78 protein-coding genes and 2 pseudogenes are annotated in these 52,765 nt (G+C 35.8%); 69 read left to right on the top strand and 11 right to left on the bottom strand.

All coding sequences use genetic code 11. The features are described from left to right. The 28 genes and pseudogenes from AC3EMB_RS27265 to AC3EMB_RS27400 all read left to right on the top strand — a co-directional run. Positions 1-78 (top strand): annotated as a pseudogene (locus AC3EMB_RS27265) (DNA replication protein); the annotation flags it as partial. Further along, positions 47-850, top strand: coding sequence for an ATP-binding protein (locus AC3EMB_RS27270; protein WP_098367008.1), 804 nt, complete (start codon positions 47-49; stop codon positions 848-850). The pseudogene AC3EMB_RS27265 and the gene AC3EMB_RS27270, both read left to right, overlap by 32 nt. Before the next feature lie 13 nt (positions 851-863). Further along, positions 864-1,337, top strand: coding sequence for a hypothetical protein (locus AC3EMB_RS27275; protein ID WP_488517786.1), 474 nt, complete (start codon positions 864-866; stop codon positions 1,335-1,337). Beyond that, positions 1,324-1,515 carry a hypothetical protein gene (locus AC3EMB_RS27280; protein WP_488517787.1) on the top strand — a complete coding sequence of 64 codons (192 nt, stop codon included), beginning with the start codon at positions 1,324-1,326 and terminating at the stop codon, positions 1,513-1,515. Before AC3EMB_RS27275 ends, AC3EMB_RS27280 begins: the two co-directional genes overlap by 14 nt. Further along, complete coding sequence (locus tag AC3EMB_RS27285) at positions 1,512-1,793, top strand: hypothetical protein (protein ID WP_488517788.1); 282 nt, start codon at positions 1,512-1,514, stop codon at positions 1,791-1,793. Before AC3EMB_RS27280 ends, AC3EMB_RS27285 begins: the two co-directional genes overlap by 4 nt. Before the next feature lie 10 nt (positions 1,794-1,803). Next, the gene (locus AC3EMB_RS27290) at positions 1,804-2,229 is read left to right on the top strand and encodes a nucleoside permease (protein ID WP_427272853.1); all 426 of its coding nucleotides are present in this window, start codon (positions 1,804-1,806) and stop codon (positions 2,227-2,229) included. Between the two features lie 25 nt (positions 2,230-2,254). Next, positions 2,255-2,716, top strand: a complete 462-nt coding sequence (locus AC3EMB_RS27295; RefSeq protein WP_427272852.1) for a hypothetical protein — start codon at positions 2,255-2,257, stop codon at positions 2,714-2,716. 2 nt (positions 2,717-2,718) lie between these two features. Then, on the top strand, positions 2,719-3,018 hold the full coding sequence (locus AC3EMB_RS27300; protein ID WP_488517789.1) for a hypothetical protein: 300 nt from the start codon (positions 2,719-2,721) through the stop codon (positions 3,016-3,018). After that, positions 3,015-3,431 carry a hypothetical protein gene (locus tag AC3EMB_RS27305; RefSeq protein ID WP_488517790.1) on the top strand — a complete coding sequence of 139 codons (417 nt, stop codon included), beginning with the start codon at positions 3,015-3,017 and terminating at the stop codon, positions 3,429-3,431. Before AC3EMB_RS27300 ends, AC3EMB_RS27305 begins: the two co-directional genes overlap by 4 nt. An 8-nt stretch (positions 3,432-3,439) precedes the next feature. Continuing rightward, positions 3,440-3,583 (top strand): Fur-regulated basic protein FbpA, encoded by a 144-nt coding sequence (locus AC3EMB_RS27310; protein ID WP_098367002.1) that lies wholly within the window; start codon positions 3,440-3,442, stop codon positions 3,581-3,583. Next, positions 3,558-3,794, top strand: coding sequence for a hypothetical protein (locus AC3EMB_RS27315; protein ID WP_488517791.1), 237 nt, complete (start codon positions 3,558-3,560; stop codon positions 3,792-3,794). The genes AC3EMB_RS27310 and AC3EMB_RS27315 overlap by 26 nt, the downstream gene beginning before the upstream one ends. A 67-nt stretch (positions 3,795-3,861) precedes the next feature. After that, the gene (locus AC3EMB_RS27320; protein WP_000712305.1) at positions 3,862-4,029 is read left to right on the top strand and encodes a hypothetical protein; all 168 of its coding nucleotides are present in this window, start codon (positions 3,862-3,864) and stop codon (positions 4,027-4,029) included. A 13-nt stretch (positions 4,030-4,042) separates the two neighbouring features. Further along, positions 4,043-4,549, top strand: coding sequence for a dUTP diphosphatase (locus AC3EMB_RS27325; protein ID WP_488517792.1), 507 nt, complete (start codon positions 4,043-4,045; stop codon positions 4,547-4,549). Positions 4,550-4,589: 40 nt separating this feature from the next. Continuing rightward, positions 4,590-4,844, top strand: coding sequence for a hypothetical protein (locus AC3EMB_RS27330; RefSeq protein WP_488517793.1), 255 nt, complete (start codon positions 4,590-4,592; stop codon positions 4,842-4,844). Positions 4,845-4,877: 33 nt separating this feature from the next. Continuing rightward, positions 4,878-5,270, top strand: a complete 393-nt coding sequence (locus AC3EMB_RS27335; RefSeq protein WP_488517794.1) for a BC1872 family protein — start codon at positions 4,878-4,880, stop codon at positions 5,268-5,270. Between the two features lie 27 nt (positions 5,271-5,297). After that, positions 5,298-5,567: a hypothetical protein gene (locus AC3EMB_RS27340; RefSeq protein ID WP_488517795.1), complete on the top strand. Its 270-nt coding sequence runs from the start codon at positions 5,298-5,300 to the stop codon at positions 5,565-5,567. A 29-nt stretch (positions 5,568-5,596) separates the two neighbouring features. Beyond that, complete coding sequence (locus AC3EMB_RS27345; RefSeq protein WP_488517796.1) at positions 5,597-5,740, top strand: hypothetical protein; 144 nt, start codon at positions 5,597-5,599, stop codon at positions 5,738-5,740. Positions 5,741-5,774: 34 nt separating this feature from the next. Beyond that, positions 5,775-6,149 carry a YopX family protein gene (locus AC3EMB_RS27350; protein WP_488517797.1) on the top strand — a complete coding sequence of 125 codons (375 nt, stop codon included), beginning with the start codon at positions 5,775-5,777 and terminating at the stop codon, positions 6,147-6,149. 292 nt (positions 6,150-6,441) lie between these two features. Then, positions 6,442-7,324 (top strand): annotated as a pseudogene (locus AC3EMB_RS27355) (DNA cytosine methyltransferase). 117 nt (positions 7,325-7,441) lie between these two features. After that, entirely contained in the window at positions 7,442-7,795 is a 354-nt protein-coding gene (locus AC3EMB_RS27360) for a CopG family transcriptional regulator (RefSeq protein ID WP_488517798.1), read from the top strand. Positions 7,796-7,797: 2 nt separating this feature from the next. Then, positions 7,798-8,169 carry a hypothetical protein gene (locus AC3EMB_RS27365; RefSeq protein WP_488517799.1) on the top strand — a complete coding sequence of 124 codons (372 nt, stop codon included), beginning with the start codon at positions 7,798-7,800 and terminating at the stop codon, positions 8,167-8,169. A gap of 513 nt (positions 8,170-8,682) precedes the next feature. Continuing rightward, positions 8,683-8,919, top strand: coding sequence for a hypothetical protein (locus AC3EMB_RS27370; RefSeq protein ID WP_488517800.1), 237 nt, complete (start codon positions 8,683-8,685; stop codon positions 8,917-8,919). Positions 8,920-8,930: 11 nt separating this feature from the next. Then, positions 8,931-9,560: a Holliday junction resolvase RecU gene (locus tag AC3EMB_RS27375; RefSeq protein ID WP_488517801.1), complete on the top strand. Its 630-nt coding sequence runs from the start codon at positions 8,931-8,933 to the stop codon at positions 9,558-9,560. 138 nt (positions 9,561-9,698) lie between these two features. Further along, on the top strand, positions 9,699-10,070 hold the full coding sequence (locus tag AC3EMB_RS27380; RefSeq protein ID WP_000441086.1) for an ArpU family phage packaging/lysis transcriptional regulator: 372 nt from the start codon (positions 9,699-9,701) through the stop codon (positions 10,068-10,070). A gap of 1,090 nt (positions 10,071-11,160) precedes the next feature. Next, on the top strand, positions 11,161-11,571 hold the full coding sequence (locus tag AC3EMB_RS27385) for a hypothetical protein (protein ID WP_488517802.1): 411 nt from the start codon (positions 11,161-11,163) through the stop codon (positions 11,569-11,571). Positions 11,572-11,688: 117 nt separating this feature from the next. Next, on the top strand, positions 11,689-11,856 hold the full coding sequence (locus AC3EMB_RS27390) for a hypothetical protein (protein WP_270697250.1): 168 nt from the start codon (positions 11,689-11,691) through the stop codon (positions 11,854-11,856). Positions 11,857-12,423: 567 nt separating this feature from the next. Next, positions 12,424-12,627 (top strand): hypothetical protein, encoded by a 204-nt coding sequence (locus AC3EMB_RS27395; RefSeq protein ID WP_488517803.1) that lies wholly within the window; start codon positions 12,424-12,426, stop codon positions 12,625-12,627. Between the two features lie 43 nt (positions 12,628-12,670). Further along, entirely contained in the window at positions 12,671-12,919 is a 249-nt protein-coding gene (locus AC3EMB_RS27400) for a hypothetical protein (protein WP_488517804.1), read from the top strand. 47 nt (positions 12,920-12,966) lie between these two features. Here AC3EMB_RS27400 and AC3EMB_RS27405 read toward each other — a convergent pair whose 3' ends face one another. Beyond that, positions 12,967-13,146, bottom strand: coding sequence for a DUF8096 family protein (locus tag AC3EMB_RS27405; RefSeq protein ID WP_479848602.1), 180 nt, complete (start codon positions 13,144-13,146; stop codon positions 12,967-12,969). A gap of 229 nt (positions 13,147-13,375) precedes the next feature. On the opposite strand from AC3EMB_RS27405, the gene AC3EMB_RS27410 reads away from it, so the two are divergent. The 24 genes from AC3EMB_RS27410 (at position 13,376) to AC3EMB_RS27525 (ending at position 33,645) form a co-directional block, all read left to right on the top strand. Continuing rightward, entirely contained in the window at positions 13,376-13,678 is a 303-nt protein-coding gene (locus AC3EMB_RS27410; protein ID WP_488517805.1) for an HNH endonuclease, read from the top strand. A 107-nt stretch (positions 13,679-13,785) separates the two neighbouring features. Then, on the top strand, positions 13,786-13,926 hold the full coding sequence (locus AC3EMB_RS27415; protein WP_488517806.1) for a hypothetical protein: 141 nt from the start codon (positions 13,786-13,788) through the stop codon (positions 13,924-13,926). Next, the gene (locus AC3EMB_RS27420; protein WP_488517807.1) at positions 13,913-14,167 is read left to right on the top strand and encodes a hypothetical protein; all 255 of its coding nucleotides are present in this window, start codon (positions 13,913-13,915) and stop codon (positions 14,165-14,167) included. Before AC3EMB_RS27415 ends, AC3EMB_RS27420 begins: the two co-directional genes overlap by 14 nt. Before the next feature lie 101 nt (positions 14,168-14,268). Next, positions 14,269-14,643, top strand: a complete 375-nt coding sequence (locus AC3EMB_RS27425) for a hypothetical protein (protein WP_000985225.1) — start codon at positions 14,269-14,271, stop codon at positions 14,641-14,643. Beyond that, positions 14,630-16,321 (top strand): terminase large subunit, encoded by a 1,692-nt coding sequence (locus AC3EMB_RS27430; protein ID WP_488517808.1) that lies wholly within the window; start codon positions 14,630-14,632, stop codon positions 16,319-16,321. Before AC3EMB_RS27425 ends, AC3EMB_RS27430 begins: the two co-directional genes overlap by 14 nt. Positions 16,322-16,336: 15 nt before the next feature. Continuing rightward, positions 16,337-17,566, top strand: a complete 1,230-nt coding sequence (locus AC3EMB_RS27435; protein ID WP_488517809.1) for a phage portal protein — start codon at positions 16,337-16,339, stop codon at positions 17,564-17,566. Beyond that, positions 17,517-18,101, top strand: a complete 585-nt coding sequence (locus tag AC3EMB_RS27440) for an HK97 family phage prohead protease (RefSeq protein WP_322368285.1) — start codon at positions 17,517-17,519, stop codon at positions 18,099-18,101. Before AC3EMB_RS27435 ends, AC3EMB_RS27440 begins: the two co-directional genes overlap by 50 nt. A gap of 13 nt (positions 18,102-18,114) precedes the next feature. Next, the gene (locus AC3EMB_RS27445) at positions 18,115-19,281 is read left to right on the top strand and encodes a phage major capsid protein (RefSeq protein ID WP_322368284.1); all 1,167 of its coding nucleotides are present in this window, start codon (positions 18,115-18,117) and stop codon (positions 19,279-19,281) included. Positions 19,282-19,317: 36 nt separating this feature from the next. Further along, on the top strand, positions 19,318-19,608 hold the full coding sequence (locus AC3EMB_RS27450; protein ID WP_488517810.1) for a hypothetical protein: 291 nt from the start codon (positions 19,318-19,320) through the stop codon (positions 19,606-19,608). Positions 19,609-19,610: 2 nt separating this feature from the next. Continuing rightward, positions 19,611-19,883 (top strand): head-tail connector protein, encoded by a 273-nt coding sequence (locus AC3EMB_RS27455; protein WP_488517811.1) that lies wholly within the window; start codon positions 19,611-19,613, stop codon positions 19,881-19,883. Next, positions 19,880-20,179 (top strand): phage head closure protein, encoded by a 300-nt coding sequence (locus AC3EMB_RS27460; protein ID WP_488517812.1) that lies wholly within the window; start codon positions 19,880-19,882, stop codon positions 20,177-20,179. The genes AC3EMB_RS27455 and AC3EMB_RS27460 overlap by 4 nt, the downstream gene beginning before the upstream one ends. Further along, a complete protein-coding gene (locus tag AC3EMB_RS27465; protein ID WP_377895384.1) occupies positions 20,172-20,540 on the top strand; it encodes an HK97 gp10 family phage protein in 369 nt (122 codons plus the stop codon). The genes AC3EMB_RS27460 and AC3EMB_RS27465 overlap by 8 nt, the downstream gene beginning before the upstream one ends. After that, positions 20,537-20,869 (top strand): hypothetical protein, encoded by a 333-nt coding sequence (locus AC3EMB_RS27470; RefSeq protein WP_488517813.1) that lies wholly within the window; start codon positions 20,537-20,539, stop codon positions 20,867-20,869. The genes AC3EMB_RS27465 and AC3EMB_RS27470 overlap by 4 nt, the downstream gene beginning before the upstream one ends. Beyond that, positions 20,870-21,442, top strand: coding sequence for a major tail protein (locus AC3EMB_RS27475; protein ID WP_488517814.1), 573 nt, complete (start codon positions 20,870-20,872; stop codon positions 21,440-21,442). Between the two features lie 4 nt (positions 21,443-21,446). Beyond that, entirely contained in the window at positions 21,447-21,809 is a 363-nt protein-coding gene (locus AC3EMB_RS27480; RefSeq protein ID WP_098021095.1) for a hypothetical protein, read from the top strand. 241 nt (positions 21,810-22,050) lie between these two features. Beyond that, positions 22,051-25,986 carry a tape measure protein gene (locus AC3EMB_RS27485; protein WP_488517815.1) on the top strand — a complete coding sequence of 1,312 codons (3,936 nt, stop codon included), beginning with the start codon at positions 22,051-22,053 and terminating at the stop codon, positions 25,984-25,986. Next, on the top strand, positions 25,983-26,813 hold the full coding sequence (locus AC3EMB_RS27490) for a distal tail protein Dit (protein ID WP_488517816.1): 831 nt from the start codon (positions 25,983-25,985) through the stop codon (positions 26,811-26,813). The genes AC3EMB_RS27485 and AC3EMB_RS27490 overlap by 4 nt, the downstream gene beginning before the upstream one ends. A gap of 11 nt (positions 26,814-26,824) precedes the next feature. Then, positions 26,825-28,642: an SGNH/GDSL hydrolase family protein gene (locus AC3EMB_RS27495; RefSeq protein WP_488517817.1), complete on the top strand. Its 1,818-nt coding sequence runs from the start codon at positions 26,825-26,827 to the stop codon at positions 28,640-28,642. 46 nt (positions 28,643-28,688) lie between these two features. Beyond that, entirely contained in the window at positions 28,689-30,632 is a 1,944-nt protein-coding gene (locus tag AC3EMB_RS27500) for a phage tail spike protein (RefSeq protein WP_488517841.1), read from the top strand. Positions 30,633-30,670: 38 nt separating this feature from the next. Then, entirely contained in the window at positions 30,671-31,162 is a 492-nt protein-coding gene (locus AC3EMB_RS27505; RefSeq protein ID WP_488517818.1) for a hypothetical protein, read from the top strand. Positions 31,163-31,199: 37 nt separating this feature from the next. Next, on the top strand, positions 31,200-32,156 hold the full coding sequence (locus AC3EMB_RS27510) for a tyrosine-type recombinase/integrase (protein WP_488517819.1): 957 nt from the start codon (positions 31,200-31,202) through the stop codon (positions 32,154-32,156). A gap of 45 nt (positions 32,157-32,201) precedes the next feature. Beyond that, the gene (locus AC3EMB_RS27515; RefSeq protein WP_488517820.1) at positions 32,202-32,483 is read left to right on the top strand and encodes a hypothetical protein; all 282 of its coding nucleotides are present in this window, start codon (positions 32,202-32,204) and stop codon (positions 32,481-32,483) included. A gap of 2 nt (positions 32,484-32,485) precedes the next feature. Next, complete coding sequence (locus AC3EMB_RS27520) at positions 32,486-32,710, top strand: hypothetical protein (protein ID WP_098097078.1); 225 nt, start codon at positions 32,486-32,488, stop codon at positions 32,708-32,710. After that, positions 32,710-33,645: an N-acetylmuramoyl-L-alanine amidase gene (locus AC3EMB_RS27525; protein WP_488517821.1), complete on the top strand. Its 936-nt coding sequence runs from the start codon at positions 32,710-32,712 to the stop codon at positions 33,643-33,645. Before AC3EMB_RS27520 ends, AC3EMB_RS27525 begins: the two co-directional genes overlap by 1 nt. Before the next feature lie 27 nt (positions 33,646-33,672). On the opposite strand, the gene AC3EMB_RS27530 is transcribed toward AC3EMB_RS27525, so the two are convergent. From AC3EMB_RS27530 to AC3EMB_RS27540, 3 genes are all read right to left on the bottom strand, one after another. After that, positions 33,673-33,906 (bottom strand): hypothetical protein, encoded by a 234-nt coding sequence (locus AC3EMB_RS27530; RefSeq protein ID WP_488517822.1) that lies wholly within the window; start codon positions 33,904-33,906, stop codon positions 33,673-33,675. Between the two features lie 87 nt (positions 33,907-33,993). Then, complete coding sequence (locus tag AC3EMB_RS27535; protein WP_488517823.1) at positions 33,994-34,347, bottom strand: YolD-like family protein; 354 nt, start codon at positions 34,345-34,347, stop codon at positions 33,994-33,996. 92 nt (positions 34,348-34,439) lie between these two features. Next, positions 34,440-34,673: a helix-turn-helix domain-containing protein gene (locus tag AC3EMB_RS27540; RefSeq protein ID WP_340954855.1), complete on the bottom strand. Its 234-nt coding sequence runs from the start codon at positions 34,671-34,673 to the stop codon at positions 34,440-34,442. Positions 34,674-34,974: 301 nt separating this feature from the next. On the opposite strand from AC3EMB_RS27540, the gene AC3EMB_RS27545 reads away from it, so the two are divergent. The 6 genes from AC3EMB_RS27545 (at position 34,975) to AC3EMB_RS27570 (ending at position 39,439) form a co-directional block, all read left to right on the top strand. Further along, entirely contained in the window at positions 34,975-36,270 is a 1,296-nt protein-coding gene (locus AC3EMB_RS27545; RefSeq protein ID WP_488517824.1) for an FtsK/SpoIIIE domain-containing protein, read from the top strand. Continuing rightward, positions 36,242-36,787, top strand: a complete 546-nt coding sequence (locus AC3EMB_RS27550) for a replication-relaxation family protein (RefSeq protein WP_321200213.1) — start codon at positions 36,242-36,244, stop codon at positions 36,785-36,787. Before AC3EMB_RS27545 ends, AC3EMB_RS27550 begins: the two co-directional genes overlap by 29 nt. Before the next feature lie 19 nt (positions 36,788-36,806). After that, entirely contained in the window at positions 36,807-37,295 is a 489-nt protein-coding gene (locus AC3EMB_RS27555; RefSeq protein ID WP_488517825.1) for a hypothetical protein, read from the top strand. A 17-nt stretch (positions 37,296-37,312) separates the two neighbouring features. After that, positions 37,313-37,522: a hypothetical protein gene (locus AC3EMB_RS27560; RefSeq protein ID WP_488517826.1), complete on the top strand. Its 210-nt coding sequence runs from the start codon at positions 37,313-37,315 to the stop codon at positions 37,520-37,522. Between the two features lie 83 nt (positions 37,523-37,605). Further along, the gene (locus AC3EMB_RS27565) at positions 37,606-38,196 is read left to right on the top strand and encodes a DUF3967 domain-containing protein (RefSeq protein ID WP_488517827.1); all 591 of its coding nucleotides are present in this window, start codon (positions 37,606-37,608) and stop codon (positions 38,194-38,196) included. A gap of 256 nt (positions 38,197-38,452) precedes the next feature. Then, positions 38,453-39,439, top strand: coding sequence for a hypothetical protein (locus tag AC3EMB_RS27570; RefSeq protein WP_488517828.1), 987 nt, complete (start codon positions 38,453-38,455; stop codon positions 39,437-39,439). A gap of 234 nt (positions 39,440-39,673) precedes the next feature. Here AC3EMB_RS27570 and AC3EMB_RS27575 read toward each other — a convergent pair whose 3' ends face one another. Together AC3EMB_RS27575 and prgP are read right to left on the bottom strand one after the other, a co-directional pair. Next, positions 39,674-40,024, bottom strand: coding sequence for a hypothetical protein (locus AC3EMB_RS27575; protein ID WP_488517829.1), 351 nt, complete (start codon positions 40,022-40,024; stop codon positions 39,674-39,676). 275 nt (positions 40,025-40,299) lie between these two features. Next, positions 40,300-41,247: a ParA superfamily DNA segregation protein PrgP gene (prgP, locus tag AC3EMB_RS27580; RefSeq protein WP_058839868.1), complete on the bottom strand. Its 948-nt coding sequence runs from the start codon at positions 41,245-41,247 to the stop codon at positions 40,300-40,302. Positions 41,248-42,866: 1,619 nt separating this feature from the next. On the opposite strand from prgP, the gene AC3EMB_RS27585 reads away from it, so the two are divergent. Together AC3EMB_RS27585 and AC3EMB_RS27590 are read left to right on the top strand one after the other, a co-directional pair. Next, complete coding sequence (locus AC3EMB_RS27585; protein WP_488517830.1) at positions 42,867-43,409, top strand: hypothetical protein; 543 nt, start codon at positions 42,867-42,869, stop codon at positions 43,407-43,409. Beyond that, the gene (locus tag AC3EMB_RS27590) at positions 43,409-43,759 is read left to right on the top strand and encodes a hypothetical protein (protein ID WP_488517831.1); all 351 of its coding nucleotides are present in this window, start codon (positions 43,409-43,411) and stop codon (positions 43,757-43,759) included. The genes AC3EMB_RS27585 and AC3EMB_RS27590 overlap by 1 nt, the downstream gene beginning before the upstream one ends. A gap of 230 nt (positions 43,760-43,989) precedes the next feature. On the opposite strand, the gene AC3EMB_RS27595 is transcribed toward AC3EMB_RS27590, so the two are convergent. From AC3EMB_RS27595 to AC3EMB_RS27610, 4 genes are all read right to left on the bottom strand, one after another. Then, complete coding sequence (locus tag AC3EMB_RS27595) at positions 43,990-45,120, bottom strand: excalibur calcium-binding domain-containing protein (protein WP_488517832.1); 1,131 nt, start codon at positions 45,118-45,120, stop codon at positions 43,990-43,992. Positions 45,121-45,256: 136 nt separating this feature from the next. Next, positions 45,257-46,369 carry an FRG domain-containing protein gene (locus AC3EMB_RS27600; protein WP_488517833.1) on the bottom strand — a complete coding sequence of 371 codons (1,113 nt, stop codon included), beginning with the start codon at positions 46,367-46,369 and terminating at the stop codon, positions 45,257-45,259. 44 nt (positions 46,370-46,413) lie between these two features. After that, a complete protein-coding gene (locus tag AC3EMB_RS27605) occupies positions 46,414-47,151 on the bottom strand; it encodes a ribonuclease (protein ID WP_488517834.1) in 738 nt (245 codons plus the stop codon). A 195-nt stretch (positions 47,152-47,346) separates the two neighbouring features. Continuing rightward, a complete protein-coding gene (locus AC3EMB_RS27610) occupies positions 47,347-47,691 on the bottom strand; it encodes a helix-turn-helix domain-containing protein (protein WP_488517835.1) in 345 nt (114 codons plus the stop codon). Between the two features lie 500 nt (positions 47,692-48,191). Here AC3EMB_RS27610 and AC3EMB_RS27615 point away from each other — a divergent pair, with 500 nt between their 5' ends. The 3 genes from AC3EMB_RS27615 to AC3EMB_RS27625 all read left to right on the top strand — a co-directional run bounded on the left by AC3EMB_RS27615 (position 48,192) and on the right by AC3EMB_RS27625 (position 49,792). After that, positions 48,192-49,328: an AimR family lysis-lysogeny pheromone receptor gene (locus AC3EMB_RS27615; RefSeq protein ID WP_488517836.1), complete on the top strand. Its 1,137-nt coding sequence runs from the start codon at positions 48,192-48,194 to the stop codon at positions 49,326-49,328. 39 nt (positions 49,329-49,367) lie between these two features. After that, positions 49,368-49,517, top strand: a complete 150-nt coding sequence (locus AC3EMB_RS27620) for a complement C1q protein (RefSeq protein ID WP_488517837.1) — start codon at positions 49,368-49,370, stop codon at positions 49,515-49,517. Between the two features lie 152 nt (positions 49,518-49,669). Further along, positions 49,670-49,792 carry a hypothetical protein gene (locus AC3EMB_RS27625; protein ID WP_002170420.1) on the top strand — a complete coding sequence of 41 codons (123 nt, stop codon included), beginning with the start codon at positions 49,670-49,672 and terminating at the stop codon, positions 49,790-49,792. 35 nt (positions 49,793-49,827) lie between these two features. Here AC3EMB_RS27625 and AC3EMB_RS27630 read toward each other — a convergent pair whose 3' ends face one another. Continuing rightward, positions 49,828-50,178 carry a helix-turn-helix domain-containing protein gene (locus AC3EMB_RS27630; RefSeq protein WP_033695397.1) on the bottom strand — a complete coding sequence of 117 codons (351 nt, stop codon included), beginning with the start codon at positions 50,176-50,178 and terminating at the stop codon, positions 49,828-49,830. Positions 50,179-50,310: 132 nt separating this feature from the next. Here AC3EMB_RS27630 and AC3EMB_RS27635 point away from each other — a divergent pair, with 132 nt between their 5' ends. From AC3EMB_RS27635 to AC3EMB_RS27660, 6 genes are all read left to right on the top strand, one after another. Beyond that, a complete protein-coding gene (locus AC3EMB_RS27635; RefSeq protein WP_002004084.1) occupies positions 50,311-50,532 on the top strand; it encodes a helix-turn-helix transcriptional regulator in 222 nt (73 codons plus the stop codon). Between the two features lie 40 nt (positions 50,533-50,572). Then, positions 50,573-51,229, top strand: coding sequence for a Rha family transcriptional regulator (locus AC3EMB_RS27640; RefSeq protein ID WP_488517838.1), 657 nt, complete (start codon positions 50,573-50,575; stop codon positions 51,227-51,229). 129 nt (positions 51,230-51,358) lie between these two features. After that, positions 51,359-51,496, top strand: coding sequence for a hypothetical protein (locus AC3EMB_RS27645; RefSeq protein ID WP_322471508.1), 138 nt, complete (start codon positions 51,359-51,361; stop codon positions 51,494-51,496). 208 nt (positions 51,497-51,704) lie between these two features. Next, positions 51,705-51,881 (top strand): hypothetical protein, encoded by a 177-nt coding sequence (locus tag AC3EMB_RS27650; protein WP_488517839.1) that lies wholly within the window; start codon positions 51,705-51,707, stop codon positions 51,879-51,881. Continuing rightward, positions 51,881-52,105, top strand: a complete 225-nt coding sequence (locus AC3EMB_RS27655) for a hypothetical protein (protein ID WP_088008891.1) — start codon at positions 51,881-51,883, stop codon at positions 52,103-52,105. The genes AC3EMB_RS27650 and AC3EMB_RS27655 overlap by 1 nt, the downstream gene beginning before the upstream one ends. After that, a partial coding sequence (locus AC3EMB_RS27660) for a DnaD domain protein (RefSeq protein WP_488517840.1) occupies positions 52,106-52,765 on the top strand: 660 nt, incomplete at its 3' end.

Genomic DNA, 52,765 nt, shown 5'->3' on the forward strand with positions numbered 1-52,765 from the left:
AGAAATAAAGGGGTGAATAAACGTGTCGGAATCAATAGGAAATGTGATGACTCGGATAGTGAATACATCGGCTTGTAGTGAAGAAACAGAAGGTTATACATGCGAGCATTGTAATAAGTACATTGCAGCAATAACTGTTGAAGTTCCGCAATTACGTATTAAAAACAAAATATTGCCTACTTGTGAATGTGTTGTAGAACGAGAAGAAGCAAAAATACGTGAAGCTCAAAACTTTGCTAAGAAACGCGAAATAGAAAAGTTGTTCAGTATCAGTAATTTAGGTGAAAGGTTTTCTAAGAGTACATTTGAAGCGTTTTTAGATAGAAATGGATCTGAGACAGCTCACAAAATAGCAATGAAATATGTGAAGACATTTAAAGAATGGAACGGTGAATCGCTAATGATCTGGGGAGAACCTGGAAACGGCAAAACTCACCTAGCTGCCGCAATTGTTAATGAGCTTTCTAAGAAAGGATATATTGTAGTGTTTCAAAGTGTTCCGGAATTATTGCAGCGCATTCGCAGCACATTTAATAGCGAAAATAAAGAAAACGAAACGCAAATCATGAGAGCACTTTTAGAATGTGACTTACTTATATTAGATGATATTGGAGCAGAAAAGACCACGGAATGGGTAGAAGAGAAATTGTTCAATATCATAGATGGCCGGTATAGAAAAGAACTTCCAACCCTGTATACGAGTAATTTAGAACCTAAAGAGCTGAAACATCAAGTTGGGAAACGTTCGTATGACCGAATGGTTGAAACGAGTCTAACTGTAAAAAACGAAGCTGCAAGTTATAGAAGAGAAATAGCGAAGCAACGCTTACAAAGATTTATAGAAGCGTAAGGAGGGTAAGAAAATGCTATTCGATGATGTACAAGCTCCGTCTAAACCATATTGCGATATATGCGGTGCAGCAATTGATAACATCGACATTCATGAAGTGTACATTGAAGAAAAAAAGATTACAGCATGTTCAATTTGTTACGGCGATCCAACTGTTAGAAGAATTGAAACGAAAACACTGTTCGACTTAATCAAAGCGGTAGGAAAACGTTATGGGTACCGTAAGAGCATAAGGGAAGTACACCAGTTAATTGAGGAAGAAAAAATCAGTATTGAAATTGATGTGTTAGAAAAAATGGAAGGGCAGTTATTGCGACAGCCAACAGATAAAAAGATTGAATTTTCAGACGAAGAATTACTATACATCTTCAACAAAATTCGTTTAAACATTGCTGGTCATAACAATATGGCTTTTGCGGTAGCTCAGATATCAGATCAAAGAATCGAAGTGGTAATCAGAAAGGATGACGATTATGTGCGCGTGTAACGGAACTGGAGTGATTCAAAACGGTATTGGAATGGGAATGTATCAATTTGGACCATGCGTTTGCAAGGCAGCTAATCAAACGCATGAGGAAGTGGATAGAAATCGTCATGCCGTTATAGCGAGACTAATGGAAATCCATCGTATACAGCAGGAAGAGAAAAAAGGCGTTGTGGCATGAGGAGCGGTCAACTTTCGTTTGAAGATGTCATAGGAACTTTTGACTATGCAGCGACTAGTACTTCAGAGAAATTCCTACATAGCAATAGTCATAACGCTATAACGCCTACGTTTGAAGTTCACTTCTATGATCAGGATGAGAAGCAAAAAATAGATTGGTTTGAAGTAAAAAGCGAAGAAGATGCAAAGAGCGATGCCGTAGTAAAGCATGGAAGGATTCAAATTATAAAAACGGCAGTAAGCAAAAGGACCTTAGCGGAGATTATGGATTTGGATTAGGGGGATTGAAATGAAAACAGGAATTTTAAGTCAATCTGATTACAAACGAGCCGAAGCAAATGGAATAAACAAAAATACATTAAGAAATCGCGTTTATAACTGCGCATGGGATGTTGAAGAGGCCGTTACAACGCCGCCAGGAAAAAAACGCGAATCGAAAAAAAGCCAATCTGAAATATGGTTAGAAATCGCAGTGAAAAATGGAATGAATCCTAATACATTTTATAGTCGTCGTAATTTAGGGTTTACTCCGGAAGAAGCGGCTACAAAACCAGTTAAAAAGACATCTGAATTTATTAAGAAAATGGCTAAATTAGCTGAAATGAATGGAATTAACTATCAAACATTTCACTCACGGATACGTAATTATAAGTGGGATATAGAATTGGCAGCCACAGTCCCTCCAATGGAAACAGGGAGACGTTGTTGTAACTAATTTAAAGTGAGGAAGGTGAAACTTTATGGAATACAATCTTGTTCCTACTTGGGAAGAATACGAAATCGCAAAACAAAACGGAATCGAGAAGAGTACGGTAAACCAGCGAATTAACGTTAATGGTTGGAGTGTAGAAGACGCGATTAGCAAACCTCTATTCGTTAGTTTAAAAGAGAAGTATGCAAAACAATGGGAATTGGCACAACAGAATGGTATCTCATATGACACGTTTTTCTCTAGAATTAAGCGTTATAACTGGACTCCTGACGATGCAGCGAAGACACCAGTTTTATCACCAATAGAATGCACGAAAAGGGCTCATTCAAAAATAGATATTATAACGCCGTCGCAGTACCACACAGCACTGAATAACGGCATAGGGAAACGAACGTTAAGAACTAGAGTCTTTGTACTTAAATGGGATATAGAACGCGCAATAACGACACCGCCTAACATTAAACATCGAGCTAAGAAGGAGGCAATCTAAAAATGGCTTTAGATCGTTGGCTAACCGATGAGGAACGAGCAAAGGCAAAAGCTAATGGAATAGGTACAAAAACATTATATTACCGCCTATATATATCTGATAAATGGGAACTAGAGGAAGCCTTAACAGCGCCACCTGGAACGATTAGGCATGAATACGAAGGAGAAAATCATAAATGGCTTAAACTAGCGAAGGCTAACGGAATAAAAGTGAAGCTTTTTCATCAAAGGAGAAAACTCGGTTGGGGACATCATAAAGCGGCGACAAAACCAGTAAGAAAAAAGAAGGTGTCAGGTAAATGAAATACAAAGCAGTTCCAACAGAAGAAGATTACGAGATTGCAGCGCGTAACGGTATTAGCAAAATGAATGTGTATTTACGAGTAAATAAGCGTGGATGGGAGATAGACCGCGCTATAACGGTACCAGTTAGAAAGAAGAAATACGGGATAGGATTAAATGCCGGATTAAAAAAGTTAGCGGAACAAAATGGGATTAGCCATACAACATTATATAAAAGGCTTAAAAGTGGTATGGACCCTTTTGAAGCAGTAACAACACCAAAAAAACACAAACAGTGGGAGTCTTTAAGAGAAATAGCTAAAGAAAATGGGATTAGCACATCTTCATTTTACGCAAGGATGGATAAAGGTATGGATCCATACGAAGCAGCTACCAAACCGCCACGTAAGTATAAAAAGAAACAAATCAGCTAGGAGGCAACATGGACAGGCAAGACGTTTTAATCAACAAATTAATCGATAATCACATATACAAGCTACCAGATGGGCGCGACTTATTTGAAGGAAGTTGCGAGGAACTAGCGGGGCTGTTGGAAAGGGATGGGGAACATGAACAAAACGTTTGAATACGGATTCGGAGCGATTGCTGTAACAAAATCTAATATGATATCACGTGGAGAAAACATGGAGTCTCTGTGCTTGGTTGATATCACTGAATGTGTAAGTGACGATGAAATATCTACAATGGATCAGAAAGAACTTGGACAGTATATAGATTTTCTGCAAGAGGTACGTAATGAAATGATTGAGATCGATAAGAGAGAAGGTGAAAAGTAATGAAAGCAAAGGAGAATGGGGTTTATGAAATCACTAAGTTAATTAGTGAAGCAAAGGGAGGTAAGTGATGAAAAAAGAAACCGCAGTGCAGGTGCAAAGCGAACTTGAGGTAGTAGAGAGTGAGATTCGTAAGATGGAATATCACTTGGTTGGATTGGATAACGAGAAGCGGAAGACGAAGCTTTCATTGGAAGTGTTGAAGAAGCAGAAAGAGAAATTGAAAAGTTACTTATAAGGAGCGAAACGGAATGTTAAGCATACAAAAGATTTTCGAAGCGCAGGACAAGCTAGATCGTAAAGTTGTTGAGGTTCATGGGTTAGAAGGCAAAAACCTAACTGGTGATGTGACACACGCATTATTTACGGAGTTAGGTGAGTTAAGTAATGAGATTGGATTCTTCAAGTATTGGAAGAAGAACAAAAAGAATGATAAGGCGCGTCAGTATGATGAATGGGCGGATTGCATGCACTTTATGGCTAGTTTGGGTAATAAGTACGGGCATTTAGAAATTCTGCTGAACGAAGATTTACAGGCAGCTATTGCTGATGATATAAACAACACTCAATCACTCTCATATCATAGGTTGTTTGAAATAGTCTATACGGCAGATTTTAGTGTTCCGAGAGAGTACACAATTTCATTAGCTTCAATAGTAGTAATTGGATTGAAATTAGGCATGACATTTGAAGACATGGAAAAGTCGTACTTTGATAAGAACCAAGTTAACTATGATCGACTAGCGAGCGGATATTAAGACAAAATTTGAATTTTGTTTGAAAGTGAGGTTAAAGCAAATGAAGTTAATGATAAAAAAGAACGGTAAGTATAAATCGGTAAATTTAGAAAGAAGATTTTTTAAACATAAACCCAAAACAAAACGTTTGCGTAAAAAGAAATTTTGGTTCTTGTGTGCGGATTGCGGGAAATGGTTTAACAAGTGGGAAGGCACTTGTGCAGTTAGGGTTGATGGTGGAAGAGTTTGCCCTACGTGTTTTCGAGTGAGAATGGAAAGAATTCTTGCTGAAAGAGAAAAATCTAAAACTCAATAAAAGCGTTATTTTAATCGAAAAGGGGAATGAAAGATGGAAAATAGAGATCTGAATATTTTAATTGCAGAACAAGTTATGGGTTGGAAAGTTGCAGTTGCTATGGATGGTGTAACTGAGTATTACGATAACGGAACGCTTTGTGATGGTAAGTGGGTTGATGATGTTGGGATTCTTGAAAAAGATAACTTAAACGTATTTAAACCATCAGATAGGATACAAGATGCATGGCTTGTAGTAGAAAAGATGAGAAAGGATTATGATTTTTGGTTTGAATTAACTACACATGAATCATTTTCTTTAAAAACTAAATGTTATTTCCAATTAGATGATATTGATGTAAGTGCTGTCTGCGAAACTGCGCCAATGGCTATCTGTAAGGCTGCATTGCTAGCGATTGAAGCCAAAAATAAAAACTTAACAAAATAGTTATTTGAGAGAAAGGGCGAAAAATAAATGGAAATTAATGTTAATGTCGAGGTCAAAGACAGAAAATATTCAGTAGGAGATATTATTGTTCCTATACGTACAGGAACGCCACACTTCATATACAGAGACCCATCAACAAACAAGTACTCACTTGTGAGCGATTGTATGAGTACATGGGCTTCAGGGTGTTTTGAGGATGTAGATAATCTTATAGAGGATCTAAAAAGATGGACAGAATTTAAACATTATCCAAAAAGCGAGTATCAACTTGATTTAGTACCTAAAGATAAAAAATAAACAAAATTCTTATTTGGCAGGTGAATGGAATGAAAATAGTACAATGGCTAGCTTTTATATATTGGTCCATAACTGGAATTGCGATGCTTTTTGGTTATGATCCATTACGTGGGTTACTTATAGCAGCATGTTTCACCTCGGCATTATTCTTTTTGGAAAACGCCACAAAATAGGCAAATAAAATCGTTATTTGGGAGGAGGACGGAAATGAAAGAAAATAAGTTTCGTGCATGGGATGAGGAACTTAAAAAGATGTATTCAGGTGATGATATCGAAAGTGAAGATAATTTAGATGCATGGTTGTCCTATGGTGAATTAGCGATTTATCGAATTCATAACGGTGAATACAATCAGTTAAAACCACTACAATACACTGGGCTAAATGACAAAAAGGGGAATCCGATTTATGAAGGAGACATCGTACGAGTTAGCTGTCATCCGTTTGATATAGATAGTAATTATGAGGTTGGATATAACGAGTACATGGAACTCAGTTGTGGTTCATATTATCTGTCCAAAATGAGAAATTGGGCGGAAGTGATTGGGAATATTTATGAAAGCCCAGAGCTAATTAAAAATTAAACAAAAACGCTATTTTGTGCAAAAAATGTTTTTGGCCACAATGTGAAAGTTTGGAACAAATTAAAAAAAGGACGGATATAACATGAATGAAGATTGTTTAAACTGCGGCAATTCATTATCAGACGATGATAATAATCTGTATTGTTCGGTACATCAAAAGATAGTAGATGAAGATGAAAAGTGTGATGAATACAATTAAAACTCTTAATTATAAATAGCTCAAAAGAGTAGTGGAAAGCGAGGTGGTGATATGAGTCTTACTTTTATAGATCTCTTCAGTGGTGTTGGCATGATGAGAATAGGATTAGAACAAGCTGGTCATACCTGCATTGGTTTTTGCGAATGGAACGAACCTGCAAGGAAAACATACGAAGCGATGCACGATACAGAAGGGGAGTGGACGGAACATGATATCAGAAACGCAAAAGGAATTACTATTCCGTCAGTGGATATTTGGACAGCCGGATTCCCCTGTACGGACATTTCTAAAAATGGAAAACAAAAAGGACTTGCAGGAGAACGATCCGGACTATTTACAGAAGTTATCCGGCTCATCAAAGAAGTACCTGAATATAAGAAACCTGCCTACTTGCTCTTTGAAAACGTTGATAACACATTATCAGTCAATAAAGGATGGGACTTCGCCCGTATTCTCGCTGAAATGGATGGAGTCGGGTATGATGCGGAATGGGATGTTATCACCTCAACAGAGGTTGGAATCCCTCAAAGAAGGAAAAGAATATTCATTGCAGGATATCTTAGAGGATCAGGTGTCCGACGAATATTTAGTTGATACAGAAAAGAACAGTTGCATTTTAGAAGTAACGAAAGAATATGTGAAAGTAAGACAAGCCACTAGACAAGGATATGATATCGGTGTTGTCGGTGACGCTATTAATATAGCAGTACCAACATCCAAGACGCGAAGAGGTCGCATAGGGCACGGTGTGGCACAAACATTACTTAGATCCAGGGAACAAACTACTTTACGTAACGGGAAGTTATATTGGCTCACAGAAAGAGAATCATGGAGATTACAGGGCATACCGGATGAGTACTTTGATCGAGCAAAAGAAGTAACATCACCGAATCAATTATATGCACAGGCTGGTAATGGATTGACTGTTAATATAGCGAAGTTTATCGGCGAACGAATGGGTTATATAGAAGATTAGTATAAAAATTTCATTTTGTCGAACTCTTTTTGAATAAAGTTACCTAAATCAATTGATAATATCTAACGCAAGGAATACAATTGAATAAAGTTACTTTATTCAAAGGAGAGATATATAATGACTGAACAAAACAATCGTGGTGGAAAAAGAGAAGGTGCTGGTCGTAAAGCAATTGGTGAGACGAGAAAGGTATCGCTAACATTACCAAACGAGTTATGGAGCGAGATAGAATTTCTGTGTGAATACGATGGAGAGAGCCAATCTAAGGTGATTCGAAAAATGTTAGAGAAGCAGATGCCGAATACAAAAATGATACAGGATATAAAAGAGTTCCAGAATGCTAAAATTGGTGCTGATATTACAAGTAATGAGGATGTCGTAGATTTTTGCGTGAAATTGGTTCACGAGATATTTATACAGAAGAAGCATAAATATGAACCGGAAACTATTTTGAAGAAAAAGGGGATATAAAGATGTTTGAAGATATACAAGTGAAGTTCCCACCAATTGGTGAAGAACACATTGAATTTCAGTTCTTTTTAGAGGTAGAGGGAAACGAGTTTTACAAGTTTTATAAAAAGGAATACAAAAAATACTTATCTGAGTATTTTCCTGAATACCAGGATACATACGAAGATTATCTAAAAAAGTTTTTATTACCACATTTAAAAGAATTTAAAGAGATACGTTTAGGACATGACTTATTTAATGGTGAAGGTGTATGGATCGGTGTGGATTATAAGAACAATCATCGTGGAGTGGTGTTGCCAAAAGTTGATTTTGACTTTTATAAAGGAGCTTTATCTTATCGATACTGGAATGAGAAACAGAATAAGAGCAGCTAGCAAAAGCTAACTGCTCATCTCCAAGGGGGAACAAGGAGAAAGGCTAGGGACTTCATTAAATAGGTTTTGGCTATCGCCTATCTATATTATTGACGGAATATTGAGTTTTATTCAAGTGAGGATGATGGGATTGAATTTCTTTTTCGGATTATTTGGAGGTCTTCTAATAGCGTTTATTGTTAGGAAGATTGATGTGAACTACCTGATTAAAAATATAGATTCGGATACGCCTATAAGAATTGGAAATCGGTTCTGTTTTATAAAAAGCGAAGAGAAAAACTCAATAAAATAATCCTTTTAATAGAAAGTGAGGTGAATATATGGATAAGATATATGCATTTCAAATTGCAACAACAATAGGGTTATTAACCATGATTACGCTCAACATTATAACTGGTCAGGAAGTAAGATCATCTTCAATAGTTGTAGCTGCATTTTGTTGCGTAGGAATGCTCAAATTTAATCCATTGTATAGAGAAATAGTTGAAAGGTATAGAAAGCGAGGTTAGGAGAATGCAAGAGTTAAAAATGAGAATGGAAGCAGCAATAAATGAACCTGACAAGAAGAAGCAAAGGGAAATGGTTCAAGAGATTATGGGAAGCGAAGTAATGGCCCAATTTAAGGAGTTATTCCTAAGAGTATGGAATCAGATTAAAGAGTTTGTAATTAAATGTGAAAGGACGATAAGGAAGTATAAGCGTACCGTTTCATTTAAAAGACAACATATTAAATATAAAAGATGGTGTTAGGAGGAATAACAATGGGACTAGGAAATCGTGGGATGGTATTTGAGAAGCTTATCAATCTAGCGAACGAAATGTATCAAAGAGGTGGAGTGGCGCTTATAAACAAGCGTCCGACTCCAGTGAAGGTGATTAAGAGTAAGGGTAGCCAAGTGTTAAATGGATTCTATGAAGCTAAAAGTACAGTAGACTATGATAGCGTGTATAAGGGACGAGCAATAGCGTTTGAAGCGAAATCTACAGAGAATCCTGGACGCTTTGATTTAAAGAACATTGCACAGCACCAATTGGATTACCTGGAGAAAGCAGAGAAGATGGGAGCGATATGTTTCTTCCTAATTGAGTTTAGCAAGGACAAGTCAATATTCGTTGTACCACTATCGGTCATTCAATCTTATGTAAGGATGTCTCATCAACCGAAGGGCAAGAAGTCTATACCAAGAGCAGACTTTGATGTTTATGGTTACTTAGTAGAACAGACGGAACGAGCGTCAGTTGATTACTTGCAATACGTAGATGAAGCAGTAGCGCCGGTTATATTTGATGGAATGATTCAATTTGATCAGGACCATAAGAAAGTAGCGAATAACATTGAAGCAGCAAAAGAGAAGATGGCCAACAAGAAACGTAAATTATTAAAGGCTTAATGGATAACGGAACCATGCAGAGTGGATGGTGGGGGCTGCTCGCTATGCATGTTTCCCTTATTCAACAAAGAGTTAGTAAAATTTCACGTACCTTACGTGATGTTAAAAAGACAAATTCAGAAATAGGGGGATTCCTTCATGGAGAGACAATTAACATTATTACCGGCTGTAGATGATAAGAAAGTACAAAAGGAAGTAGTAAGCGTATTAAAGGAGTACAGAGCACTCAAGATGCGATTTAGTAATGATGTGGAGCAGGAAGGAATTAGTTTATTCCCTGAGTTACGTGATTCAAGGAATACGAGTAAATGGAAGGTGCAGCAGGTTGAGAAGGCACTTCACAATTTATTAGATGAAGACGAGCGGAATATTGTTGAACGCAAGTTCCTGACTAATGAGAGAGTAAAAGATTCCGATGTTTATCATGATCTACTACTCAAGAAGACATATTTCTATGAGAAGAAGCAGAGTGCAGTTAAATTGATTGCTACAGCACTAGGAATCATCTAAAAACAGCGAACAAAACGCGAACTTTTTGGGGGACTAAATAAAATGCTAAAAATTATAAATTATATGTACAAGCCCTTTGACAACCGCATATCGAAGAGGATTAGTACACCTATAAGTGAAACGTTCTTATGCGAGAATGTCACGGTAACGTATACCGCATAGTAGGGCGGGCAAGGCGGTAAGAACCCGCGTTAAGACGAAAAGACCAATGAATGTATGACAATGACATATTCCAGTGTGGCGGGTGTGAGATAACTCGCATTCGTCATACTGTTTCTATTGTATTTTATCAATCAGCTCGGAATGCGTCCTCTGGGTTGATAATAAATATAAGTCTATTTCCCTCTAATATGTCGGTTCTTGAAAATGGAATGGGGGTGGTTGCTCATGATTGAGTGACGCTTGCATTCTAAAAAGCTAAAAAGTATACGTATCTCGTACATTAGTAATTACTCACGATTCTTATTAATGACCAAAACGAGGGCAAAGAGTTCCACTCTTTGTTTGAGCCAATACAGCGGAAACATTCCCCTTCCGTCCCTCTAGTGTATTGGTTCAAACAAGGCGTCGGAAGAAACATATACGTCTTGGATATAATAATTCCAGCTATATAAAAGATTTGGTCAGCTAAGGCCTTGCGACAGCCGAAGTATTGACCGACTCTACGGAGTATAAACAAGAGAGTTCCTATCTCTCTTTGAACCGATGACAGCTCTTACGCATGGAGCAAACTACTGAACGTCGTCGGTTGGAAGAGGTTATGAGGAACGATTTCGACTGTTTCCCTAGCTAAATCAACGATGGTGTAAGGTGCATATTCGCGAAGGTGAGGGTTCAATTCCCTCTGAGTTGATTTAGTGAGGAAACTGTTGATTCTTAGTCTTCTCCCAGTCACCGAACGTAAAGCGCGTAGCTAATAAGAGCTAAAAAATTACATGATGCGGTGGCTTGGAGAAGGTTGAGAGTGCTCAACCTTAATCTAAGAGAAACTTTTGCCATTTGTTTTCTCTTTTTTCTCCCATCCCCTTGAAAGCTGTCACTTCGGTGATGGCTTTTTGTTATAATTAATGTAAAAGGGATGGTGATTATAGTGAAGTTAATTGAAGAGAAATTTACACATTCGTATAACGCCGGAGCGAATGCGATAGCTATTGATGCGGATGATAAGAAGATTAAACAATATATATTAGAACATGCTAATTTGCATTATCTTGGAACTGGATTAGGTGATCCAGGTTGTGATTGTGAAGATGGTGATTTTGAACAATACGAAATGTTGAGTATTCGAAATGAAGTCACGCCGGATGATATATTAAATGACGAATGGATTACAGTAACTGTAGATGAAGAATTATATGCAGTACATAAACCATTTTTAGATATTATATACGATAGTAATATTGAATTACTTAAAGAAGAAATAGAAGAAAACTATGATGATTTTGTGGGGTTCACTGTTGTTCGTTGTCCTAAGTGTAAAACATGGGCAGTATGCGATTGAATGTATATATTTAAGTCTAAGCATCCATAATGGGTGCTTTTTTCTTTGTTATATAGAAATTACACATTAAACGTAGATTTGAACAAAATGGACATTTGGTTAGGAGGATTGTTATAAATGATGGGGCTTAATCCACTTGATGAATGGTGGAAGATGAGTAGCTACACAAAATGGTATCACTACCTTTGGGCAATGCCACTAATAGCAATAACAATCGGAATAGCATGGGTAGTCATTACTGTTGGTTATGCGGTTTATGGATTGGTGGATTTATTTAAGAAATAGGAATGATGTAAATGATTAAACCAATAGCAATTATCGTAGGCGCTGCCGTGATCTGGGTGGCGTCTTGTTTGTTGTTAAGAAAAGATAAGGGTTAACAAAACAAACGAACACAACGAATGAGAAAAGCAAGAATCAAATGATTCCTGCTAGGTGCAGAGCTGTGATTAATTGAGCGATAGCAATAATAAACTCTGGTGAAATATTTAAATTGAGTTTGATGTTCATGCAACTACTCCTTTCTTCATTAGTCCTTACATGGGTATATACAGACTAAAAGGAAGTTCGTAACAGAAAACAGAAAAAATATAGATAGTTAACAAAGTGAAGTTTATGCAGGGAATAACGGTGTTTAGGTGCTGAAAATGGCGTTTTTAAGCCGATGTATAAAATTATGAATACCTCTTATTCATAGGAAATCACAAAAACACTGATATCAAGGTATTTCCCGTTTACCTTATTAACATAATGCAAGTTATCGGCAGTCATTATGTGTATATTATTCATTTCCCTGCATAAATTAGTTTTCGTTATGTATTTTTCAAAATAAGATTCTTTTGAGGTGATTTCGTGGCTATTCCAACGAAAATAATAACTTGTCCACATTGCGAAGGTACAGGAAGGGAATTGAATTACTTCGATCCACCTGTTACTGAGTATAGAAGACCAATGACTATTTTAAAAATGGAGCGTTCACCTAATGGCCGAGAGATATTGAATGATCCATGTCCTGCTTGTAACGGGACAAAAAGAATTATGGTACCGACTAGATGAGTGTTTTAACTACTACCTTTTTATTTTTGTGTGAGGTGATTTCGTGCTAATCTATACAGTTATGATGTGGGACAACGCTGATACGGATATTATGTTAGCGACTGCAGATAGAGAAGAAGCATTAATAGAATTCGAATCATGTGTAGCATTCTCTTTGCAGGTTTGGGAGAAGGGTGAAGTACTAATTGAAATGATAAACAGTGAAGGTGAGTACTTTGCTGATGGTGGATTAGAAAGATACCCAGAAAAAGGACATCAGTTATTTAAAGAGATAGTTGAACAATTACAGTAGCGAATCTGCTGCTTTTTTAGTTTATAAAGAAAAAAGCCCTACCTGGGCTAGATACTTTTCTTCATGCCGCATTTACGGCACTCTCTTAAATAGATGAAATTTTTAACGGAACTTTTGAATGCGGTATTTCCGCAATTGTCACAGCGCCCGCTGACCTTGTCAGGATGTTCTGTGTATGTGTATATCTTACTTAGATCGTACTTTTGTTCAGGTTGTTTATTCTCCATTAGTTTCACCTACATATCAATCTGAATTAATACAGCTTTATCATAATAACATGAAGCATTCATATAATGGATGTTTTTTTATTTTGCAAAAAGAACCCGCTGGAGTTCGGGTCCTTTTCAGAAGTGATGATGTATTCTCGGTTTAGGAACTGAGAAAAACACAAAAATATAATACATCGAGTTTTTGAGAATTTCAAGACTAAATTAGGGATTACCGCGAGGTGGGTGAATGGCAAAGGAATACGCAAAGAAGTTTTATAAATCAACAGCATGGGAGAAGTGCAGAGAGTCATACATTGCTACAACATTAGATGGAATGTGTGAGCATTGCAAAGAAGTACCAGGATATATCGTTGACCATATTGTTGAGATAACACCAGATACTATAGAGAATCCAGATATCACATTGAATCATGAGAACCTACAGTACTTATGCTTACCTTGTCATAACACTAAGACGTTTGGTAAATCTGTATTGATTAGAGAAGACGTAATGTTTGATGAGAATGGCGATTTGATTAGGAGGGATTAAGTTTAATGATTAGACATTACTTAATCAATACATTAGTTAATTGGCGTGAGAGTTTACGAAAGAGTGAATTGTAGAGAGCTTATAACTATTTGAGAAGCATGTACGGCATGTCAAAAGCAGAGGCGCGTAAGATGGTTGAAGTGTTGAAGTTAGAAGATAGTGGGTACTTCCAATATGAATGGAGGCATCCGGAGTTACGTAAGTTGTTAGGAGAATGGAAAGGAGTGGTATTAGATGGAACTAAGTAAACTTGAGATAGCAATTGTTCTTGGTGTTTTCATTCAAGGTCTAGGTAATGAAATACCTAATAACAATAATGCTAATGATTTGTTTAGACAATTAGCAGAAGAAATGGATAAGGTATTTAGTAATTCAACACTAAATCAAATAAAAGAAGCTAATGAAAGTGTAATAGATAAATTCATTCATGGTTTATTAGAAGAGAACAATCAAGAACAAAAAGAACCAATCCCCCCCTATAAAAAATAAACCAAAGGTCTATAGGGGGACCGAGAGGGGAGCTTCGTGTAATACACAGGTTATTTCGCGTGACCCCCCTACCCCAATACAAATGAAGTGAGGTGTTATTGATGGCGATAAAGAAAGAATTAACAAAAGAAGAACGAGTTAAGAAGGAAGTAAACAGACTTAAACGGATTTATAAAGAGATGCCAAAAGATACCCTCATGGTTGTAGAGGGGTTAATTGTTGAAGCTGCAGACTTACGAGTTCGGTTAGAAGATATTAGGAAAGATCTAGATGAGAATGGTTATGATGAAATGTTCTCGCAATCAGAGAATCAAGAACCATATGAAAGAGAGCGCCCGCAAGCCCGTCGTTATATATCGATGAATAAAAACTACCAATCTATCATGAAACAACTTGGCGATTATGTTCCTAAAATACCACCAAAACCCAAGGAGAATAGTGATGGGTTCGATGATTTTGTAAATGGCCGTGATTAAGTACCCTCTTTCTTACAACCCAATTCTAGAATACTGGTACAAAATAAAAACTAAACAAGTAATTGTATCAGACAAGGTAAGGCGGGTGTATAAAAAGCTCGTTACAGATCTTAGTAGTACAAAAGGTGAATGGGAATATAACGCCAAACGTGCAAATCATGCAATTGAATTCGTTGAGAATTTTTGCAAACACAGTAAAGGTAAGATGGGTGGTAAACCATTCTTATTAGAATTGTGGCAGAAAGCTATGACTGCTGCTTTATTTGGGTTTATTCATAAAATAGATGGTACAAGAAAATATCGCGAGTTTATGTTAATTGTTGCCCGTAAAAACGGAAAATCGGCTTGGGGTTCAGCAATCGCTCTTTATTTAATGGTTGCTGATAATGAACCAGGACCAGAAATTGTATCGGCAGCGACTAAAAAAGACCAAGCTAAAATTATTTGGTCTGAAGCAAAGCGAATGGTGAAGAAGTCACCAATCCTTTCTAAAAGAATTCGTACGTTAGTAGCTGAAATGATTTCAGATTTTAACGACGGTTCTTTCAAACCCCTTTCAAGTGATTCAAATACACTTGATGGACTTAACGTGCATTGTTCATTAATAGATGAATTACATGCTATTGAAGATAAGAATCTTTATGACGTTATTGTTGATGGTATGACGGCTCGTGAACAACCAATATCAATTATTACAACAACTGCTGGTACGGTTCGAGAAGGAATTTTTGATATTAAATATGAAGAAGCTGAGCGTATTATCAACGGTTATGATGATCCAGATGGTTATAAGGATGAACGAGTTCTTCCTATTATTTATGAATTGGATAAACGTGAAGAGTGGACAGAAGAGTCTTGCTGGAAAAAAGCAAATCCTGGTCTTGGTACAATCAAAAACTTAGACCAATTAAGAAGTAAAGTCGAAAAAGCAAAAGCGAATCCTATGCTTGTTAAGAATCTACTTACAAAAGATTTCAATATAAGAGAAACATCAACCGAAGCGTGGTTAACCTTTGAACAATTGAATAATGTCGCTAAATTTGATATTAGCGAACTAAAACCTTCGTATGGAATTGGTGGTTGTGATTTATCTTCTACTACCGATTTAACAGCAGCGAAGGTTATTTTTATGCTTCCGGATAATCCGAACATATATGTTAAGCAAATGTACTGGTTACCTGAAGATTTATTAGAACAACGTAGTAAAGAAGACCAAATACCTTACGATTTGTGGTATGAACAAGAACTTTTAAGAACAACTCCAGGTAATTCGGTTCATTATAAGTATGTTACTGAATGGTTTTTAGAAATTAGAGATGAATACGGCATTTATCTTCCTTGGATTGGTTACGATAGATGGTCAGCGAAGTATTGGGTTGAAGAAATGGAAGGTTATTTTGGTAAAGAAGCTATGGTTCCTGTTGCGCAAGGTAAACAAACCCTTTCAAGTCCAATGAAATTATTGGGGGCTGATTTGGAATCGAAATTGGTGAATTACAACAACAATCCAATTGATAAATGGTGTCTTTCAAATACAGCAATTGATATTGATAAGAACTTAAATATACAACCGAATAAAACGAAGAATCAACGCCGTCGTATTGATGGCACAGCAGCACTTTTAAACGCTTATGTAATCCTTCAAGAGAAGAGAAATGATTATCTCAACATGATTTAAGAAGGAGGTGAGATATTGGGATTATTCGATAAGATATTCGGGAAGAAACAAGCCCCTACTACAACGCGTTTTGAAATGATAAACGACAATGGAGGAGGCTTTTTTTCATGGCATGGAGATATTTATCAAAGTGATATCATACGAGCCTGTATTCGTCCTAAAGCAAAAGCTGTTGGTAAATTAATTGCCAAACATATTCGTGATAATGGCTCTGAATTTAAGGTTAATCCAGAGCCATACATGAGATTCCTATTGGAAGAGCCTAACCCTTTAATGACAGGACAGATGTTTCAAGAAAAAATGGCTGTTCAATTAGAATTGAATCACAATGCATTCGCTTATATTAAGCGTGATGATTCTGGTTATGCTACCGAGATATATCCTATCCCTTGTACAACAGTTGAAGTTGTTGAAGGAACATATGGAGATATCTTTTTGAAGTTCTACTTTAAGAATGGTAAACAAATGACTATACCGTATTCAGATGTAATTCATTTGCGTAAGGATTTTAATGATAATGATTTTTTCGGAGAACATCCAGGCAATGCATTGTCGCAATTAATGGAGATTGTGACAACTACAGATCAAGGTATTGTAAAGGCTGTCCAAAATAGTGCCGTTATCAAATGGATTCTTAAATTTAAATCAGTTTTAAAGCAAGACGATATAGATATGCAAGTTGGTAATTTTGTGAAAAATTATTTGAATATCGACAATCGTAGTGGAGGGGCGGCAGCTACTGACCCGCGTTATGATTTAGAACAAGTGAAAAATGACGCGTTTGTTCCGGATTCAAAACAAATGCAAGAAACCGTACAGCGTATTTATAATTTCTTCAATACTAACGATAAGATTATACAAAGTAAATACAACGAGGACGAGTGGAACGCTTATTATGAATCAGAAATAGAGCCATTTGCAATGCAGCTTGCTGGAGAATACACTAGGAAGCTTTTTTCACGTAAAGAAAGAGGATTTGGGAACAAAATTATCTTTGAATCTTCTTCCCTTCAATATGCATCAATGAAAACAAAGATGGATCTTGTTCAAATGGTGGACAGAGGAGCGCTAGTACCGAATGAATGGAGAGCGATTCTTTCACTTGGTCCAATTGAAGGTGGAGATAAGCCAATTAGAAGATTGGATACAGCTTTAGTTACAGAAGGAAAAGTAACTGATGAAGGAGGTGATAATAATGAACAAGACGGAACAAAGGGAACTAATAACACAAACGATGGAAATTAGAGAAGATGAACAAGGTAACAAGATACTATCTGGATACGCTGTGAAGTGGGGAATGAATTCGGTAGTTATGGGTTATTATCGAAAATTCCGCGAACAATTCCGACAAGGTGCGTTCTTGGAGTCTTTGCAAAAAGACGACCAACGGTTTTTGTGGGCACATGACACTTCTAAAGTGCTAGGAAGAACAAAAAACAATACTTTGCAATTAGCCGAAGATTCTATTGGATTGAGGTTCGAATTGACATTACCAAAAACGACGCTTGGAAATGACACATATGAAACGATTAAGCGTGGCGATGTCGATGGTGTTAGCTTTGGTTTTAGTATGATCACTGAAGAGATAGATGAACCTGATGATGACTTAATGTTACGAACGGTAACTAAAGCGAAGTTATTTGAGGTAAGTGCAGTCGCTTTTCCTGCTTATCCTGATTCAGAAGTTAGCGCGAGGGGTTATGATCCATATAAACATCATGAAGAAAGAAAACAGAAAGAAGAATTACGTAAAAAATTAATCTTAAAAACTTACTTATAAAGGAGAATGATATATGAATCGTTTACAAGAAATTTTACAACGTAAAGCGGAAATCCGCACAGCATTAGAAGGTACTGGAGAAGTGGATTTAGTAGCATTAGAGACTGAATTACGCGAACTAAGCGAAGAACAAACGAGAATCGAAACTCGTCAACGTTTACTAAAAGAAGCTGAGGTTATTAATAACAACAATGAGCCAGAAGTGCGTACAGTGGTTGAAACGTTTAACAATGAGCCGCCACAACAAGATGTAGAGTTAGAAGCATCAGAAAAACGCGGACAAGCATTGATGGAAAATCGTGCTGTTACTGTAGGAAGCGGAAATGTAGTATTACCAAAACATAGCGCTTCAGATATTCGACCTACTTTCAATGAAGTTTCTACACTAATTGATCGCGTATTAACAAAAACACTAAAAGGCGGAGAGAGCTACCAACAACCATACATTAAGAGCTATGGTGAAGGGGATTATTCAACTGAAAGTGGCGATTACACTACGGCTGACACTCAGTTTGGATATGCTGACATTACAAAAGCTAAAATCACTGCGTATTCTGAAGACACTGAAGAACTTCAAAAGTTACCGGCAGCTGATTATGATTCGGAAGTAATGAAAGGTATTACTGTTGCAACTCGTAAGAAAATCACTCGTGAAATTTTAATTGGTACAGGTGCTACTAATCGTCTGGTGGGTATCTTCTCGGCAGCAGCAACAGCAATCGATGCAGCGACAGACTTAGAAATTTCAAAAATTGATGCTTCTACATTAGACGATATCATCTATAGCTACGGTGGCGATGAAGATGTTGAAGATGCAGCTGTATTAATCTTAAATAAAAAGGATCTAAAAGCATTCGCAAAACTTCGTACTTCTGATGGTAAAAAGGTATATAACGTTGTATCAAATGGTAATTCAGGAACAATTGATGGTGTACCTTTCATCATTAATAGTGCTTGTAAGGCAGTTTCTGATGCAGCAACAACAGCTGGTCAATTCAATATGGCTTACGGTCCATTATCAAACTATCAACTTACAATCTTCTCTGATATGGATGTACAACGTTCAACTGACTTCAAATTCAAGCAAGGTATGATTGCTCATAGAGGTTCAGTGTTTGCTGGTGGTAACGTAATCTCTAAAAATGGATTCTTACGTGTTAAGAAAGCGGCTACTGTTTAATAGCCGCTTTTTCATTTGAAATAAGGAGGTATTTTTATGTCTGAAAAGAAAATGCAAGAATTTAAAGTAATTACAGCATTCCGTGATAAGTTCTCCTATGTGCATTATAGTGTTGGAGAGTCATATAAAACAGATGACCAAGAAAGAGTAGAATTCTTACAAAAAGAAGGATTCTTAGAAACCGAACCAATTGTTGATTATAAACCGGTTGTTCCTGAAATTGTCCATGTTGGCGGAGGGTATTATGAACTTCCTAATGGAGAAAAAGTTAAAGGAAAAGAAGCAGCACTTAAAGCGTTAGAAGAACTCGAACCAGTTGGTGAATAAATATGATGCTTGAAGTGGTAAAAAAGGCATTGCGTATTTCTCATAATGCTTTAGATGATGAAATTGATGATTTGATTGAAGCGGCCCGAACTGATTTAAAGTTATCGGGCGTTTCTGGTTTCAAATCAAATGATGATACAGATCCATTAATCAAAAGAGCGATAATCATGTATGCAAAAGCTAATTTTATTGCTGATGCTAAGGAATCAGAACGATTTCAATTATCGTATAACATGCTTAAGAATCATCTTACTTTAGCGGGTGATTATAAATGAACGATATTCTACACTTCCCAATAGTTACAGTCATTGAAGATGATTTGGGACAAAAAGAGGGAGTAAGAACGTTTAATAGACAAGTATTTTGTAAAAAGAAATCTGTCCCTCAATCAGAATTCTTTCAAGCTGGTCAAAATGACATTAAAGCAAGTTGCGTTTTAATCGTCCATGTTCTGGATTATCAAGATGAACGTGAAGTGAAGTACCGCGAAAAAGAATATAACATATACCGCACATATGAACGCGAAGATGAAAAAATCGAATTGTATTGTGAGGTGGTAGCTGGTGGCTAGTATTGATAGTCTAGCAAATGATATTGCTAGAGAACTGCAAAGGTATGGAAAAGAAGTAGAAGAAAAATTAGAAGTTGAAAAAGAAGAAGTTGCTAACAATCTTGTAGATGAATTGAAACAAACGAGTCCTAAAAGTGACAGTAAAGGCGGACGTAAATATGCAAAAGGATGGCGTAAGAAAAAGGAAGGTAATGCATTTATTGTTCATAACGCATTAAAACCTCAGCTTACACACTTATTAGAGAAGGGACACGCAAAAGTGAATGGTGGACGTGTTCCAGCTATAGTTCATATCGCTCCCGCTGAAGAAAAAGCAGTAAATGATTTTTCAGAGCGAGTTGAAAGGGCGATCCAACAATGAATTTAATTGAATTAAAGAAAATCCTTGATGCTACAGGTTATCCTGTGGCTTATTCGCATTTCACAGCACTCCAGGATAATCCAGTACCGAAGCTTCCCTATATTTGTTTCATTGGGGACGGTTCAGACAATTTAATGGCTGACAATATGGTGTATCACAAGATAAACGATTTAAATATAGAGCTTTACACAACTAAAAAGGATTTAGTTGCTGAAGCCAAGCTTGAAAAAGTCCTAGATGATTGTGAAATACCTTACGATTCACAAGTTGAAGGATTTATTGAATCCGAAAAAGTGTATCAAAAAATATATGAAACGAGGTTGATATAAATGGCAGAAAATAAAGTTACTTTTGGTCTAAAGAAAGTTCATTATAGTGTAATTACTGAGGATGAGACAGGAAAGATCACGTATGGAACTCCAGGTAAATTACCAGGGGCAGTTGAAATGAAATTAGAGCCAAAGGGTGAACAATCTGATTTTTATGCAGATGACAGCAACTACTATACTGAATCAAGTAACCAGGGGTATGAAGGTACATTAAATATCGCTAAAGTTACTGAAGCGTTCCGTACTGAAGTATTAGGGGAAATTTTAGATGAAACGGATAAAGTTATCACTGAAGTTTCGAATGCAAAGATTAAGAAAATTGCTCTAATGTTTGAATTTGATGGTGATGTGAAAGCGACTAGACACGTACTTTACAACGTATCTGTATCACGACCTGGTGCGGGTTCTTCCACAAAGAGTGATAAAACAGAGCCAAATACAACTGAATTAAAATTTGTTGCAGCGCAACATCCAGTAAATCAAAAAGTGAAAGTATCAACAACAGTTGGTACACCAGCAGGAATTTACGATGCTTGGTATACAAAAGTGTACGAGAAAGTTGTGGGGGCGTAACTAGATGGAAAAAACAATTGTAATTGATGATAAGGCAGTGCTTTTGAAAAGTACTGCCGGTACGGCTATTCGTTATAAATCTCAATTTAGACGTGATATGTTTGCAGACATCCTTAGTTTAGGAGTACTTTCTTCATACATTTCAACAGATGGCGACCAAAATAATATCGACCTTTCGCAGGTTGATTTAAGTAAATTAGATTTCGAAGTTATTTATAACTTGGTATGGGCATTTGCTAAAACAGCAAATAAAGATGTTCCGGATCCATTAACTTGGTTAGATACATTTGGAGAATTTCCGATTGCTGAAATTATCACAGAAATTCAGGACCTAATTAAAAGCACGGTTCAGTCAAAAAAAAAATAACAGAAGATGAACAAGGGCAAGGACGTAACGATGGAAAAGGTGGATTTTCCGTTGATACATTCCTTGCTCTTTGTTATTCATGCAAATTATCCAAAGAAGATTTAGAAGATATGACAATAGGTGATTGCTTGGATTATATCGATGAATATGTTGAATTACGAAATCCGAAGAAAGAGCAAGAAAATACAAGAAAAGCTACACAAGATGACTTTAATAATTTCTAAGCAAGTGAGGTGATAACATGGCAGGAAGAATTAAGGGAATAACGATAGAAATTGGTGGAGAAACAACTGGTCTTCAAAATGCCTTGAAAGATGTCAATAAAAGAAGTGGTGAACTATCTAAAGAGCTAAAAGATATTGAACGGCTCTTAAAATTCAACCCAGGCAATGTCGAAGCTTTAGCCCAAAAACAGCAATTACTCACTCAACAAATTGAGAATACAACGAAAAAATTAGATAGCTTAAAGTCAGCTCAACAGCAAGTTCAAGCACAATTTGAAAGTGGCGCAATTAATGAAGAACAATATCGGGCGTTTAGGCGTGAAATTGAATTTACAGAAGGGCAACTTAATGGATTCAAAAACAGTCTTGCAGGATTAAAGGCTGAGCAAGAAAAAGCGGCAAGTTCAACAAGACAATTAGAGACTTTATTTAGCGCCACAGGACAGAGTGTTGATGATTTTGCGGATGCATTAGGGAATCGTCTTGTAAATGCAATTAAAAACGGCACGGCATCAAGTAGGCAGTTAGAACAAGCTATTGAAATTATCGGAAGAGAAGCGCTAGGAGCCGAAGCAGATATTGGGAAGTTACAACAGGCGCTTCGTTCTGTTGATGATGGGAATTCCATTCAAAACATTAGAAATGAATTGAATCAACTCTCTCAAGAAGCAGATCAGACAGGCGAAAGCGTCAAAGAATTAGGCGTTGAGCTAGAAAACGTATTAGGTGGAATAGTTGCTGGTGGTGGTATTCAGGAAGTCATCGGACAGGCCCTAGACATGTCAGAGCTAAAGACGAAAATAGATATTACTTTTGACGTTCCAGAATCATCAAAGAGATCTGTGGAGGATGCAGTTAGAACAGTTACAGCCTATGGTGGTGATGCAGAGGAAGCATTGGAGGGTGTACGTAGACAATGGGCATTAAATAAAGATGCTTCTGACGCAGCGAATACGGAGATAATAAGAGGAGCAGCAAACATTGCTAGTTCCTATTCGCAGATTGATTTTACAGAATTAATTCAAGAAACCAATGAAATCGGTAGTGAATTAAATATATCGAATAAAGAAGCACTAGGATTAGTTAATGCGCTCTTGAAAATAGGGTTTCCACCCGAACAACTTGATATTATTGCTGAATACGGTCAACAACTAAGACGAGTTGGCTATACAGCACAAGAAGTACAAAGTATCATGCAAAGTGCAGCTTCTCAAAAATCTTGGAATATCGATAACTTATTGGACGGATTAAAAGAAGGGCGTATTCGTTCTGTTGAAATGGCGCGTGGATTAAGCAATGGTATGAAAGATTCTATTCGTGCAGTTGTTGATGATACTGAGAAAATGTCTGATGAACAAGTTTCAGCGATGCAAAAGGGGTTCGCGAAACAAGAATCCGCACTTGCGAACTCGTTTAGTAATCAAGAGAAAGCACTTTCTAAAAGCCATAGTCAAAGACAGAATGCATTAGCTAAAAGTCTTGATGCTGAATACAATGCGGTTTCTAAAAGTTACGAAAACCAACAAAAGAATTTAGAGAAAAAACTTAGTGCTCAATATGATGCGGCATCAAAAAATTACGATAACCAACAAAAAGCGCTTGAAAAGTCCCTTGAAGCGGAAGTTAAGGCGTTTGAGAAGTCATCTGAACAGAAAATAAAGCTCATCGATAAAGAATACATGGAACGTATGAAATTAATCGATGAGGAAAAATACAATCGTCTTAAAGCGATTGACGATCAAATTGGTTATCTAGATTCCAAAACAGCAGCGGAAGATAAATATATTAAAGATCGTGAAAACGCTGAAAAGCGTGCTGATTTAAAGATAAAGATAAGCAAAGCCAAAAATGAAGAAGAGCGTCAGGCGGCAATAAAAGCATTACAAGATCTCGAAGAGAAAATGCGCTTGGATAAAATACGTGAAGAGCGTAAGAGTCAAATTGATAGATTAAAAGAGGAAAAAGACGGTATCAAAGAATCGTCTGATGCCAAGAAAGAAGCACTAAAATCGGAAATCGATAGCCGAAAAGAACAAGTCAAAGAACAAATAAACAATGAAAAGGAAGCTTTGAAAGAACGACAGCAGGAACAAAAAGAAGCTTTCCAGCAAAGTAAGCAAGAGAATTTAAAGGTTATCAGTGAATCAAATAAAGCACAACTTGATTCATTAAGAGAAGTAAATCAAGCTAATTTATCCGCTTTAAAAGAAAATCATAATGATCGAAAACAAGCGCTAAGCGAGCGTTTGAGTGATGAAATGGACGCTGTTCGCGAATCACATAGAGCTGAGCTAGAATCATTTAAAGAAATGAATGCAGAAAAACTCGAACTTGCGAAAAATCCACCTGATAGTGCAGCTGTAAAAGAAATTTTTTCTCAACTAGAAGGTTGGGGGAAAGCAATTGCTAAAGGCGGAGAAGAAGGCAAGCAAGCATTTGTGGATATGGTTAAATGGCTAAATGACATCGATGATGCTGCTTTACGCGAAGCGATTGGCGTGCAAATTTTCGGTACAATGTTTGAAGATCAAGGTCAAAACATTATTAATACAATTTTACAAACCGAAGAAAAACAAGCTGACTTAAAAAAAGGAATAGATGATTTACAAGAATCCGCAAGCAAAATGGACGCATCACCAATGGTTAAGTGGAAAGAAGCAATGAACGATTTAAAAGAAGCGCTTGAACCAGTGTTACTTACAGTAGCTGATGTTGTATCTGCATTTGCCGGATTTATTTCAGCTCATCCAGTGTTAGCGGCAGCACTTACAGCTATAACGGTTGCAATTGGGATACTTGTTGGTATTTGTGCAGCTCTAGCCCCGGTAATATTTTTAGCCACATCAGGCGCTATAACATTTGCAGGAGTTATGGCTGTTCTAACAAGCCCAATTACTTTAGTAGTTGCGGCAATTGCAGGATTAATTGCTATATGGGTATTATTCGGCGATAAAATCATGGCCATATACAATGAATATTTCAAGCCAACAATAGATCAAATAGTATCCATAATTGTTGGGACGTTACAGCCAGTATTTGATAAAGGATTTACACTCATAAAAGATATTGTTCAAGATGCATTTGCGATTATCCAGCGAGTTTGGAATGAAATACTATCGCCTGTTTTCTCGAAAATTTCATCGATTATAGAAAATGTTCTTTTGCCAGCTTTTAAATTTGTATTTAGTGCTATTGGTAGCGTTGTATCAGATGCATTCGATGGTATCAGAGTTGTATGGGATACAGTTTTAAAACCTATTTTAAATGGGATTATCGACTTCATTTCCGGTGTATTCTCAGGAGACTGGGATAAAGCTTGGAAAGGAATTGTGAAAATTTTCGATGGAGTTTTCAATGGAATAGAACTTGCAGCAAAAGCACCAATAAATGCCGTTATTTCAATGATTAATTCATTGATCGAGGGTATTAACAGTATAGATATGCCTGACTGGGTTCCGTTTGTTGGTGGTGGGAAAACTCATATCCCTACAATCCCAATGTTAGCAACAGGTGGACATGTTCTTGGTGACGGTTCATTTATTGCCGGAGAAGCTGGACCAGAGTTATTTACTAAAAGAGGGAATCGTGTATCTGTTACGCCTTTATCTTCAAATGAAAAATCACTTGGTATTACAGGCACTATGAGCCGATTAATTGGCGATATGAGTTATTCAATGGCTAATTCTATGAAAGAGTTATCTGGGTTAAAAAGTGTCATGAGCAATGTATATGGCAGTCTAGCTAACAGTTCAGAAGCGATGAGTAGAAATGCTAGTCAAAGAACTGCGGATGGCAATTCCTCTTCAAATACTAATAAATCAGATTCATATAATTTTGCCGATATGTTTAGAGGTTCTACTTTTGTAATTAGAGAAGAAGCCGATGTGCAAAAATTAGCGGTCGAATTAGGAAAATATATTAAAACGTCAGGAAGAAAGGTGGGGCAGTTATGAGTTTAACAATAGACGGTAAATCGTTAAATCAATTAGGTTTAGCACTTTTACCAGGATTCCAACACCCAGCTGCTCCACCAATTCGCGACTATACTGTTTCTATTCCTGGTCGTCCTGGTGCTTATTATTTTGGATCGGACATAGACCCTATGGAGTTTAATTTACCACTAATTATTAAACCACAGGAAAATAGATTTGAATTAGCGAAAGCGATAAGGAATGTAGTTTCAATTTTTACAGACGCTTACGGTAAACCAAAAGAAGTTAAGCTGACATTTGACTATGAACCCGATAAATATTATCTAGTTAGATATAGTGGTTCAATGTCAATTGAACGTTATGTTAGAATGGGGAAATTCGAGTTACCATTGGTAGCCTATGATCCTCATGCTTATGCAAAGCCTGATGCATACGATGCAAAAACAAAACAAGAATACGATAAAGGATTAGTTTATAATTCAGGAATCGTATACCCGAATACACAAGGTTTTCAATGGGTATATCCCATTCATTATTCTGGTGTGCAAAATCATAGTCATTATGATACTCCATTTAAATTGATAATAAAAGGTCGTTGTAAAAATCCTAAAATCACAAACTTAAATTCAGGAGTTTGGATACAAATAACTGAAACATTTAATGATAATGATCAGCTTATTATAGATGCAAAAACGTGGACTGTTGTTAAAAATGGAAATATAAATTTATTAACGAAATTCAAAGGTGATTTCATTCAATTAACTGAGGGCGAAAATGGTTTTATGTTCGAAAGTGAGACGACACCATCTGCTCAAGTTACATTTGATTGGAATCATCTTTTCTTGTGAGGTGAAGCAGCATGACAATTAAACCGATTATAGGAGAAGTAAAAGCACAGCCTATTAATGATAACTTTAGTTTTTTAGCATCTCAATTCGCAGGTTTTAACGGATCACCAAAGGGTGCATATCAAACTTTACAAGACTTAAAGAACGCCTTTCCTAATGGAACTAACGGCGTTTACGTTGTTAATGAAGATGGGAAATGGTATTACTGGAATAGTTCCGCATGGGTAGCTGGTGGCGTTTACCAAAGTACAGGTATTGCAAATGAAAGTATAAACTTTGAAAAAGTAGAAGGAGTAACAATTAAAGGGAAAAATCTCTATTCTCCTAACCAATTTGTAAAAGGATATATCGATAATGCAGGAGCGGTAGTTAGTTCTCCGACGTACGGGCGTGCAAAAATACCAGTGAAACCTAACGAAAAATACAGTGTTTACAGACCAGGTGATGACACTTATAAAACTAGTTCTGGATGGATGTTATTTACTACTAGCACAGGTGCTAATATCGGGAAATTGGACGGGAGTTTATATATAACAGGAACTTATAACAATAAAAAGTACGTCACGATAACTACCCCTGCGACTTGTGCTTATATTGAAATAAATGCTTATCTTCTTGGTTTCAATGACATAAATAATATTATTTGTGTCAATGGGGAAGTTATTTCGGATGAATCGTTAAATAACGCTGAGGTTTCGAAAATTTTCGATTCGCAATTAAGCGATGCAAAAGCAAGAGCAGATTTTAAGGATTTTAAGAATACGATAAAGTCTATGTATGGGAATATATATAAATATCCTGACAGTTATATAAATAACAAGTATATTACAGCAACCGGATTAATAGGCGATGCGACAGGATGGGGATACGGGAAAATTTCGGTTCGTGAAAATAAAAGATATTCAATTTGGATGCCTAACGGGAATTATGGTGGAGTAATTGGTGCTATTGCATTTTATCGTGACGATACCTTGCTATCCTATATTAATAATCCAATGCCAAACGGAATATACAACGGAAAAAATTTCATCACAGTTTTAGCTCCAGCGACGTGTAACAATATACGCATAACGAATAAACGGCCGACAGACCCCGCATTTGATAATAGTATGACAATGATTTGCATAGAAGGCGAAACGATTAATGATAGCTTACTAGTCCCTGTTTTAGCTGAAATTAATGGGATTAAAGTACCGCAAACTGATAATTCAAAACCGTATAGTGATATTAAATGGGGGGCGCTAGGGGACAGCTTAACAGAGCGTAACATACGTACAACTAAAAATTACCATGATTATATAGCAGAGGAAATTGGTATAAACGTATCAAATTTAGGGGTAGGTGGTACGGGATACAAAAAAACAGAGGAAAGCAATACAGCTTTTTATCAAAGGATCTTGAACGTTCCAACTGACATTGATGTTCTAACTATATTTGGTAGTGGTAACGACATGTCATTGACGTTAGGAAATCCAACCGATACAACAACAGATACTATTTGTGGTTGTATTAATAAGACAATTGATAACTTTTATACAATTCTTCCTACTGTACCAATTGGAATTATAACACCTACACCTTGGGTTAACTATCCAAATAGTGTTGCAGGTAATAAGATGGAGCTATATGCAAATGCACTAATCTCCATTTGTAAGATGCGTAGTATCCCGTATTTAGATTTATACCGTTGTAGTAATCTAAGGCCTTGGGATGCAACGTTTAGAAGTCTTATGTATACGCGTGATGATGGAAACGGTGTACATCCAGATGAAAATGGTCATAAAGTAATCGCTTCAAAAATAAGAGAATTCATCAAAACACTTTGCTAGGCATTTTTAAGAAGGTGATAAATTGCTGAAACTATATGATAAACAAATGCAACTCAAGGCGTTTCTTGAGAATGCATATAATATAAAGTACAACCCGCCACTAAACGAACTTTGGACGGCGGGTTTTTCATTGCCGTTTAACGATCCGAAGCGAGAAGAAATTGAAACGTTTGATTACGTGGAGATATTCGATAATGGTAAACGCATCGGCATGTTCCGTATTATGGATAGTGATGAAGAAAGAGAAGTGCATGAAAAAATAATTACTTATGACTGTGAGCACGTTTTATCTACACTGATGGACAGCGTGCTTTTTGGTTACCACGAAAGAATTAATTTAACCACAAGAGAGAATATCGAGTATCTCCTTAGCAAACAAAGAATAAAGCATTGGAAACTCGGTCGATGTGATTTCACAAAATATTTTTCATATAGTTGGGAAAATGAAGATACGTTATTAGGACCTATATATAGCATACCGAAGCCATTTGATGAGAAATTCCAGTGGACTTGGGATGATTCGTCTTATCCTTGGACTTTAAACATAATTCGTTATTCTGAAGAAATTACAGGTGAGCTCCGATACCGGAAGAATATGAAGGGCATTAAGCGAAAGGTAGAAGCTAAAGATGTTATGACAAGGATTTATCCACTGGGTTATGGCGAAGGTGTAAACCAACTTACAATTAAAAGCGTTAATAATGGTCTTCCTTATATAGATGCTCCTGAATTTGTCAGAGAATTACACGATGGATTTGATTATATATGGGTAGATAGAAGGTTTGAAGATGCTCAATCACTTTACGCTTCAGCAAATTCGATGTTGCTAAAAGCATGTATGCCGAAAGTTACTTATGAAATTGATGCAATTGATTACGAATTGATTGACCCATACAAAATAGAAAAGTATGAGACTGGTAAGCTAGTACGTCTGTATGATGAGGATTTCAATATATCAGTAGATTTACGTGTAATGGATCGTTCAAAAGATGATGTCACAGGGAATCCGCTAGATGTAAAACTTGTATTAGAAAATAAGGTAACTGATTTAGGAACAATACAAGCTGATATTGAGAAACGACAGAGAGTCAACGAAGTGTATTCTCAAGGGACGACGAATATTGATAGTCGAGATTTCCAAGATAATTGCGACCCTGAACATCCAGCTATCATTAGGTTTCAAATACCTAACGATGTAAAAAATGTGAATGAATTGTTACTGACATTTGAGATATTAAGATTTAGGGCATACGAACGTGCTATTAAAGGTGGCGGTGCTGTTGTAGGTTCGACTTCAGCTGGTGGAGCTACTGTAGGTTCAACCCAAGCTGGAGGCGCTAATGTAAGTTCCACAACTTCAGGAGGTGCGACTGTTGGTTCAACAAGTGCTGGTGGCGGTACAGTGAGGGCATCAAGTGGCGGAGGCGACCATGTTCATAAGATGTTTCATGGTGGCGGAATTGTTCCTGCTGAACCTGCAACAATAGGATTGTATACAGCTTTTTCTGATCCTGGAAGATTTACAGCGGCTTCATTTTACGCAAAAGGGACTGGGGCAAGCTTATACACTCATGGTTCTAGCGGAGATCATACACATGATATTACATTGCCAGATCATAGTCACAGTATAAGCATACCGAATCACAACCATAGCATTAGCATTCCTAACCATACGCACGACATCAGCATTCCAAATCATACGCACAGCATAACTTTGCCGGATCATACACACGAAATTGAGTTCGGCATTTTCGAATTATATCAAACCCCTTCAAAAGTAACGATTGAAGTGGATGGGAATACATTACCTTTTGATTCAATAAGAGGACAAGATATTAATTTGATTCCTTATTTAGCAAAGGATTCTGATGGTAAACTTCAACGTGGCCGTTATGTTGAGATTAAAATTACACCAGATAGTTTAGCTAGAATTAATGCTACTGTTACAGGACGGTTGTTTATTCAGTCCAGAAGTGGCGGTACGTATTAAGATAAATGATAAAAAATAATGAAGGAGATGGATAACATATGCAAACAATTGAAATTCACACACAAGGCGGATTAAAACACACAGTACAAACAGAAAAATACGATGCACAGGTGCTAAACGAACAATTGAATAGTAACGACCTAATCACCGTACTTATCGGTGATTTTATTATCCAACGAATTGATGTAAAACGTATTTTACCAATCAATTTGCCTACTGCAGAAGGCACTAAAAAATTAAAGGTTCATACAAACGGTGGGAAAGAGATTGAGATTGTAACAAATGATTATGATCCAATCTACTTAAATGAACAATTGAACAACAGCAATACCATTACGGTTGTAATTGGTGATTATATTTTCTCCCGAATCGACGTGAAGCAGGTGGTCCCAGTGAAAGAAGAACCGAAAGAACCAGAACAACCACCCGTAACTGAACCTGAGCAACCAACAGACCCTGTTACACCGCCAACAACTGAAGAACCATCAAAAGAAACTGGTGAAGAAACGGAACCTACAGAGCAGAAATAATTTATTCTTTTTATTTTATCAGGAGGTGTTAATTATATTGAAACGAATTATAGATCCTGTAATTTATGATAAACACGTTAGTTCAGATAATAAGAACCTAGTTAGGGACTTCCTGATTGAAAAGAAATCACAAGGAAAAGCGAAGAGTACATTAAAGCAATATCGTTGGGACTTAAGAATCATAATGTATTTAATTTATCAGCATTTTGATAATAAAAGAATCACAGAACTAACAAGAAAAGACATTCGTAATCTCTGTATTGTATTTCAAGAAATGGACATGTCTAATGCTCGTGTAAATGGATTAATGAGTGCATTACGGTCCACACTAGAGTTTTGTGCAGATGACGACGATTATGATTATGAGTTTAATATTGGTTCCAGGGTAAAAGGTTTACCGAAAAATCCAGTTAGAGAAATCACATTTTTAAAAGAATCACAGATTGAATGGTTACTAGATGAACTGGATAAACAGAACCAGATACTTATCGCTGTATATCTCGCTATATCATATTACAGTGCAGCAAGAAAGAACGAAGTGCATCAGGTATTAAAAGACGGATTGGATGAACGATATTATACAAATACAGTTATTGGAAAAAGAAGTAAGAAATTTAGGTTGTATTATAACGAACGTACTAGATTATTAATTTCGAAGTACCTTGGGGATAGAGGAGAAGATAATATTAGTCAGCTATTTGTAAAGAAGTATAGCAATGGCCAGAAAAGAGTAGTCAATAAAAGCGCTTTTAATTACTGGTGTGAAATTTTATCCGGTATGTTGAGTAATAAGGAAGGTAAAACAATTTCGATTAATCCCCATGCTTTCCGTCATTCAAGGCTTGATAATCTACGTGAGCAAGGTATACCACTTGAAAAATTAAAGTCACTTGCTAATCACAGTGACGTATCAACAACAGAATCTTATTTATCTGATCGTAGTGAGAATGATATTGCAGATATATTTGGTATGGATGTTAGTTGTTTTAAGTAGGGACACAAAGGTGTCTTTTTTTATTACGTAAAAAGGAGTGAAGTTATGACAATTGAAATTGGAGTACTTATCGCAATCGCATCAGCATTAATTGGGTATTTTTCTTACTCACTTAATCGCTCAAAAGAAATTAAATCAGATGGTCAGCAAGGGGCAGAAATGAAAGCGAAATTAGAATATATCAGCAAAGGTGTTGATGATATTCGCATAGATCAAAAGGCCAGTGAACGACAGATGGTTTCATTTGGTGAACGTATTACTAGGGTTGAAGAAAGTGCTAAACAAGCACATAAGCGTTTAGATAATCTAGAAAAGGAGGCGAATTAACAATGCCACTAACAAAAGAAAATATTTTAAAACGTTTGCGCAACTGGAAAACATGGGTTGCGCTTTTTTCATGCTTTGGACTGATCTTATCAGTATTCGGAGTAACTGGATTTGAAGGTAATTTAGAAAAGGTACAGCAAGCTGTTTATTTATTCGGTATTGCGCTAGGTATTTGGACAAGTCATGGAGATGCTACCGACCAAAACGAAAAAGGAGATGTTGAATAATGGAAATCAGAAAAAAACTAGTTGACCTAAGTAAATATGGTACAAAATGTCCTTACACAATGATTCCAGAATTTATCACAGTTCACAATACGTACAACGACGCTACAGCAGAAAACGAAGTATCTTATATGATTCGCAATGATAACCAAGTCTCGTTTCATATTGCGGTAGATGATAAAGAAGCCGTACAAGGAATTCCTTTAGAACGTAACGCTTGGCATTGTGGCGATGGTGGCGGAAATGGTAATCGGAAGTCTATTGGGGTTGAAATTTGCTACTCTTTAAATGGTGGAGAACGATATTATAAAGCAGAAGATAATGCAGCTGTTGTTGTAGCTCAACTAATGAAACAGTACAATATTCCAATTAGCAAAGTTCGCACACACCAATCATGGAGCGGAAAGTATTGTCCTCATCGTATGCTAGCGGAAGGACGTTGGGATAGCTTTATCGAAAGAGTCCAAAATGCATATAGCGGTGGTAGTAATAACGTAGCTCCAACACCTACTCCACCATCATCCAGTGGGACAGGCATTGCATATATTGAAGGGAATAATGTTAACCTTCGTAAAGGACCTGGTACTGGATACGGAGTTATTCGCCAATTAGGAAAAGGGGAACCGTATCAAGTGTTTGGGGAATCGAACGGATGGTTAAACCTCGGCGGTGAGCAATGGGTTTATAACGACCCATCATATATTAATTATACTGGAGGGTGTGCACCAGAACCTTCGAAGCCTTCAAATGATGGCGTTGGTGTCGTGACTATTACGGCTGATGTGTTACGCGTTCGCACTGGTCCAGGAACTAATTATGGAATCGTGAAAAATGTGTATCAAGGAGAAAAATATCAAACTTGGGGATGTAGAGATGGTTGGTATAATGTCGGTAGTGACCAATGGGTTTCAGGTGGATATGTAAAATTTGAAAAGTAAACAACGAAAGCCGTCCTATTGGGCGGCTTATTTTACATTTTTATGATAATAGTCATGATCATCCTTATCTCCACCAATTCCATCCCCATCAAAGTCTTCAGTGTAAGGATTGTTGTTGTACTCCTCAGTGTCGCTCCCTTCTATAAGAGCGCCTATAATTCCGAATATCCCAAACCCAATTAATAAAAGTATTACAATAAAGCAACCTGCTCCCAAAAACATACTTAAATCATCCGATTTGTCCCCTTCCTTATTATCCAAAACTATGCCCCCTTTAGTGCATCCCCGTAACTTATGTATACTAAACCAATCATAATCTATTCACATGAAAAAACTGACTATATTTAATCAGTTTATATTCACCAATTCATCAAACTTAAACTCAGTATTCAAACCGAAAGCATCTGTACAGTATACAGTTCTTGTCATCGGTTCGATATGTAATACATTTATGTACATGTCTTGCACCATTCCGTCACGATAGTATGAGATATGTATTTCTTCTTTGTTTTGTAGCGATTGCATAAGACCGATTTGCAGTTGCTCCTTCATATCTTCAGTAACAATTGGTTTCGGAACTTTATTTAAATTACTAAGTATTCCTCTAATTTCTTCGTATTGTTCTGGAATTGAAGCGAACGGCATCCATTTGACCATGCCCCTCCCGCGTAATTTAGGTGTTCCCCATCTTTGATTTTCCATGATGCTCCCCCGATTCGTGTAATTTATGTTTATTATACACGAACGTACGTTCTTTTAAAAGTATAAAAATAGCCTCACTCGTTTAAGTGAAGCTACATCCAAAATTCATCTTCTTTTATGTTTTTCCCTAACTTTTTTAATCCTTTTGTGATTTGAACTACAGTTGAAAATTTCGGTCTATATGTATGGTCATTACATAATTTTGAAATCGTTGCTCTGCTTAATTTTGATTTTTCACCTAATTCCGCTTGAGAAATCCCCTGACGATCTAACCACTTACCAAATTTACTCCTATTTATTTTCCCTAACTTTAGCCAATCAAACATTACTGTCACCTCAATAAACAGCATGTACAAGAGTTAACTTTTTTATACGAGCGCAAAAAAAGATGCATATCAAACAAACCGTATGAAATACCTTTTACCATACTAAACAAATTGCGATTCTCAGTTCCAAATTGCTAGCCTTTTATAACTTCGTTTCACCTATTCTGAATAGAATTCGCTCACGGAATACTACTTAAGACATTGAAAGATTAGTATTTTCAATGATTCATAGCTATTATTCTCTCTTCTAATTAACAAGGACTGTTTTTGCTAAAACATACATGAGGGGTGGTGTGAGTTTGTGATATTTGAGTTAGTAAGTTCAGCGGCAGTTGGTGGTGTAGTCTTTCTATCAAAAATGCATCAAAAAGGAGCAACAAATGATGCCTCTAAAATTCAAAGGATATGTGCGAACTGCGGATTAAAAGTAAAAGAAGGAAAAGAGACCAGGACTATACAGCTACTCCGTAAGACGAGGAATGAATGGGGAGTTGAATATGCGTATAGGATTCCGCTCGGTCTTAGCTTCTCCGATTTTGAACAAAAGATACAACATTTAGAAGATGGATTAAATCACAAGAGCAAAGTTTATGATTTCAAACTACAAGACTTCAAATCTCTTCGACTGCGAAAAGATATCTTAAAACAAATACAAAACATCATAAACAAGAAAAAACTCGTTAGAAAGGAAATTGAGCTGTCTTACGATGGGTTACTTAAAATACGAGTTTACGAGAAAGGGATTCCTGATTTCGTGAAATTTGAAGAAGAGATGATGAAGCAATGTAGAGGTTGGGAAGTACCTATTGGTTATACAAGGGATGGATTAGTAAAACACGACTTCGACCAGTTATCACATATGATCTCTGCCGGCATGACGGATATGGGGAAATCAAATGTACTAAAGCTTATCATTACATCCCTGGTACGCAACCAATCAGAAAATATAAAGCTATTCCTTATAGATTTGAAGGGTGGTCTCTCTTTCAACCGATACCGATTCTTAAATCAGGTCGAATCAATTGCGAAGAACCCACAGGAAGCCCTAGAGACTCTAAGAGAATTGCAAGATAAACTGAATGCTAGAAACGAATACTTACTAGAAAAAGGATACGAAGATATAAAAGAAGCTGGTGATCCAATTAGGTACTTTGTCATTGTAGATGAAGCAGCCGATATAGCGCCATACCAGGAGTGCCAGGACATTATTGTTGATATTGGTCGTCGTGGCAGGGCGGCTGGATTCCGTTTAATATATGCAACCCAATATCCGACGAATAGCGCCATGCCGTCACAACTGCGTCAAAACATTGGTGCTCGTGTTTGCTTTAGATTGCAGACAGAAGCAGGGAGCCGTGCTGTATTAGACGAGGGCGGCGCAGAGAGTCTCCCTAACATAAAAGGAAGGGCAATATACCAAACAAATGAGAAGAAGGTCTTACAGACGGTTTATATCGATAATAAGCAGATTGATAACATCATAAAGCCACACATCAATATCAGAGCGAGAAAGGAGCATGAAAATGCAAAAGTTAGCAATGAAGGAAGCGCGAACGGAAAGTATACTCTTGAGCTTGAAGAAACTCGGCTTTCTTAGCAGGAAGCAAATCCAGGTACTTCATGATCTTGGCGGTGACAGAAACGCTTCTCGTGTTATGAAGGGGATTGAAGAATATGTGTCTAGCTTTAGGGATGGGGAGAAAGTTTATTACCTTAACAAAGAAGGGCGCGAACGGATTGGGAGTAAGAAAATACTCAAACGCTCGAATCAATTCCGCCACTACATTATGCGAAATGACATCTATATCGCTTATGAATGCCCGAAGACGTGGAAGCAGGAAGTGAAGATGAATGTGAAAGGTATTGTTTCTATAATTGCGGATGCACTATTCACAGATAATGGCCGTTATCACATTGTAGAGGTGGATCATGAACAAAAGATGAGCGCGAACCGTATCAAGATGCAGAAGTATCGCAAATTGATGGAATGCAATGTATTTGAAAAGACACCTAAGTTTATTTGGTACACCACGACGGAATATCGCAGAAAACAACTACAGAAACTTTGCGAAGGATTGGATTGCAACATATTCACAGTTACTGATTTCCATTAAAAACAGGGAGATGGTCCATATGGCAGCGGAGACAATGAGCATCAAGGATTTTATGGATGGTAACTATGGGGCAAAGAAAAAGTGGAGCTTGTTCAAAAAGAAAGCAAAAAAATACGCACCCGTGGCGGCGCGAATAAGTATTGTGATCGGTAGTGCTATTATATTCAGCAATATTATAGATATTCCCCATGTATTTGCTGATGGAAATAGTCCAGATGTGAATGAAGTATTTAAAGATGTGCAGTCTAATGACGGGACAATAAAGAATTATATAGATGGCCAACTGTACAATCGTATTGTAAATGCATTTGAACCAGTTATTTTCTTGATTAAAGCAGTGTCCTATCCGATAGCATCCGTTGTAGCGTTATGCGGCGGTCTGTTCATTATGGTTGGTAGTCAGGAACGGGGATTCTCCCTTATTTCAAGGGCAGGTATCGGTTATATTGTAGTTCAAATGATTCCGTTATTTATGAGATTACTTGTTGAGATTGCTAAAGCGATATAAATAAAGGGGGGTATCTTATGTTACCAACTAATTCTTCGAAAAATGGTTTAAAAAAGAAAACAGAATGTGAATGGTGCAAAAACAAAATTCGTAAAGGGGAATGGGTAATAAATAGTTCGGAATTCGGCATCCATCACGATGAGTGTTATAAGGAATTTTTGGCGAATGAGTTCTCGTATGATTATGGAGTATGGGGGAAGGATATTTCAGAAAAAGATTTGTTTTAGTAGTCCTATATTATAGGGCTTTTTTCTTTGCAGGAATTTTTAAACCATCATGGAATACTGTCACTAGGAGGTGTTGTGACGTTATGACGGACGAAATTGTTTATTCCGCTAGTGAAGTATACAAACGACTAGGAATATCTGATAGCACCCTTAGAAAGTACATGGAAGTATTACAGCGAGAAGGATTCGCTGTAAAGAAAGATAATCGTGGCAGACGCCAATACACAAACAATGACATTATGGTGATTGAAAAATTAATTGAACTCAGCAAGCATGACGGTATGACGCTAGAGAAGGCAGCGAAGATGATTGTGCAGCAAATAGAGAAGGTTAATCCGGATCTGATTCAAGAAGAGGCTGAGGAAACGGATTTAGTGCCATTCCACATTAAACAGCAATTACAGGAACAGTACAGCGTTATGGCGCAGGAAATGAATCAGAGTATGTTAGCGATGGAGAAGCGATTAAGTGAGCAGGCGAAGCAGAGCAACGAGGAAATCAAAGCGAGTGTAGAAGCGCATAATGAGCGAGTGGAAAAACGATTGGAAGCGCGGGATGAGACGCTTATGAAGACACTTCGTGAGATGCAGGAAACGAAGAGGTTGATGCAGGAATTTCGGGATGAGGTTGCTGCTACGAAAGAGAAGAAGAAGCCGTGGTGGAAGTTTTGGTGAGCATAAGAAGAGGAACGTATAAAAATAGAATTGTAGAAAAAGAACGAGTGGATTCCTTTTGAGAATAGGGATCCACTTTTTTTTTGATACTGATAATTAGAGTTTATGTTGACTAGAGGTGTATATGGAGTATGCGTTAAAAAATCTTGAATAATTTATCATTTGGGGTTTATATTGTAAATCACAAATGAAACTATAAAGATATGTACGTCAGGAAATTAGTGAACTTATTACAAATGGAGGAGGATTGAAATACATGGATAGCGCATTGCCTATTGGACATAGACACGGATGTATTACTATAATCGGTGGTTTTGAAATATTTCAAGAAGAAGTTGCAAAAAAGAAAATTGCAGGACTAGAACAAAAAAAACAAAAGTTTATAAATGGAGAAAAAGTTGATAATAATTTTGATTCTGTAGATGTTTATGATAGACATATACAAACTTGGAAATCTTACAAGAACTACCAATGTCGGTGTAAATGTGGAAAAGTAGACTTTCTTCCTGAGAGGTATTTTTTAGGAAAAAAACATAGATATTGCGGGGATAATTGTGGGGTAAAACAAGAACACGCGAGAAAAAGGAGAGCTTCATATCCTAGAGTAAAAGATGAAAGCTATGATATTAATTATTTATACACCACACATGAATCATTAGAGATATTAGAATGTATCGATGAGAATTATGAGGGAGCAGTTAGTGTACATAACAAACGAACAAAGGATGGTGGTGAAGTTAAAGTATATAAGTTATATAGATGTCGTTGTTATCTGTGTGGTAAAGAACATAAATTTAAATCATCAGATTTTGAGATAAAGATACGGAAAAACGGACCTAGAGCGAAAGAGGGATATTATTGTGATGCTTATTGTAATTGTCATGAAATTTCATCATTTCAATGGCGAACTATAAAAATACTGAGAGAACATAATGTTGCACATAGAGTTGAAGTTGAGTTTCCGGACTTATATGGTGTAGGGAAAAAGAACTTGTTACGTTATGATTTTGCTGTTTTCGGTTCTGATAATAGCATTCAATGCCTTATTGAGTGTCAAGGTGAACAGCATTATAAACCTGTAGATGAGTTCGGGGGTGTTTCACAATATGAGTCTCAAGTAGAGAATGACAAATTAAAACGTGTTTATGCCGAGTCACATAATATACCTTTATTCGAAATTAAATATACTTGTAATACATACGAAAAGGAAATGAAATTTCTTAAAACTGCTGGAATCATTTAATTACTTAAGTGCCTCTATTTTAAATTTATAAATGCCTTATAACGATGAGTTAGTGTTAGTTCTGGAAAGAGTTTGTGCCATATATAAGCAGGAATATTTGTTTTTCCTGCTTATAATAAAAAGATAGATTTATCTAAAGATACAAAGATAAAAGGATAAAAAGATACATTTATCTTAAGATACATAACAACAAATAAAAAAGAAGCATCCTAAAAGCAAGGACACTTCTGTCTTTTATTTATTTTCTAACGTCTCGTACAGACGCTTGTACATATCTTTATATGCTTTAGAATGTCGATTTACCAGTTGAGTATCTACATAACTTTCAACAAGAATATCTATGATGTTGTTTATGGATGTTTTATCCATACTCTCTTGTTCCTGAATAAATGGTTTAAGAGTATTTAGCTTTAGCAAAACGGCTGGTGAAATTTTAGCAGTTTTAGAAGGAACTAAACGTTGATCTGGTTTCCTTGGTGTCTGTATTTCTTTTTTCGTGTTAGTCTGATCACTTTGAATATTTAAAGATGAACTTTCCTCAATAGGTGTCACAGTTACTACAAAAGATTTACTTTTATTTTCCAAAGGTACCACTCCTATTTAGTAATCACTTAAGCTATTTATTATTGGACGTTATGTTTTTTAAAATACGTTGCTCACGCTCAGTTAAATTATTAGCAATGTAGAACTCTAAAATTTCATCAATGAATTCATAATTCTTCATACTCTTCATTGTGCAAATGGTTTTAATTTTGCTAAATGATTCCGGAGTTACTTTTATGTTCTTTCTATCTTGTGCTGTTAAAACTTTCTTTTGGGGCGTGATGTTATTATTGGTACTCTGAACATTTCTCTCTGTATTAGCAGATTGCGTTATCTTCGGTTCTTGCGGTGTTTCCCTTTTGATTAAAGCCACTTATGTCAATCCCCTTCCCTAACTTAGTAAGTTTATTTTCTACGAAATACTTTTGTGTATATCTATATCCCGGTTCAATATCTCCCTCGGTTTCGAAAAGGTGAATTCTTTCTTCTAATTCACAGAAAATATCACAGAATAAAGCTAGCATTCTCTTATCATGATGATCTTCAAATTGTAACCCGATTCGTGGATACCATTCTAAACGCGCGTGATTGTTAATAATTGTAGTAAATACATTCTCTTCACCAAAAGTAGCGATTGTACTTTTTACGATTTCTTTGTGTAAGGCGCGCTTTTGTTGCAGTAATACAGGAAGTACTCCAGCAACTTGCATTTTTACGAGTGAACCAAAGTCATCAACCAATGTTTGGATGTATTCAAAGATTAAACGTTGGCTTCCTTCATATGAAAATTGTTGAGTTTCTTGAACAACAATAATGTAGTCGCTTGCTACCATCGCATTATCCACTTTTAAATCTGTTGAAGGTGGAATATCGATGAATATGTAATCGTAGTTATATTTGATTTTTTCTAGCAATCTAGAAAGGTAAAAGGTTCTGTCTTCAACTGTATTGAATGTTTCGATTAGGAAGTCAGCGTATTTCCTCATGTCATATCCACATGGAATCATGTCTAGGTTTTCGTGAAGCTGCACAATACCTTCTGATAAGTCTCCATCTTCAAGACACTTCATTAAAGTCTTTTGCATTTCGGTAATATTAAATGATTTCGCTAAGAATGTTGTACCATTCCCTTGAAGGTCAGTATCAATAAATAAAACTTTCTTATTAAAGATTAAAGAAGCCACAAGAGATTCCATACACGAATCAGTTGTTTTTCCAACTCCACCTTTTTGTTGGGCGTTGATTATTACGTATCCTTTTTTCACAGGAATCGCTCCTTTTAAATTTGTAATATAATTGTAACAAAGGATAAATGTATCTTTTTATCTTTTTATTCTCGAATTGATAATAACACGAGCTCGTACAAAAAGTAAAAGGGTAAATGTATCTTTTTTATGTTTAATAGATTAACCCTATTTTTCTTGTACAGCGTATTTAACAAAAAAGTTGTTAAATCAACGTTAATTGATGTATCTTTGTATCTTTCTATCTTTTTATCTTTGTATCTAAAGATACATAAAGGGAAACTATGTATCTTTGTATCTAAGGATAAATGTATCTTTTTATCTTTGTATCTTTTTATCCTTTGATTGAATAGATTAAAGGATAAACACACGCTTATAGAGGTATTTACAAACAAAAAAGCCTGTTGTAACGTAGTACACAACAAGCATCATTCTACAAAACAAAACATATTTTGATAAATCAAATCTACATAAATAGATTGAGCAAAACAATTGAATATGAACACAAAACAAAAAGCCACTCCCATATGCTATTGGCGCCAACCGATAGCGGGAATGACTTACTCTAGCAAGTGTACCACCACTTGACTAGAAAAACTGTATTCAACGACAGTGTTAACGTTTAAGTAGTGCACCAACACTTACCTTAAACGGCTATGCCTTTTCACGAGGCTTCTTTGATATACCCATTTTATCTATTGTTTGACTAAAATTCAACTAGTAAATGCTAGAATTGTATTTTTTGTAGTCAAAAGATATATAGCGGGCATCTCTAAACCTAGAAGTCTTGTGGATCTGCAGGCCATTTAGGAATTGAAGATGCCTTTTTGTTTTTTGTTCGCGTGGAATTGCCTGATACCACGTAAATAAAAACTGATAAGCCGTAATTCCGTGCTGCCATACATATAGCGGGAACGTGTTACGTGCGTGGCTAGCTGTTGGTCGTGCAGGGGGTACAGAGTATGCGCCTACAAAAACAGCAACCCTCATTGGAATCCTGTTCTTCTGGTGAGGGAGGGCGAGAACGTGCCCAGGGACGAATCCCTAAAAGGTTCGGGTGGTTATCGTTAGCATTACGGTGCTAGGGAGTACATTCAGTTTGTCGTGTAGGGACGATATTACAAGGACAAGCCATAGCAAAAGGATGTATGCGGTGAAAATCGCTGAGTGAACAGGGTCTATACATACGGATACCTTATAAGTGACCGCATGGCGAAAACAAGACGCTTATCCATCTATTTTGATCGATTACTTTTTTGTAGTCTTTCAAAGTAGGGGATAAATCTGCCTTCCAGCCGTGTTCCATAATCGTTCCCACATGATAAAAACCCTCAAGACCTTCAGTCAATATTAAATTCGAAGAAATGATGAAAAACATGAGATTGTTTAAGACCCGGGGGAATGACTTACTAAGATAGAAGAATAAATAAGAGATTTACTACTTACTTGGTTAGAGGATAAGGGAACGACTGGTAGAATAGGCCTTATTGCGGATTTAGGTTTTATCAATCAGATATAGTACGTGAAATTTATATTCGATGTGTAAATGTTTTGTAGAAGTAACAATATTGTTTTTTATTGAAATCTATTATTATTAAAATTATAATTCTAAATTTAATAGGTGGGAGATGTTTTAATAAGTGGGGAAAATATTTGGTGCAATTATGACTTTTATGACTGTAATAATCGGGATTGAAGCTAATGTGAAATTAAATCCTGAATGGCATCGATTAGATAAATTAATGTCTTTCTGGACTACAGTAGCGATTTGTTTAGTATTTATACTATTGCACTTTGGAAAAAAACAAATTTTACAATATGTTGATGATCAACGTGAACAAATCAAAAATACTTTGTTATTAGAACTTGAAAATGGTTTGATGGATCGAAAGATTGAAGAAACAGTTACAAATAATTTTGAAATAAACAAAGATCGATATACTCAAAATATAAAACATGAAGTTAACCTTTTTATTAGAGAATCTTTAGATGCGATGTTTGATAGACAATTTCAAATACATTCTAATGCAGTAAATGATAAAATAACTAATTTAGAAAGGTTATATGCAATTAATTTAATCAATCAATCATCTAATGAACAAAGTGATATTGGCGTTGATGCATTGATGGATATAGTAGGTTTAAATAGTAGACAGAATTCAGTATCTGAGGAGGTACGTTAATGAATAAAGATATATTTCTTACTCAAGATTTTATTGAAAAGATAAAGGACTTGGATTTAACAACAAGCGAAACAAATAGATTACAGAGATTTATAAAGAATATGAACAATCCTGAAAGTAAAAGTTTTTATAAAAAATCTCCATTAATTACGATGGAAAATCAAGAAGATAATTTTTACTTATTAAGACTTTCGCCTAGAATGCGTATGATTGTTAAAGAGAATGAAGGCTCCATTGTTTTAATCAATATTTATACAACAAGTGAAATGAAAAAATCAATGAAATCCTCAATAAAAAATTCAGTCGTGGATTTTTTCAATGAAGCTAACGAGATAAATAAAACAAATTAATTTTAGAATGTTTTTGTTCTGAAAAAAATTATAGATCTTTCTAAATAATATTTTAGAAAGATCTATAATTTAATCATATTACACCCTATATAAAGAAAAGACACCTTAAGGTGCCTTCCTCCGACTTGAACCATCTTAATTTTAATAATTTGTATCTCGCAAATATAATTTTACCATATCCACGTATACTGTTTCTTGAGAAATAATAACAGCACTCTTTTGAGTGCCTTTTACTTATCACAAGCGATCCCATCGCCATCTTTGTCTAATTTACTACTATATCCAGGTTCTCCTTGTTTAATTGGAGCCTTACCAGCTTTTTTCACTTGTGTACAATTTTCATACACCACATTATTTTGTTCTGGTTGTTCTTCTGGCTTACTTTCAGGAGTAGTTTTTGGTTTTGGTTCTTCCTTATAATCCCTTACATCATCAATTACCACTTGATTATTAGATGAATCTACAATTTTAACCACAATGTCATCTTTGCTAGCGATATTGGCTTCTTTTCCATAAGCTCTGAATGCTGTACCTCTATACCTTTCGTATGGTCCAGCAGATGTTTTGAAAGTGGACACAGACAATTCTTTATCGACCTTATCGTATTTTGCGTATGCATCTAGATCGAAAGCAAGAGTGATTAGTTTTCCATCTTCACTAATAGATACTGTAGGATTAACACCATCAATCTTCTTATAGGTTTCCGTTAATTTTTTTTGAGTATCATCTTTAAATTTATTAATTTTATCTTGTTTCTTATCAACTGGTTGTTCTATTGGCTTCGGTTCAACTTTCTTTTCTTCCTTTACAGGAGCTGTTTTTGTAGTGACAGCAGGTTTTACTTCTTGTTTCGGTTCTTCTTTCTTTCCAGTAACCGTATTAAAGATGGAAACAACAATGACCAGGTAAATTAAAGAAGCTATAACCATTTTGATCTTGTTTCCAGATCGGAATCCGAGTATTTTTTGGTACCATTTACGCTCAGTTTTATGTATCTCAATATCTGTATAGCTTTTAATCAAGCTTTCTATTTCTTTTCCGGAACCATTCGGAATAAAGACGAATGTATCTTTTATCCCCTTGAACTCGAAGTTAGATTTAATAGCATAATGATCAATAAATACGTCTGTATAGTCACTAAAATGATGTGTAGAGATACTAACTACATCCTTTGCATCTCTATCGTAAGTAAATGTTTGAATGTGTTCTTTTGAAACCGCAGCGTATCCTGTTTTAATTCCCCCAAGAGCAACAGTTACGATAATAGGAGTGAGGCCATTTTCTTTTTGATACTTAGCAGCTATAGCTTGTTTAGCAAGTTCTAATTCACTTGGCTGTTTTTCTTTTTTCTTTTTCCCCATGAATTTACTCCCCTTCAAAATGTAAGATTTACAGCAAGCATAACAAAAACAGTTACAACAATTTTGTTATATTCTGTCGAAGGAAAATAAAAAAACAGGACTAAAATGTATCGTAAAGGTTAACCAAATCTATATTTTATTGGAATTTTCTTTTTATGTAAGATGCTACATTATCGTAATCGCCATAGATGAATTTCTCGTTAATTCCCATAAAATTAAGTTCATTAAGAATCTTTTCTTTATCTTTAATGACAATTATTTTATCTGGCCAAACCCTTTGGCATGATAGAACATTATAGTTGTAAACTGATTCTGTATAATTCAAGTAAGTTTGATATATAAATAATCCTTGTTGATTACGACCGCGTTCAAAAGTTAATATTGGTTCATATTTGAAATTAGGCATTATATCTAACCAGAAAACAGGTTCAGTACTTTCTAATATATTTCGTAAAAAATTTTGAAGATATGCTGTATATACAAATGTTTCACTAGAAACAATATTAATTTGTTCGTATATTCTTTCTAGTTTTTTGTCGTCTTTTTTGAAATCATAAGCGCATGTGTGCATGCTAATACCATAATCCGAATCCTCGTAAGAGAAGATATTATTAGGAATAGGGTTTTCAGTAAAACTTATTTCGAAATACGAGAGATATTCTTTATGTAGGTTTTCGAAATGTTGACGGAATAATTCAGGGTATTTTAGTTGGAATTTTAAAAATAAATAATACAGATCAAGGAAAGTATCACCTTCGTTATAAGCAAACAATGTTAATAGGTTATCGTCTTCGAACTTTTGAAGAACATCTGTTATATCAACAAGTGCATTCTTAAATAAATAGACAAATCCTGTTTCATTATCATTGTTTGTTATGTGTGAATTTGAATGCTGACAGGCGAAGTATAATGCAACTAATGGTGAAGTAGTTACATCGATGAGATTTGTTGGTATCCCGTGATGTTGGGAAAAAGCTGTAAAATGTGTACGTTCATCCGAAGATAACTTATGCCAAACTTCTTTTTTAAATTGTTTTTTCATCTGAATAAATGAAGATGAAATAGTATCTTCTCTTAACGCAGATGATACAGTTTCAGGATAATTAGTCGGTTCTCCCCTAAATAAGTAATCTTTAAAATTTTGATTAGAAAACAGTTCTATGTATTTAGATAAACTTTCTACAACTATTTCTTCTGGCGTTGGAAGACCGTCTAATTTACGTTGGGAGTATCTTTTTTCTTGTGTCATAATAACCTCCAAAATTAAAATAATAAAAGCACTCTGCTGAGTGCCTATTTGCGTTTAACACCTAATTTTGATTCTACTTCAGTTAAGTTTGCAACTGCACTAAGTAATTTCTCATCGGAAAGTTGAACTGATTTTTTTGATTCTTCCATTCTGCTTTCCATAGGAGCTAGTCCTTTTATCCATTGAGTTACGACACTAGCTGCATTACTTCTATAATTGATTGCTAAACCCAATTCAATTTTGAATTTATCCAATTTCTCTTTTAATATAGGATCATTTATTTTTTGAGTCTCTTTTAAATTTGTATTTTTCTTTGATAAATCATCATATCTACTAGAAACGATGTCCATTTTTTCTTTTAAAGCACTTGGACTAACCGATTTAGGATCTTTACTAGCTTGTGCCCATATAGGTCGCCATTCTTGATTCCATATCTCATCATATTCTTTTATCATGGCATCAATTTTAGGTTTGATTTCATTTTCATATGTAGTCTTATCGGAATTCAAGTCTGCCTTAGGTTGTTCTTTGCTTTGAGTCTCTTTTGGTTCCTGCTGCACTTTTGAAGTATCTTCTTTCTTAACTTCTACAGTAGCTGTTTTAGTTTCTTTGTCTTTAACTTCTTCTTTGGGAGAAAGGTAATAAAAAACTATGGTCAACATAAAACACACTATACCTGAAATAAGATACTTCCCTTTACTTTGATAGTTCTTGGTAGCTTTACTCATAAGTACAAAGGAAGCAATAGTGGCTACAAAGAATATGGCTAATAATACTCGCATGTAATTACCTCTTTCAGTTTATAAAATGTAAGATTTCTGAAACAAGCATAACAAATTCGGTTACAACTATTTTGTCATATTTTGTCGAAAGAAAATAAAAAACAGGACCGAATAGTCCTGTTGGTAGGATTGGTAAAATTATGTAAAATTTTACCTCTTTCCTTTGGAAAAGATTTCTTTTATGATGAAATCAAATCACAATATTTCATTATTCTCACCTAAGAACCTTACATAATGATCAAGTTGCTTACAGAAGTTCTCTCTTTGGCTTTCAGATAACGCCCCATACGTTTTTTGAACACCAATTAGAGTATTATGTAGCCTTTCATCATCAGTAGCGTCAGTGCGACCAGTAAGCGCATCTAACGATACATTAAAGAAGGAGGCGAGACGAAACAAAGTTGTAAGATCTGGTTCAGAAAAACCATTTTCATAGTTGTTAATTTGGCTACGGCTAAGGTTTAGTTCATGAGCCAAGTCAGCTTGTCTAAGCGAACGACTTTTCCTAAGATTTTTTAAAGTTTTACCTAAAGTTTTCATACTATCAGTATAATTATAGACATATCGATATACTATAAATGATAGATATATTGTCTAATGTAGTATAATGATAGAAAATTAATCATAATACTGAAATAAAATAGAACAAAAGTTCGATTTTGTGGTAAAATATGCATGTGAGTTCTTTATTACATCACATGCATAATTGCATATTTAATTTTCATGTCAATTGAGAAACGTTGATATATAACGGTTTTTAAACTTTCTCAACAAAAATCAGATAACTACACGACTGAATTTTGGAAAAAATGTGATATTATGAAAATAATAAAATAAACGGACGTAAAAAAAGACTCACAGCGCGTACTAAGGTGCAGCGAACACCATAGTACCGCTTTCCCTAATCTGGTAGGGAAAACACTTACTGCAAGTCTTACATAAATTATAACACATCTTTTGAATGTAGTGACGCGTTTTCCTCTAAATGTAACAAAATGGGTATAACGTGTCTTTTGTTCCGAAAAAAGGGGAGCAAAGTTATGCAAACAGTTTTAGGAAAAATACAAGATGATTTGTTTGCTAAAGGGATCACAAATAAAACATTAGCAAAGTATCTGTCTGTTAGTCCAAGTGGTGTATCTGACTTTTTCAAAGGTAAAAGAGAAATGAGTTTTTCTTATTTTTCTAAGACTCTAATCCTTTTATATGACGAAGAACATGAAAAGAGAAGAGGTTTTATCCATCACTATCTTAGCGTCGCTAGGAAGCACGAAAGTTTGCGGGAGGCTTTAGAATACGCGGCTATACGTGGCGAATTTGAAATGTTGAAGCATATCTTTCTTAAAGAGTTAGAATCAACGAATGCAACAAATAGAGAATGGGCAGCAATGTACGAATTGTTTTATAAACGAAATGCAGAAAGAATAGATGGAAAACAATTTCTTGAACTGGTAGAAGAAAAGAGAAAAAAAGTTAAGTCATTAGAGATGCAAGTGATGAGTGATATTTTATTGTGCTATGCACTACACGATATCGGAAATTATCGATTATTAAAAAATTATATAAGTGCAGCAGATCTTAAAATAGAAAAGATAAAGAATAAGTTTATCCAAAATTGTTTTAGAATTAGGGTGAAAGAATGGCTGTGTGTTATAAACCTACTTTCAGGAAATTTAATTGAAACGAGAAATAAGTGTGAAGACTTATTGTTCATTTGTAGAGAAGATCCGCAATACGCTTTACAAAGAGCGAACGCTTATTGTAATTTGGGTGAATCATATATTTTTGAAGACTATAATTTATCAAAGAAATATTTAGAAAAATCATTAATGTGTTTAGGTGACACCTTTAATCCTGGATTAAAAGTAAAAAGACAATTAATAGAGTACACATTAATGTTCCTCAAGATCCATCACAACAAAGATGTTGAAAATATAGATGTTGAAATACATCCAGCAGAGAAAGCTTACTTATGCATTAAACAAGGGGATAAAAAATCTGCAATCGAGATTTTGGAAGGATTAGAGAAAAGTAAAGGACTATCAGCCTTTCAACTTTGTTACATGGGCCTTGCTAAAGGTGATCTAAATTTAATTAAAAAGTCATTAGAATTATTTGAGGAAATAGGTAACGTTTTTTATGCCAAATTACCCAAATTATACTTGGGTCTTATTTGAAAAAATGGTATAATTAACTTATGAGAAGAGGTGAAATAATTGAAGAAAATTATAGCTCTTTTACCTATTTTACTATTAGCAGGACTTTTCACTTTCTCTGCTGATAATCAAAATAACGAATCTAAAGCTCAAGATACGAAACCTGAGGTTCAACGTATGATGGTTGATCCGGGCGGTGGCGGAATTTAACAGCTGAATATAAATATAGAATGCGATTGCCTATAAAATGGGCAATCGCATTCGTGCTTTCTGGGGAAGTTCTGTATTTTTGAAAATAAAGTTTTATAGAATCATTGTGAATTATTCACAAACTAATATAAAGATATTGGGGGATGTTGGGGATGACGAAAGAGCAATTAGTGAGAATGGCTGCAAAATTAGGGTTAAAACAGGGGAATCCTAAAGCGGAGGATATTTTAAAGATTGTCCTTGATGAATCATATAAGGAAAAACCAAATACATAAAAAAGAAGACTGCCGCGTAAGGTAGTCTTCTTTGATTAGTCATTCTTTTTATTTTGCATATAAGTCACATACATTTCTAATTGTTCCCAAGCTTTCTTTCGTTCATCCTCTGGAAGGCTCTCTATTATTGCCAGTATGTTCTTTCCTTCTTCAGATACAACTTTATCTTCTTCTTCATTTAGTTCAGGGTCTTCTGATCTCCCTAATAAATAATCCGTAGTTACTCCAAAATAATCTGCTATTTTTTCTAATGATTCTCGCCCAGGTGATTTTTTACCCTTTTCAAAATAAGAAATAGCCATCTTAGATACGCCAATAGCATTACCTAATTGCTCTTGCGTTATCTTACTATTCTTCCTGAGTTCTTTAATCTTTTCCCCGATCAATATTAACGTCCCCTTTTTCTAAAGTGTTTATGATACCTAAAGTATAAAGTAAACATAGTGTTTACCACAAGATAAAATTTATTCGAGTTTTTTTGAAAAAAGTACTTGAAATAAACTTAAGGTTTACTTATAATGAAATCACAGGCAACGAAGGGAGGAAATAACTTGCATCAGTTAAAACTTAAACGACTAGAAAAAGGGATGTCTTGCCAAGACGTTGCCGATAAAGTCGGAATCACTAAAATGCACTACTGGTATATCGAAAACAACAAAAGAACATTAAAAATAGACTTAGCATATAAAATTGCAGTAGCTCTTGAGGAAGATCCGAAAGAACTTTTTTTTAACAATTAGAGTAAACCTGTGATTTACAAAAAGGAGAGGAGTAAACCAAATGAATGAATTGAAAATAATTAATAAAGACGGACAATTGTTAGCGGAAAGTAGAGAAGTAGCTGAAATGGTTGATAAACGTCATTCGGATTTAATAAGAAGTATTGATAATTTTTATAACGTTTTACTAAACGCAAAAATGCGTCCAGCTGATTTCTTTATTCCGGATAGCTACAAAGACGGAAGTGGTAAAGAAAACAGATGCTACCTATTAACGAAAAAAGGATGCGATATGGTAGCTAACAAGTTAACTGGTGAAAAAGGAATACTTTTCACTGCAGCGTATGTAACTCGATTTGAAGAAATGGAAAATTCATTACGAAAACAAGATCCATTTAGCCAAATTGAACTTATTGCAACAGGAACAACACAACTTAATAAACGTGTAGAAAAACTAGAAACGTTCTTCGATGAAAGATTGACAGTAGATTATGGGCAACAGTTAACAATTAAAAATGCAGTTGGACGTAGAGTGTACAAGCTTTGGGATGATGGAACAGTTAACACGACAGTCCATGATAACAAAAAGAAATTATTCTCAGCGATATGGAAAGACGTAAAAGCAGCATTTGCTGTAAATAGTTACTGTAACATTCGCCAAAAAGACTTCGAAGAAGCTTTATCTTACATAAACGCTTGGCGCCCAAGATTAGTATAAGGAGGCGGCTTAAATGATGGAAGAAAGCACATTATCACATTTAATGATTCTGGTTATATTTATCTTGGTCGCGGGATTCATTCGCTTAATGGATTGGATAGATAGACGGTATATAAGGGATGAAAATTGATGGATAAACAGCAGAAGGATAAGGAAGACAAAGCGAACATCATCAAAATGATACGCGATTTAAGAGCTAGAGGAATACATAACAGCGCAAATAAGGTTGAGGAAATGCATAAGGAGTTTATAACTCTAGCTAAATAGGACAAGCGTTTGCTTGTCGGAATATTCAGGGATTTAACGGTATCCCCCACCTAGTAAATGAGTTCCTGAATATTCCGATGCGCGAAAGCATCAAAACAAAAGAAAACCAGTCGATTACCCCTAATCGACTGGTTCATGAAACGACGCAATATTTGTAGCTTTATTATATCACAGTCGTTTCTTTCAAGTAAATAAGGAGTGAAAGCCTATGTTAGATAAAAATCAATCAAAAGTCGTCCTTCCTTCATGGGTATGGGAGGACGTGAAAAACGAAAGAGAAGTGAAAATGAAGGCGATTGAGTACATCACTCCTGATCGCTATCCAGGATACAAAATCATTGAAATTCAAGGCGATATAGTGTTATGCGAAAGGGAGAATGCGTGATGTTCCAAGTGCCAGTAAGACGTGGATCAATGAAAGAAATGTTAATAGCAGTTCGTGATTTGGAAAAACGAGGTTATGACTACGTAACACAAATCAAAACAGTATATAAAAGCGGTAAGTTTTATGAACAAAGTGGTAGAAGTTTTCAAGGGAAACATGAATTTAGAACAATCGGCTACGTGGATAATGTCAGCTACGAGTGTTGGATGAAGAAGGTGAACTAAATGAATTTTATTGATAAACGAAAAGGTTTTTTCATGATAGAGAATGACGCAATAGACAATTGTGATTTGGATGTTTACGAATTTAAAGCCTACGCAGTAATCGTAAGACATGCAAATCGAGATACGCAATCAGCATTCCCTTCCTTAACAACTTTAGCTGAGAAAGTCGGATGTGGAAGAAAAAAAATAGTGCAATGTATCAAATCTTTAGAGGAAAAAGGCTACATTCAAAAAGTTAATAGGAAAGATGGGCAAGGTAATAACTTATCCAATATTTATTATGTCCTTCCTACACCTAGTGTCTCAGAGAAACTAGTAGTGTCTGAGGGAAACCAGGGTAGTGTCCCAGAGAAACTAGGGGTAGTGTCTGAGGGAAACACTAACAATACTAATCTTAACAATACTAATTTAACAAAAAGTAGTAGTAGTAAGAATCCCTACTCTTTTTATGAAAATAACATTGGAATGCTAAACCCATTCATGGCAGACAGCATAGAACAATGGGTTAAAGATACTAGTGAAGAACTTGTTATAGCTGCTATGGAACGCACATTAAAGCAGCAAAAGAAATGGAAATATGCTGAGGGAATCTTAAAGCAATGGGCTAACAATAATGTAAAGACATTGCAAGATGTAGAAGCGCTGGAATCAGAGTATCAA

The sequence above is a fragment of the Bacillus sp. LQ16 genome (assembly GCF_057784645.1).

What these genes read in the sequence shown, in the direction of transcription:
- AC3EMB_RS27270 (WP_098367008.1), top strand. Translation starts at nt 47, where the DNA reads ATGACTCGGATAGTGAATACATCGGCTTGTAGTGAAGAAACAGAAGGT.
- AC3EMB_RS27275 (WP_488517786.1), top strand. Translation starts at nt 864, where the DNA reads ATGCTATTCGATGATGTACAAGCTCCGTCTAAACCATATTGCGATATA.
- AC3EMB_RS27280 (WP_488517787.1), top strand. Translation starts at nt 1,324, where the DNA reads ATGTGCGCGTGTAACGGAACTGGAGTGATTCAAAACGGTATTGGAATG.
- AC3EMB_RS27285 (WP_488517788.1), top strand. Translation starts at nt 1,512, where the DNA reads ATGAGGAGCGGTCAACTTTCGTTTGAAGATGTCATAGGAACTTTTGAC.
- AC3EMB_RS27290 (WP_427272853.1), top strand. Translation starts at nt 1,804, where the DNA reads ATGAAAACAGGAATTTTAAGTCAATCTGATTACAAACGAGCCGAAGCA.
- AC3EMB_RS27295 (WP_427272852.1), top strand. Translation starts at nt 2,255, where the DNA reads ATGGAATACAATCTTGTTCCTACTTGGGAAGAATACGAAATCGCAAAA.
- AC3EMB_RS27300 (WP_488517789.1), top strand. Translation starts at nt 2,719, where the DNA reads ATGGCTTTAGATCGTTGGCTAACCGATGAGGAACGAGCAAAGGCAAAA.
- AC3EMB_RS27305 (WP_488517790.1), top strand. Translation starts at nt 3,015, where the DNA reads ATGAAATACAAAGCAGTTCCAACAGAAGAAGATTACGAGATTGCAGCG.
- AC3EMB_RS27310 (WP_098367002.1), top strand. Translation starts at nt 3,440, where the DNA reads ATGGACAGGCAAGACGTTTTAATCAACAAATTAATCGATAATCACATA.
- AC3EMB_RS27315 (WP_488517791.1), top strand. Translation starts at nt 3,558, where the DNA reads ATGGGGAACATGAACAAAACGTTTGAATACGGATTCGGAGCGATTGCT.
- AC3EMB_RS27320 (WP_000712305.1), top strand. Translation starts at nt 3,862, where the DNA reads ATGAAAAAAGAAACCGCAGTGCAGGTGCAAAGCGAACTTGAGGTAGTA.
- AC3EMB_RS27325 (WP_488517792.1), top strand. Translation starts at nt 4,043, where the DNA reads ATGTTAAGCATACAAAAGATTTTCGAAGCGCAGGACAAGCTAGATCGT.
- AC3EMB_RS27330 (WP_488517793.1), top strand. Translation starts at nt 4,590, where the DNA reads ATGAAGTTAATGATAAAAAAGAACGGTAAGTATAAATCGGTAAATTTA.
- AC3EMB_RS27335 (WP_488517794.1), top strand. Translation starts at nt 4,878, where the DNA reads ATGGAAAATAGAGATCTGAATATTTTAATTGCAGAACAAGTTATGGGT.
- AC3EMB_RS27340 (WP_488517795.1), top strand. Translation starts at nt 5,298, where the DNA reads ATGGAAATTAATGTTAATGTCGAGGTCAAAGACAGAAAATATTCAGTA.
- AC3EMB_RS27345 (WP_488517796.1), top strand. Translation starts at nt 5,597, where the DNA reads ATGAAAATAGTACAATGGCTAGCTTTTATATATTGGTCCATAACTGGA.
- AC3EMB_RS27350 (WP_488517797.1), top strand. Translation starts at nt 5,775, where the DNA reads ATGAAAGAAAATAAGTTTCGTGCATGGGATGAGGAACTTAAAAAGATG.
- AC3EMB_RS27360 (WP_488517798.1), top strand. Translation starts at nt 7,442, where the DNA reads ATGACTGAACAAAACAATCGTGGTGGAAAAAGAGAAGGTGCTGGTCGT.
- AC3EMB_RS27365 (WP_488517799.1), top strand. Translation starts at nt 7,798, where the DNA reads ATGTTTGAAGATATACAAGTGAAGTTCCCACCAATTGGTGAAGAACAC.
- AC3EMB_RS27370 (WP_488517800.1), top strand. Translation starts at nt 8,683, where the DNA reads ATGCAAGAGTTAAAAATGAGAATGGAAGCAGCAATAAATGAACCTGAC.
- AC3EMB_RS27375 (WP_488517801.1), top strand. Translation starts at nt 8,931, where the DNA reads ATGGGACTAGGAAATCGTGGGATGGTATTTGAGAAGCTTATCAATCTA.
- AC3EMB_RS27380 (WP_000441086.1), top strand. Translation starts at nt 9,699, where the DNA reads ATGGAGAGACAATTAACATTATTACCGGCTGTAGATGATAAGAAAGTA.
- AC3EMB_RS27390 (WP_270697250.1), top strand. Translation starts at nt 11,689, where the DNA reads ATGATGGGGCTTAATCCACTTGATGAATGGTGGAAGATGAGTAGCTAC.
- AC3EMB_RS27405 (WP_479848602.1), bottom strand. Translation starts at nt 13,146, where the DNA reads ATGGAGAATAAACAACCTGAACAAAAGTACGATCTAAGTAAGATATAC.
- AC3EMB_RS27410 (WP_488517805.1), top strand. Translation starts at nt 13,376, where the DNA reads ATGGCAAAGGAATACGCAAAGAAGTTTTATAAATCAACAGCATGGGAG.
- AC3EMB_RS27415 (WP_488517806.1), top strand. Translation starts at nt 13,786, where the DNA reads ATGTCAAAAGCAGAGGCGCGTAAGATGGTTGAAGTGTTGAAGTTAGAA.
- AC3EMB_RS27420 (WP_488517807.1), top strand. Translation starts at nt 13,913, where the DNA reads ATGGAACTAAGTAAACTTGAGATAGCAATTGTTCTTGGTGTTTTCATT.
- AC3EMB_RS27425 (WP_000985225.1), top strand. Translation starts at nt 14,269, where the DNA reads ATGGCGATAAAGAAAGAATTAACAAAAGAAGAACGAGTTAAGAAGGAA.
- AC3EMB_RS27430 (WP_488517808.1), top strand. Translation starts at nt 14,630, where the DNA reads ATGGCCGTGATTAAGTACCCTCTTTCTTACAACCCAATTCTAGAATAC.
- AC3EMB_RS27440 (WP_322368285.1), top strand. Translation starts at nt 17,517, where the DNA reads ATGAACAAGACGGAACAAAGGGAACTAATAACACAAACGATGGAAATT.
- AC3EMB_RS27445 (WP_322368284.1), top strand. Translation starts at nt 18,115, where the DNA reads ATGAATCGTTTACAAGAAATTTTACAACGTAAAGCGGAAATCCGCACA.
- AC3EMB_RS27450 (WP_488517810.1), top strand. Translation starts at nt 19,318, where the DNA reads ATGTCTGAAAAGAAAATGCAAGAATTTAAAGTAATTACAGCATTCCGT.
- AC3EMB_RS27455 (WP_488517811.1), top strand. Translation starts at nt 19,611, where the DNA reads ATGATGCTTGAAGTGGTAAAAAAGGCATTGCGTATTTCTCATAATGCT.
- AC3EMB_RS27460 (WP_488517812.1), top strand. Translation starts at nt 19,880, where the DNA reads ATGAACGATATTCTACACTTCCCAATAGTTACAGTCATTGAAGATGAT.
- AC3EMB_RS27470 (WP_488517813.1), top strand. Translation starts at nt 20,537, where the DNA reads ATGAATTTAATTGAATTAAAGAAAATCCTTGATGCTACAGGTTATCCT.
- AC3EMB_RS27475 (WP_488517814.1), top strand. Translation starts at nt 20,870, where the DNA reads ATGGCAGAAAATAAAGTTACTTTTGGTCTAAAGAAAGTTCATTATAGT.
- AC3EMB_RS27480 (WP_098021095.1), top strand. Translation starts at nt 21,447, where the DNA reads ATGGAAAAAACAATTGTAATTGATGATAAGGCAGTGCTTTTGAAAAGT.
- AC3EMB_RS27485 (WP_488517815.1), top strand. Translation starts at nt 22,051, where the DNA reads ATGGCAGGAAGAATTAAGGGAATAACGATAGAAATTGGTGGAGAAACA.
- AC3EMB_RS27490 (WP_488517816.1), top strand. Translation starts at nt 25,983, where the DNA reads ATGAGTTTAACAATAGACGGTAAATCGTTAAATCAATTAGGTTTAGCA.
- AC3EMB_RS27495 (WP_488517817.1), top strand. Translation starts at nt 26,825, where the DNA reads ATGACAATTAAACCGATTATAGGAGAAGTAAAAGCACAGCCTATTAAT.
- AC3EMB_RS27500 (WP_488517841.1), top strand. Translation starts at nt 28,689, where the DNA reads ATGCAACTCAAGGCGTTTCTTGAGAATGCATATAATATAAAGTACAAC.
- AC3EMB_RS27505 (WP_488517818.1), top strand. Translation starts at nt 30,671, where the DNA reads ATGCAAACAATTGAAATTCACACACAAGGCGGATTAAAACACACAGTA.
- AC3EMB_RS27515 (WP_488517820.1), top strand. Translation starts at nt 32,202, where the DNA reads ATGACAATTGAAATTGGAGTACTTATCGCAATCGCATCAGCATTAATT.
- AC3EMB_RS27520 (WP_098097078.1), top strand. Translation starts at nt 32,486, where the DNA reads ATGCCACTAACAAAAGAAAATATTTTAAAACGTTTGCGCAACTGGAAA.
- AC3EMB_RS27525 (WP_488517821.1), top strand. Translation starts at nt 32,710, where the DNA reads ATGGAAATCAGAAAAAAACTAGTTGACCTAAGTAAATATGGTACAAAA.
- AC3EMB_RS27535 (WP_488517823.1), bottom strand. Translation starts at nt 34,347, where the DNA reads ATGGAAAATCAAAGATGGGGAACACCTAAATTACGCGGGAGGGGCATG.
- AC3EMB_RS27540 (WP_340954855.1), bottom strand. Translation starts at nt 34,673, where the DNA reads ATGTTTGATTGGCTAAAGTTAGGGAAAATAAATAGGAGTAAATTTGGT.
- AC3EMB_RS27555 (WP_488517825.1), top strand. Translation starts at nt 36,807, where the DNA reads ATGGCAGCGGAGACAATGAGCATCAAGGATTTTATGGATGGTAACTAT.
- AC3EMB_RS27560 (WP_488517826.1), top strand. Translation starts at nt 37,313, where the DNA reads ATGTTACCAACTAATTCTTCGAAAAATGGTTTAAAAAAGAAAACAGAA.
- AC3EMB_RS27565 (WP_488517827.1), top strand. Translation starts at nt 37,606, where the DNA reads ATGACGGACGAAATTGTTTATTCCGCTAGTGAAGTATACAAACGACTA.
- AC3EMB_RS27570 (WP_488517828.1), top strand. Translation starts at nt 38,453, where the DNA reads ATGGATAGCGCATTGCCTATTGGACATAGACACGGATGTATTACTATA.
- AC3EMB_RS27590 (WP_488517831.1), top strand. Translation starts at nt 43,409, where the DNA reads ATGAATAAAGATATATTTCTTACTCAAGATTTTATTGAAAAGATAAAG.
- AC3EMB_RS27595 (WP_488517832.1), bottom strand. Translation starts at nt 45,120, where the DNA reads ATGGGGAAAAAGAAAAAAGAAAAACAGCCAAGTGAATTAGAACTTGCT.
- AC3EMB_RS27600 (WP_488517833.1), bottom strand. Translation starts at nt 46,369, where the DNA reads ATGACACAAGAAAAAAGATACTCCCAACGTAAATTAGACGGTCTTCCA.
- AC3EMB_RS27605 (WP_488517834.1), bottom strand. Translation starts at nt 47,151, where the DNA reads ATGCGAGTATTATTAGCCATATTCTTTGTAGCCACTATTGCTTCCTTT.
- AC3EMB_RS27610 (WP_488517835.1), bottom strand. Translation starts at nt 47,691, where the DNA reads ATGAAAACTTTAGGTAAAACTTTAAAAAATCTTAGGAAAAGTCGTTCG.
- AC3EMB_RS27615 (WP_488517836.1), top strand. Translation starts at nt 48,192, where the DNA reads ATGCAAACAGTTTTAGGAAAAATACAAGATGATTTGTTTGCTAAAGGG.
- AC3EMB_RS27625 (WP_002170420.1), top strand. Translation starts at nt 49,670, where the DNA reads ATGACGAAAGAGCAATTAGTGAGAATGGCTGCAAAATTAGGGTTAAAA.
- AC3EMB_RS27635 (WP_002004084.1), top strand. Translation starts at nt 50,311, where the DNA reads ATGAAATCACAGGCAACGAAGGGAGGAAATAACTTGCATCAGTTAAAA.
- AC3EMB_RS27640 (WP_488517838.1), top strand. Translation starts at nt 50,573, where the DNA reads ATGAATGAATTGAAAATAATTAATAAAGACGGACAATTGTTAGCGGAA.
- AC3EMB_RS27645 (WP_322471508.1), top strand. Translation starts at nt 51,359, where the DNA reads ATGGATAAACAGCAGAAGGATAAGGAAGACAAAGCGAACATCATCAAA.
- AC3EMB_RS27650 (WP_488517839.1), top strand. Translation starts at nt 51,705, where the DNA reads ATGTTAGATAAAAATCAATCAAAAGTCGTCCTTCCTTCATGGGTATGG.
- AC3EMB_RS27655 (WP_088008891.1), top strand. Translation starts at nt 51,881, where the DNA reads ATGTTCCAAGTGCCAGTAAGACGTGGATCAATGAAAGAAATGTTAATA.